This window comes from Pantoea sp. XAF26B01_ASV70 (assembly GCF_054512635.1).
This window is the reverse complement of sequence record NZ_CM137251.1, coordinates 57,338-115,008: the sequence shown is the minus strand read 5'-3', so window position 1 is coordinate 115,008 and position 57,671 is coordinate 57,338. Positions and strand designations below refer to the sequence as shown.

At 55.2% G+C, this 57,671-nt stretch carries 45 protein-coding genes, 1 tRNA gene and 3 rRNA genes (2 of these 49 running past the window's edge); 24 read left to right on the top strand and 25 right to left on the bottom strand.

Translation table 11 applies throughout. The annotated features are described in order from the left end of the window. A protein-coding gene (locus ACX8ZY_RS00510) for a trimeric intracellular cation channel family protein (RefSeq protein ID WP_010258398.1) crosses the window boundary here: on the top strand, nt 1–324 show its 3' portion. Its footprint begins 294 nt before the window's first position; only the last 324 of its 618 coding nucleotides appear in the window; the start codon falls outside the window, past its left edge; its stop codon occupies nt 322–324. Here ACX8ZY_RS00510 and ligB read toward each other — a convergent pair. Beyond that, nucleotides 262–2,013: an NAD-dependent DNA ligase LigB gene (ligB, locus tag ACX8ZY_RS00505; RefSeq protein WP_157354319.1), complete on the bottom strand. Its 1,752-nt coding sequence runs from the start codon at nt 2,011–2,013 to the stop codon at nt 262–264. The genes ACX8ZY_RS00510 and ligB overlap by 63 nt on opposite strands. A gap of 239 nt (nt 2,014–2,252) precedes the next feature. On the opposite strand from ligB, the gene gmk reads away from it, so the two are divergent. The 7 genes from gmk to ACX8ZY_RS00470 all read left to right on the top strand — a co-directional run bounded on the left by gmk (nt 2,253) and on the right by ACX8ZY_RS00470 (nt 11,387). Then, a complete protein-coding gene (gene gmk, locus ACX8ZY_RS00500; protein WP_010258405.1) occupies nt 2,253–2,876 on the top strand; it encodes a guanylate kinase in 624 nt (207 codons plus the stop codon). A 54-nt stretch (nt 2,877–2,930) separates the two neighbouring features. Beyond that, entirely contained in the window at nt 2,931–3,206 is a 276-nt protein-coding gene (gene rpoZ, locus ACX8ZY_RS00495; RefSeq protein ID WP_003851346.1) for a DNA-directed RNA polymerase subunit omega, read from the top strand. 20 nt (nt 3,207–3,226) lie between these two features. Then, on the top strand, nt 3,227–5,335 hold the full coding sequence (gene spoT / locus ACX8ZY_RS00490; RefSeq protein WP_010258411.1) for a bifunctional GTP diphosphokinase/guanosine-3',5'-bis pyrophosphate 3'-pyrophosphohydrolase: 2,109 nt from the start codon (nt 3,227–3,229) through the stop codon (nt 5,333–5,335). A 2-nt stretch (nt 5,336–5,337) separates the two neighbouring features. Continuing rightward, nucleotides 5,338–6,036 (top strand): tRNA (guanosine(18)-2'-O)-methyltransferase TrmH, encoded by a 699-nt coding sequence (gene trmH / locus ACX8ZY_RS00485; protein WP_010258414.1) that lies wholly within the window; start codon nt 5,338–5,340, stop codon nt 6,034–6,036. Continuing rightward, nucleotides 6,033–8,111 (top strand): ATP-dependent DNA helicase RecG, encoded by a 2,079-nt coding sequence (gene recG, locus ACX8ZY_RS00480; RefSeq protein WP_421665166.1) that lies wholly within the window; start codon nt 6,033–6,035, stop codon nt 8,109–8,111. The genes trmH and recG overlap by 4 nt, the downstream gene beginning before the upstream one ends. Nucleotides 8,112–8,215: 104 nt before the next feature. Next, complete coding sequence (locus ACX8ZY_RS00475) at nt 8,216–9,589, top strand: nucleobase:cation symporter-2 family protein (RefSeq protein ID WP_033786501.1); 1,374 nt, start codon at nt 8,216–8,218, stop codon at nt 9,587–9,589. Nucleotides 9,590–9,707: 118 nt separating this feature from the next. After that, nucleotides 9,708–11,387 carry an AsmA family protein gene (locus tag ACX8ZY_RS00470; RefSeq protein WP_158131280.1) on the top strand — a complete coding sequence of 560 codons (1,680 nt, stop codon included), beginning with the start codon at nt 9,708–9,710 and terminating at the stop codon, nt 11,385–11,387. Between the two features lie 34 nt (nt 11,388–11,421). Here ACX8ZY_RS00470 and fabY read toward each other — a convergent pair whose 3' ends face one another. The 5 genes from fabY to typA all read right to left on the bottom strand — a co-directional run bounded on the left by fabY (nt 11,422) and on the right by typA (nt 16,363). Next, the gene (gene fabY / locus ACX8ZY_RS00465; RefSeq protein WP_010258423.1) at nt 11,422–12,369 is read right to left on the bottom strand and encodes a fatty acid biosynthesis protein FabY; all 948 of its coding nucleotides are present in this window, start codon (nt 12,367–12,369) and stop codon (nt 11,422–11,424) included. A gap of 56 nt (nt 12,370–12,425) precedes the next feature. Further along, a complete protein-coding gene (dtd, locus tag ACX8ZY_RS00460) occupies nt 12,426–12,863 on the bottom strand; it encodes a D-aminoacyl-tRNA deacylase (protein WP_010258426.1) in 438 nt (145 codons plus the stop codon). Continuing rightward, a complete protein-coding gene (locus ACX8ZY_RS00455) occupies nt 12,860–13,729 on the bottom strand; it encodes a virulence factor BrkB family protein (protein ID WP_010672108.1) in 870 nt (289 codons plus the stop codon). The genes dtd and ACX8ZY_RS00455 overlap by 4 nt, the downstream gene beginning before the upstream one ends. Nucleotides 13,730–13,732: 3 nt before the next feature. After that, on the bottom strand, nt 13,733–14,329 hold the full coding sequence (gene yihX, locus ACX8ZY_RS00450; RefSeq protein WP_010258428.1) for a glucose-1-phosphatase: 597 nt from the start codon (nt 14,327–14,329) through the stop codon (nt 13,733–13,735). A 210-nt stretch (nt 14,330–14,539) separates the two neighbouring features. Then, nucleotides 14,540–16,363 carry a ribosome-dependent GTPase TypA gene (gene typA, locus ACX8ZY_RS00445; protein WP_010258429.1) on the bottom strand — a complete coding sequence of 608 codons (1,824 nt, stop codon included), beginning with the start codon at nt 16,361–16,363 and terminating at the stop codon, nt 14,540–14,542. A gap of 438 nt (nt 16,364–16,801) precedes the next feature. Here typA and glnA point away from each other — a divergent pair, with 438 nt between their 5' ends. The 3 genes from glnA to glnG all read left to right on the top strand — a co-directional run bounded on the left by glnA (nt 16,802) and on the right by glnG (nt 20,817). Further along, a complete protein-coding gene (gene glnA / locus ACX8ZY_RS00440; RefSeq protein ID WP_010258434.1) occupies nt 16,802–18,211 on the top strand; it encodes a glutamate--ammonia ligase in 1,410 nt (469 codons plus the stop codon). A gap of 139 nt (nt 18,212–18,350) precedes the next feature. After that, a complete protein-coding gene (gene glnL, locus ACX8ZY_RS00435; protein ID WP_008926971.1) occupies nt 18,351–19,400 on the top strand; it encodes a nitrogen regulation protein NR(II) in 1,050 nt (349 codons plus the stop codon). A 7-nt stretch (nt 19,401–19,407) separates the two neighbouring features. Continuing rightward, nucleotides 19,408–20,817 carry a nitrogen regulation protein NR(I) gene (gene glnG, locus ACX8ZY_RS00430; protein ID WP_010258440.1) on the top strand — a complete coding sequence of 470 codons (1,410 nt, stop codon included), beginning with the start codon at nt 19,408–19,410 and terminating at the stop codon, nt 20,815–20,817. A 41-nt stretch (nt 20,818–20,858) separates the two neighbouring features. Here glnG and hemN read toward each other — a convergent pair whose 3' ends face one another. After that, complete coding sequence (hemN, locus tag ACX8ZY_RS00425; protein ID WP_158148911.1) at nt 20,859–22,232, bottom strand: oxygen-independent coproporphyrinogen III oxidase; 1,374 nt, start codon at nt 22,230–22,232, stop codon at nt 20,859–20,861. Between the two features lie 233 nt (nt 22,233–22,465). Further along, nucleotides 22,466–22,990: a Der GTPase-activating protein YihI gene (gene yihI, locus ACX8ZY_RS00420; protein WP_010258445.1), complete on the bottom strand. Its 525-nt coding sequence runs from the start codon at nt 22,988–22,990 to the stop codon at nt 22,466–22,468. A gap of 551 nt (nt 22,991–23,541) precedes the next feature. On the opposite strand from yihI, the gene yihA reads away from it, so the two are divergent. Further along, the gene (yihA, locus tag ACX8ZY_RS00415; RefSeq protein ID WP_010258448.1) at nt 23,542–24,177 is read left to right on the top strand and encodes a ribosome biogenesis GTP-binding protein YihA/YsxC; all 636 of its coding nucleotides are present in this window, start codon (nt 23,542–23,544) and stop codon (nt 24,175–24,177) included. 85 nt (nt 24,178–24,262) lie between these two features. On the opposite strand, the gene ACX8ZY_RS00410 is transcribed toward yihA, so the two are convergent. The 5 genes from ACX8ZY_RS00410 to ACX8ZY_RS00390 all read right to left on the bottom strand — a co-directional run bounded on the left by ACX8ZY_RS00410 (nt 24,263) and on the right by ACX8ZY_RS00390 (nt 29,723). Further along, nucleotides 24,263–24,310: a spot 42 RNA, inhibition of DNA synthesis gene (locus ACX8ZY_RS00410; RefSeq protein ID WP_071892919.1), complete on the bottom strand. Its 48-nt coding sequence runs from the start codon at nt 24,308–24,310 to the stop codon at nt 24,263–24,265. A gap of 284 nt (nt 24,311–24,594) precedes the next feature. After that, a complete protein-coding gene (gene polA, locus ACX8ZY_RS00405; protein ID WP_159227310.1) occupies nt 24,595–27,381 on the bottom strand; it encodes a DNA polymerase I in 2,787 nt (928 codons plus the stop codon). Nucleotides 27,382–27,759: 378 nt separating this feature from the next. Further along, complete coding sequence (gene dsbA / locus ACX8ZY_RS00400; RefSeq protein ID WP_010258458.1) at nt 27,760–28,389, bottom strand: thiol:disulfide interchange protein DsbA; 630 nt, start codon at nt 28,387–28,389, stop codon at nt 27,760–27,762. Nucleotides 28,390–28,415: 26 nt separating this feature from the next. After that, nucleotides 28,416–29,402, bottom strand: a complete 987-nt coding sequence (locus ACX8ZY_RS00395; protein ID WP_010258460.1) for a serine/threonine protein kinase — start codon at nt 29,400–29,402, stop codon at nt 28,416–28,418. A gap of 45 nt (nt 29,403–29,447) precedes the next feature. Next, the gene (locus tag ACX8ZY_RS00390; RefSeq protein WP_003850728.1) at nt 29,448–29,723 is read right to left on the bottom strand and encodes a YihD family protein; all 276 of its coding nucleotides are present in this window, start codon (nt 29,721–29,723) and stop codon (nt 29,448–29,450) included. A gap of 44 nt (nt 29,724–29,767) precedes the next feature. Here ACX8ZY_RS00390 and mobA point away from each other — a divergent pair, with 44 nt between their 5' ends. Together mobA and mobB are read left to right on the top strand one after the other, a co-directional pair. Further along, a complete protein-coding gene (gene mobA / locus ACX8ZY_RS00385; protein WP_287062448.1) occupies nt 29,768–30,334 on the top strand; it encodes a molybdenum cofactor guanylyltransferase MobA in 567 nt (188 codons plus the stop codon). A gap of 1 nt (nt 30,335) precedes the next feature. After that, nucleotides 30,336–30,842, top strand: coding sequence for a molybdopterin-guanine dinucleotide biosynthesis protein MobB (gene mobB / locus ACX8ZY_RS00380; RefSeq protein ID WP_287062450.1), 507 nt, complete (start codon nt 30,336–30,338; stop codon nt 30,840–30,842). 85 nt (nt 30,843–30,927) lie between these two features. On the opposite strand, the gene rrf is transcribed toward mobB, so the two are convergent. The 4 genes from rrf to ACX8ZY_RS00360 all read right to left on the bottom strand — a co-directional run bounded on the left by rrf (nt 30,928) and on the right by ACX8ZY_RS00360 (nt 36,096). After that, nucleotides 30,928–31,043: ribosomal RNA gene (gene rrf, locus ACX8ZY_RS00375) — 5S ribosomal RNA — on the bottom strand. A 211-nt stretch (nt 31,044–31,254) separates the two neighbouring features. Continuing rightward, nucleotides 31,255–34,163: ribosomal RNA gene (locus ACX8ZY_RS00370) — 23S ribosomal RNA — on the bottom strand. Nucleotides 34,164–34,393: 230 nt separating this feature from the next. Beyond that, nucleotides 34,394–34,468 (bottom strand) — tRNA-Glu (locus tag ACX8ZY_RS00365). Between the two features lie 88 nt (nt 34,469–34,556). Next, nucleotides 34,557–36,096 (bottom strand): 16S ribosomal RNA (locus ACX8ZY_RS00360). Together the 16S, 23S and 5S rRNA genes with 1 tRNA gene alongside form the textbook arrangement of a ribosomal RNA operon. Before the next feature lie 532 nt (nt 36,097–36,628). Between ACX8ZY_RS00360 and mdtD the strand changes: the two genes are divergently transcribed. Continuing rightward, the gene (gene mdtD / locus ACX8ZY_RS00355) at nt 36,629–38,029 is read left to right on the top strand and encodes a multidrug transporter subunit MdtD (RefSeq protein ID WP_010258829.1); all 1,401 of its coding nucleotides are present in this window, start codon (nt 36,629–36,631) and stop codon (nt 38,027–38,029) included. Here mdtD and rbsR read toward each other — a convergent pair. The 7 genes from rbsR to ACX8ZY_RS00320 all read right to left on the bottom strand — a co-directional run bounded on the left by rbsR (nt 38,026) and on the right by ACX8ZY_RS00320 (nt 44,409). Next, nucleotides 38,026–39,009, bottom strand: a complete 984-nt coding sequence (gene rbsR, locus ACX8ZY_RS00350; protein ID WP_033759297.1) for a ribose operon transcriptional repressor RbsR — start codon at nt 39,007–39,009, stop codon at nt 38,026–38,028. The two genes, mdtD and rbsR, sit on opposite strands and share 4 nt — an antisense overlap. A 13-nt stretch (nt 39,010–39,022) precedes the next feature. Beyond that, nucleotides 39,023–39,952 carry a ribokinase gene (gene rbsK / locus ACX8ZY_RS00345; protein ID WP_010258835.1) on the bottom strand — a complete coding sequence of 310 codons (930 nt, stop codon included), beginning with the start codon at nt 39,950–39,952 and terminating at the stop codon, nt 39,023–39,025. 62 nt (nt 39,953–40,014) lie between these two features. Then, nucleotides 40,015–40,890, bottom strand: coding sequence for a ribose ABC transporter substrate-binding protein RbsB (gene rbsB / locus ACX8ZY_RS00340; RefSeq protein WP_052270980.1), 876 nt, complete (start codon nt 40,888–40,890; stop codon nt 40,015–40,017). A 25-nt stretch (nt 40,891–40,915) separates the two neighbouring features. Next, complete coding sequence (gene rbsC, locus ACX8ZY_RS00335) at nt 40,916–41,887, bottom strand: ribose ABC transporter permease (RefSeq protein ID WP_010258841.1); 972 nt, start codon at nt 41,885–41,887, stop codon at nt 40,916–40,918. After that, nucleotides 41,884–43,392 (bottom strand): ribose ABC transporter ATP-binding protein RbsA, encoded by a 1,509-nt coding sequence (rbsA, locus tag ACX8ZY_RS00330; RefSeq protein WP_033768394.1) that lies wholly within the window; start codon nt 43,390–43,392, stop codon nt 41,884–41,886. Before rbsA ends, rbsC begins: the two co-directional genes overlap by 4 nt. A 7-nt stretch (nt 43,393–43,399) precedes the next feature. Next, nucleotides 43,400–43,819 (bottom strand): D-ribose pyranase, encoded by a 420-nt coding sequence (rbsD, locus tag ACX8ZY_RS00325; protein ID WP_003849483.1) that lies wholly within the window; start codon nt 43,817–43,819, stop codon nt 43,400–43,402. A 182-nt stretch (nt 43,820–44,001) separates the two neighbouring features. Continuing rightward, a complete protein-coding gene (locus ACX8ZY_RS00320; RefSeq protein WP_010258845.1) occupies nt 44,002–44,409 on the bottom strand; it encodes a YgiW/YdeI family stress tolerance OB fold protein in 408 nt (135 codons plus the stop codon). A gap of 162 nt (nt 44,410–44,571) precedes the next feature. On the opposite strand from ACX8ZY_RS00320, the gene qseB reads away from it, so the two are divergent. Both qseB and qseC read left to right on the top strand, forming a co-directional pair. After that, nucleotides 44,572–45,243, top strand: a complete 672-nt coding sequence (gene qseB / locus ACX8ZY_RS00315) for a quorum sensing response regulator transcription factor QseB (RefSeq protein WP_010258847.1) — start codon at nt 44,572–44,574, stop codon at nt 45,241–45,243. Continuing rightward, the gene (gene qseC / locus ACX8ZY_RS00310) at nt 45,231–46,586 is read left to right on the top strand and encodes a quorum sensing histidine kinase QseC (protein WP_421665165.1); all 1,356 of its coding nucleotides are present in this window, start codon (nt 45,231–45,233) and stop codon (nt 46,584–46,586) included. Before qseB ends, qseC begins: the two co-directional genes overlap by 13 nt. A gap of 15 nt (nt 46,587–46,601) precedes the next feature. Here qseC and kup read toward each other — a convergent pair whose 3' ends face one another. Continuing rightward, the gene (kup, locus tag ACX8ZY_RS00305) at nt 46,602–48,470 is read right to left on the bottom strand and encodes a low affinity potassium transporter Kup (RefSeq protein ID WP_010258849.1); all 1,869 of its coding nucleotides are present in this window, start codon (nt 48,468–48,470) and stop codon (nt 46,602–46,604) included. Nucleotides 48,471–48,761: 291 nt separating this feature from the next. Between kup and ravA the strand changes: the two genes are divergently transcribed. From ravA to rsmG, 7 genes are all read left to right on the top strand, one after another. Beyond that, the gene (gene ravA / locus ACX8ZY_RS00300) at nt 48,762–50,258 is read left to right on the top strand and encodes an ATPase RavA (protein ID WP_010258850.1); all 1,497 of its coding nucleotides are present in this window, start codon (nt 48,762–48,764) and stop codon (nt 50,256–50,258) included. Then, complete coding sequence (viaA, locus tag ACX8ZY_RS00295) at nt 50,255–51,715, top strand: ATPase RavA stimulator ViaA (RefSeq protein WP_010672185.1); 1,461 nt, start codon at nt 50,255–50,257, stop codon at nt 51,713–51,715. Before ravA ends, viaA begins: the two co-directional genes overlap by 4 nt. Nucleotides 51,716–51,786: 71 nt before the next feature. Further along, the gene (ovoA, locus tag ACX8ZY_RS00290) at nt 51,787–53,925 is read left to right on the top strand and encodes a 5-histidylcysteine sulfoxide synthase (RefSeq protein WP_033759309.1); all 2,139 of its coding nucleotides are present in this window, start codon (nt 51,787–51,789) and stop codon (nt 53,923–53,925) included. A gap of 103 nt (nt 53,926–54,028) precedes the next feature. Beyond that, nucleotides 54,029–54,490: a transcriptional regulator AsnC gene (asnC, locus tag ACX8ZY_RS00285; RefSeq protein WP_003849496.1), complete on the top strand. Its 462-nt coding sequence runs from the start codon at nt 54,029–54,031 to the stop codon at nt 54,488–54,490. A gap of 155 nt (nt 54,491–54,645) precedes the next feature. After that, nucleotides 54,646–55,086 (top strand): FMN-binding protein MioC, encoded by a 441-nt coding sequence (gene mioC, locus ACX8ZY_RS00280; protein WP_010258855.1) that lies wholly within the window; start codon nt 54,646–54,648, stop codon nt 55,084–55,086. 432 nt (nt 55,087–55,518) lie between these two features. Then, nucleotides 55,519–57,408: a tRNA uridine-5-carboxymethylaminomethyl(34) synthesis enzyme MnmG gene (mnmG, locus tag ACX8ZY_RS00275; RefSeq protein ID WP_010258857.1), complete on the top strand. Its 1,890-nt coding sequence runs from the start codon at nt 55,519–55,521 to the stop codon at nt 57,406–57,408. A 48-nt stretch (nt 57,409–57,456) separates the two neighbouring features. Continuing rightward, nucleotides 57,457–57,671, top strand: the beginning of a protein-coding gene (gene rsmG / locus ACX8ZY_RS00270) for a 16S rRNA (guanine(527)-N(7))-methyltransferase RsmG (protein WP_010258859.1). The gene runs 403 nt beyond the window's last position; only the first 215 of its 618 coding nucleotides appear in the window; the start codon lies at nt 57,457–57,459; its stop codon lies off the right edge, out of view.

Here is a 57,671-nt window from a genome sequence, read left to right as displayed (position 1 = left end):
GTCTTTTCTATTATCGGCGCGCAGGTTGCGCTCGATTCAGGACACGCCATGATTATTGCCGCGATAAGTGCGGTCATTACCGGCGTCTTTGGCGGCGTACTGCGTGACATGTTCTGTAATCGCATTCCGCTGGTGTTTCAGAAGGAACTCTACGCCGGTATCGCTTTCGCCTCTGGCTGGATGTATATCCTGCTGCTGAAAACCACACTGGCGCATGAAGCGGTGATTATCATTACCCTGTTGTTCGGATTCTTCGCCCGTTTACTGGCGCTGCGCTTCCGTCTTGGTTTGCCGATTTTCAACTATCCCCATCCCGAGCATTGAGGATGCGGGAATTCCCTGCTGTCTCAGGAAAGCGATCAGCGCCTGCAGGCGGTCATCATGGAACTGCGTAACCAGGCGCTTTGCCAGCGCCGCCCCGACACCCGGTAAAGCTTGCCAGTCCCTGACATCCCGCTGCGTTAAGCTCTCCCACTGCTGATCGGGCAGCGCATTGAGGGCCTTCCGCGGCAGTGAAACACCTAAGGCATCCACCCAGCGACGAAGCGGCTGCTGACGGGTGAGATTAAAACGGTGCCAGAGCTGACCCGCCCGCTCCCGAGAGAGGCCCGTTGCGGCGGCGATCTGTTCCGGTGTTAACGTCAGCCAGCCGAACAGGTGCGTCATACTGCCGGTTTCCAGTAAGTGCAGCCAGGTGCTGCGCTCAACGCCAGGAATATTCAGCACCGTTTTCTGACTGAGCCAGCGTAATTTTGCCAGTAGCTGCTTCTGGCATTCAGCGCTGAAGGTGTAACAACTCAGCGGCGTGTAGCGCGACGCGTCGGGAGGCTGAGGATAGTGCCGCTCTGCCACGCGCCAGATCACCCGCTCCAGCCGGGGAATGCCCTGGCCTGCCAGACTCAGTGTGATGACATCTCCCGCCACGATATCGCTCTCCTGCCAGCGACGCAGCGATCCAACATTGACCCGCCTGACCGTCTTATCATCCAGCTGTACCGGCTGCAGATTAAGTACCGCGGCTATCTTCCCGGTTCGGCCGACTGGAAAATCGACGGAGAGCACTTCAGCGCTGACTTCCGGAGGCTGATATTTCCAGGCAACGGCCCATGTTCCCTCTCCAGGCAGCCAGTTTTTGCCCGCAGGTCGCAGGCTCTGATGAACGACGACACCGTCAGTGACAAAGGGCAGCGCAGCATGAAACCAGCGCTCCCGCCACGCTGCAACCTCCTCTTCGTCTTTAACGCTGTGGCTCCATTTTGCGGCAACGCCCAGTCCCCATCGGCTGAGTTGCTGAAGGCGTTCCCTCATCGTGGCGGGGCCATCTGGCCAGGCCCAGATAAAAATATCGAGCGAGTCCAGCAGAGGAACCCGCTGCTTGCTCATCATGGCGCCAGCGACCTGTGAGCGCGCATTCCTGCCGCCATCAACTGCCTGCTGATGACCGGTCATCGAGAGAAACAGCTCACCCTGCAGCACAACCTCTTCAAGTCCGGTCTCGATCTGCAGCGGAATCGCAGGGATCCAGGCGGCTTTAGCCAGCCACTCTTCACCGCGTAATCCATCACCACGACTTAACAGTGAAACCAGTCTGCCGTGGCGATAAACCAGGGAAACGGCAATGCCATCCACTTTCGGCTGCACCCAGAGATCGTGCCGCCCCTGCATCCAGTAAGCCAGGGCCAGCTTGTCGCGCATCTTTTTTACGCCCGTGTGGGCGACCGGATGCAGGTGCTCACCCTCACCCGGCAGTTGCGGTGCGTAAGCGGGCTGCAGAAGGTTAAAGCAGTGCTGCCAGTGATTCAGTCGCTGCTGCAGACTGTCATAATCTGCATCAGCCACCGGACTCTGCCCCTGACGATAGTAAGCATCATCCCAGTGCTGCAGCTGCTGTTGCAGACGACGGATCTCTTCTGACGCCCGGGTGGGTGTCCAGACGGGACAAAGGGCGCTATGCGCAGGCCATAGGACGATCCACAGAGCAGCCGCAAACAGCGGCCAGCCGAATCCTTTCATGATCTCTCTCCTGACGTTTTGCAGCATTCAATACCGGTGCTTCAGTGTCAGCCAGAGGTGATGTTCAGCTATGGAAGGGATGCCGTCGCAATCAGGGAATAATTACAGTCGTCCGACAGAGATTTGCGCGAAGATGCGCAAAAGTTGGGTGTTGCCGCTGCGCAAACGCTGCGTGGCGGCGGGAAGCTGTGTATACTGTGCAGGAAATCGACTCCGCTTTTAATCAATTCAAGAAAACCATGGCTCAAGGCACGCTCTATATTGTTTCTGCTCCCAGCGGCGCAGGTAAATCCAGCCTGATTCAGGCGCTGTTAAAGACCCAGCCGTTGTATGATACGCAGGTCTCTGTTTCGCACACGACGCGCGGTATGCGTCCGGGTGAAACCCATGGCGAACATTACTTTTTTGTTGAGAAGCATGAATTTGAGCAGATGATCGCGGAAGAGGCTTTCCTCGAACATGCCAAAGTTTTCGACAACTATTACGGTACCTCGCGCCATGCTATTGAGCAGGTGCTGGCAACCGGCGTTGACGTGTTTCTCGACATCGACTGGCAGGGTGCGCAGCAAATTCGCACCAAAATGCCTGGCGCACGCAGCATCTTTGTTTTGCCGCCTTCGAAAGAAGAGCTCGATCGCCGTCTGCGCGGTCGTGGCCAGGACAGCGAAGAGGTGATCACGCGTCGCATGGCTCAGGCGGTAGCGGAAATGAGCCACTACGCCGAGTATGACTATTTAATTGTGAATGATGATTTCGATCTGGCGCTGTCCGATTTGAAAACCATTATTCGCGCAGAACGTCTGCGTATGGCGCGTCAGAAGGCGCGTCACGATGCTTTAATCAGCAAACTGTTGGCAGTCTGAATACAGTTTCAGTATGATGCGCAGTCATTTCTTCATCTGTGGAGTAGCACACCTATGGCACGCGTAACCGTTCAGGACGCAGTAGAAAAAGTTGGTAATCGTTTTGACCTGGTGTTGGTCGCTGCACGTCGTGCACGTCAGATGCAGGTAGGCGGCAAAGATCCACTGGTTCCGGAAGAGAACGATAAACCTACCGTTATCGCCCTGCGCGAAATCGAAGAAGGTTTGGTCACCAATCAGATTTTAGATGTGCGTGATCGTCAGGAACAGCAAGAGCAGGAAGCCGCTGAGTTACAGGCCGTTACCGCTATCGCTGAAGGTCGTCGTTAACAGCCACCTGCAGGTTGCCCTTGTATCTGTTTGAAAGCCTCAATCAACTGATTGAAAAATACTTGCCAGAGGAGCAGATCAAGCGCCTCCAGCAAGCCTACCTTGTCGCACGTGATGCCCACGAGGGACAGACACGCTCCAGCGGTGAGCCTTATATCACCCATCCGGTTGCCGTGGCCTGTATTCTGGCGGAAATGAAGCTCGACCATGAAACTCTCATGGCCGCGCTGCTGCATGACGTGATCGAAGATACGCCTGCCACTTACCAGGACATGGAACAACTGTTCGGTAAAAGCGTGGCGGAACTGGTCGAAGGCGTTTCCAAGCTGGATAAGCTGAAATTCCGCGACAAGAAAGAAGCGCAGGCAGAGAACTTCCGCAAGATGATTATGGCGATGGTGCAGGATATCCGCGTCATTCTCATCAAGCTGGCTGACCGCACCCACAATATGCGCACTCTCGGCGCATTACGCCCGGACAAACGTCGCCGCATCGCGCTGGAAACGTTAGAGATTTACAGTCCGCTGGCGCACCGCCTGGGTATTCATCATCTTAAAACAGAGCTGGAAGAGCTCGGTTTTGAGGCCCTCTATCCGAACCGTTATCGGGTCATTAAAGAGGTGGTGAAAGCCGCGCGCGGTAATCGTAAAGAGATGATCCAGAAGATTCTTTCTGAGATCGACGGCCGTTTGCAGGAAGCGGGCATTCCCTGCCGCGTCAGCGGGCGTGAAAAGCATCTTTACTCGATTTACCGCAAAATGACGCTGAAAGAGCAGCGTTTTCACTCGATCATGGATATCTATGCCTTTCGCGTCATCGTGAAAGATCTGGATACCTGCTATCGCGTTCTGGGCCAGATGCACAGTTTGTATAAACCGCGTCCGGGCCGCGTCAAAGATTATATCGCCATCCCCAAAGCGAACGGCTATCAATCGCTCCATACCTCAATGATTGGTCCGCACGGCGTGCCGGTCGAAGTACAGATTCGCACCGAGGATATGGATCAGATGGCGGAAATGGGGGTCGCTGCGCACTGGGCTTATAAACAGGCGGGCGAAAGTGGCACCACCGCACAGATTCGCGCTCAGCGCTGGCTGCAAAGCCTGCTGGAGCTGCAACAGAGTGCGGGCAGTTCGTTTGAATTTATTGAAAGCGTGAAGTCCGATCTCTTTCCCGATGAGATCTACGTCTTTACACCTGAAGGCCGCATTGTTGAGCTGCCAACCGGTGCGACGCCGGTGGACTTCGCTTATGCGGTCCACACCGATATCGGCCATGCCTGCGTTGGCGCACGCGTTGACCGCCAGCCTTATCCGCTGTCGCAAACCCTGACCAGCGGTCAGACGATTGAGATCATCACCGCGCCTGGCGCCCGTCCTAACGCCGCCTGGCTCAACTTTGTCGTCAGCTCCAAAGCCCGCGCAAAAATTCGTCAGCTGCTGAAAAACCTCAAGCGCGAAGACTCCGTCAATCTGGGTCGCCGCCTGCTCAGCCATGCGCTGGGCGGCAGCCGTAAACTGGCTGAGATCCCGCCTGAGAATATCAGGCAGGAGCTGGATCGTATGAAGCTGACCTCGCTTGACGATCTGCTGGCAGAAATCGGTCTGGGCAATGCGATGAGCGTGGTGGTGGCGAAGAACCTGTTGCAGGCTGACAGCAACGCCATCAGCAGCAACAGCAAGCGCGGTAAACTGCCGATCAAAGGTGCAGATGGCGTGTTGATTACCTTCGCCAAATGCTGCCGTCCGATTCCCGGTGACCCGATTGTTGCCCATGTCAGTCCCGGCAAAGGGCTGGTGGTGCATCATGAATCCTGTCGGAATATTCGCGGCTACCAGAAAGAGCCTGAAAAATTCATGCCGGTCGAGTGGGATAAAGTCACCGAGCAGGAGTTCGTGGCGGAAATCAAAGTCGACATGTTTAACCATCAGGGCGCACTGGCTAACCTGACGGCGGCAATCAACACGGCCGGTTCCAATATTCAGAGCCTGAATACCGAAGAGCGTGATGGCCGCGTTTACAGCGCCTTTATCCGCCTGACCGCACGTGATCGCGTCCATCTGGCGAATATCATGCGTAAAATTCGCGTGATGCCGGATGTGATCAAAGTCCATCGTAACCGTAATTAGGCATGAACGATCAACGATTTGCCCGGATTCAGGCGATGCTGGCACTGCGCCAGCACGATCTCACGGTCTGTATGGAGCAGGTGCATAAGCCGCACAATGTTTCCGCAGTGATCCGCACGGCGGACGCCGTCGGCATCCACGAAGTGCATGCCGTCTGGCCGAGCCAGCGGATGCGCACTCAGGCTTCCGCATCTGCCGGAAGCAACAGTTGGGTTAAAGTGGTCACCCATCCCACCATCGGCGATGCTGTAAAAAAGCTCAAACAACAGAAGATGCAGGTTTTAGCGACCCATCTCTCTGCCGATGCCGTGGATTTCCGTGAGATCGATTATACCCTTCCGACCTGCATCCTGATGGGCCAGGAAAAAACCGGCATCACCGAAGAAGCGCTGGCGCTGGCCGATCGGCAGATTGTGATTCCGATGGTGGGTATGGTGCAGTCGCTGAATGTCTCGGTCGCCTGCGCGCTGATCCTGTATGAAGCACAGCGGCAGCGGCAGAACGCGGGTCTGTACCTGCGCGACTACAGCCTGCTGGACGAAGATGAGCAGCAACGTCTGTTGTTCGAAGGCGGATTCCCGGTGCTGGCGCGGGTCGCAAAACAGAAAGGTTTACCCTATCCGCGCATCAATGCGCAGGGCGAAGTCGACGCCGATCCCAGCTGGTGGGCAACCATGCAATCGACCGGTAAAAGAAGATGAAAGGCCGTCTGCTGGATGCCATACCGCTCAGTACCCTGACCGGCGTCGGTGCCAGCCAGGCGGCAAAGCTGGCCAAAATTGACCTGCATACCATTCAGGATCTCCTGCTTCATCTCCCGCTACGCTACGAAGATCGTACCCAACTCTATGCCATTGATGATCTGCTGCCTGGTATCTGGGCCACAGTAGAAGGCGAAGTGCTGCACACAGATATCACCTTTGGTCGCCGCCGGATGATGGTGTGCCAGATTAGCGATGGCAGCGGTGTACTGACGATGCGCTTCTTTAATTTCAATGCCGGAATGAAGAACAACCTGTCGCCGGGCCGGCGCGTCACCGCGTATGGTGAAATTAAACGCGGTCAGCGTGGCGCTGAGATTATCCATCCCGAATACCGGATCCAGGGCGAACAGAGCAATGTGACGCTGGAAGAGACCTTAACGCCGGTTTATTCCACCACCGAAGGTATTCGGCAGGCCACGCTGCGTAATCTCACCGATCAGGCACTGACGCTGCTGGAGAGCTGCCCGATTGCCGAACTGCTGCCGCAGGAACTGAGCGGCGGTTTAATCAGCCTGCCAGATGCGCTCCGCACGCTGCATCGTCCCCCACCCGATCTAAAACTCAGCGAGCTGGAGAGTGGTCGTCATCCGGCACAACGCAGATTGATTCTGGAAGAGCTGCTGGCGCACAACCTCAGCATGCTAGCGGTACGCGCCGGTGCTCAGCGCTATTACGCTTTACCGATGCTTCCCCGGCACAACCTTAGCGACCAGCTGCTGGCTGCGCTGCCCTTTTCACCGACCAATGCGCAGAAACGCGTGGTGGCGGAGATAGAGAAAGATCTGGCAAATGACTTTCCGATGATGCGGCTGGTGCAGGGTGACGTCGGCTCGGGTAAGACACTGGTCGCCGCCCTCTCTGCGCTGAACGTGATCGCACATGGTAAGCAGGTTGCTCTGATGGCGCCGACCGAACTGCTGGCTGAACAGCACGCCAGTAACTTCCGCCAGTGGTTTGCGCCGCTGGGCATTGAAGTGGGCTGGCTGGCCGGAAAACAGAAAGGCAAAGCCCGCCAGGCACAGCAGGAAGCGATAGCCAGCGGTCAGGTGGCGATGGTGGTGGGCACACATGCCCTGTTTCAGGAGCAGGTGCAGTTCAACGGTCTGGCACTGGTCATTATTGATGAGCAGCACCGGTTCGGCGTCCACCAGCGACTGGCGCTGTGGGAGAAAGGTGAGGAGCAGGGCTTCCATCCGCATCAGCTGATCATGACCGCCACACCAATTCCGCGCACCCTGGCGATGACCGCTTATGCCGATCTCGATACCTCAACCATTGATGAGCTGCCGCCGGGACGTACACCGGTGACCACCGTGGCTATCCCCGATACCCGACGTGATGAGATTGTGGCGCGGGTTGAGCATGCCTGCCGCGAAGGGCGTCAGGCCTACTGGGTCTGCACCCTGATTGAAGAGTCAGAATTGCTGGAAGCACAGGCGGCAGAAGCCAGCTGGGAATCCCTGAAAACGGCGCTGCCCGACTTAAACATCGGGCTGGTGCATGGCCGTATGAAGCCTGCGGAAAAACAGGCGGTGATGCAGGCGTTTAAAGCGAATGAACTGCAGCTGCTGGTGGCGACGACCGTGATTGAGGTTGGCGTGGACGTGCCGAATGCCAGCCTGATGATCATCGAAAACCCGGAGCGGTTAGGGCTGGCACAGCTGCATCAGCTGCGGGGCCGTGTGGGCCGTGGTGCCGTGGCATCACACTGTGTACTGCTCTACAAAGCGCCGCTGAGCAAGACGGCGCAGAAGCGTTTACAGGTGCTACGCGACAGCAATGACGGCTTCGTCATTGCCCAGTTCGATCTGGAGATTCGCGGGCCGGGTGAACTGCTGGGCACGCGTCAGACCGGCAATGCCGAATTTAAAGTGGCCGACCTGCTGCGCGATGCGGCGATGGTGCCCGAAGTTCAGCGTGTGGCGCGCCACATCCACCAGCACTATCCCGAACAGGCCAGCGCATTGATTGAACGCTGGCTGCCAGAGAACACCCGTTATACCAACGTCTGAATGATCCCCATCTGATTCGGCTTTTTTATCCCTGCCGGGCAAACGATTGCTTTTAGCCTGCGGATGATTACAATCGCCACATTATTTTTTGGGAAGAACAGAAGATGTCCACTAATCCGCAGCCAGAACAGCCTTCCGCCACGCAAAGCGAACTGATTTATCGTCTTGAAGATCGTCCTCCCCTGCCACAAACGCTGTTTGCCGCCGGTCAGCATCTGCTGGCGATGTTTGTCGCGGTCATTACCCCCGCGATTCTGATTTGTCAGGCGTTAGGGCTGCCCGCAGAGGATACCCGGCACGTGATCAGCATGTCGCTGTTTGCATCGGGTGTGGCATCACTGCTGCAAATCAAAACATGGGGACCGGTGGGTTCGGGCCTGCTGTCGATTCAGGGCACCAGCTTCAACTTCGTTACGCCCTTGATTATGGGCGGCATGGCGCTAAAAAATGGCGGCGCTGACGTGCCCACCATGATGGCGGCGCTGTTTGGTACGCTGATGATCGCCTCCTGTACCGAAATGGTGCTGTCACGCGTATTGCACCTGGCGCGCCGGATCATTACGCCGCTGGTGTCCGGTATCGTGGTGATGATTATCGGCCTGTCGCTGATTCAGGTGGGGCTGACCTCCATTGGCGGCGGTTTCAGCGCGATTAACGATCATACTTTTGGTGCGCCGAAAAATCTGATGCTGGCAGGGGCTGTGCTGCTGGTGATCGTGCTACTTAACCGGCAGAAGAACCCCTACCTGCGCGTTGCCTCCCTGGTCATTGCCATGGCGGTGGGCTATCTGCTGGCCTGGGCGATGGGCATGCTGCCTGCCGCCGGCATCCCCACCGATCAGCCGCTAATCGTGGTGCCGACCCCGCTCTATTACGGGCTGGGCTTCGACTGGAATCTGCTCATCCCGCTGATGCTGGTGTTTATGGTGACCTCTCTGGAGACCATCGGCGATATCACCGCCACCTCGGATGTGTCAGAGCAGCCGGTCAGCGGACCCCTCTATATGAAACGCCTGAAAGGCGGCGTGCTGGCGAATGGCCTCAACTCCTTTGTCTCCGCGCTGTTTAATACTTTCCCGAACTCCTGCTTCGGTCAGAACAATGGCGTGATCCAGTTGACCGGTGTTGCCAGCCGCTACGTCGGCTTTGTTGTCGCGCTGATGCTGATTGTGCTGGGGCTGTTCCCGGCGGTCAGCGGACTGGTGCAGATGATCCCTGAACCGGTACTCGGCGGCGCCACCATTGTGATGTTCGGCACCATCGCCGCTTCGGGTGTCCGCATTGTGTCACGCGAGCCGCTTAACCGCCGCGCCATCATGATTATTGCGCTGTCGCTGGCGGTGGGCCTGGGCGTTTCCCAGCAGCCGCTGATCCTGCAGTTTGCGCCTGACTGGCTGAAAACCCTGCTCTCTTCCGGTATAGCGGCGGGCGGTATTACCGCTATCGTACTCAACCTGATTTTTCCGCCAGAGAAGTAAGGCCAGAGGCAGGCTTCGGCCTGCCTGCTAATTATTCGGATTTACATCCAGGCTGTTGAGCTGTAACGGTAATTCAGGCATAACAACCTCTCACCGGATTTAACTCGGGAAGGATGCTATGAAATTTATTGGAAAGTTTTTCCTCACCTTACTTTTGCTGCTGCTTTTCACCCTGGTCGTGATCTATGTTCTGTTGCAGACACAGTGGGGTGCAGGCTGGTTTAGCCGTTGGGTGAGTGACAAAACCGAATGGCATCTCTCCCTGAGTAAAATTGAACACAATTTCTCCTCTCCCTCTCATATCATTCTGGATGACTTCAGCTTTGGTCACGATGGACAGCCTGCAGTTCTGGTGGCGAAACGGGTCGATCTCGGTCTGGCACTGATTCAGTTCAGCGATCCGCTGCATTTCAGCAGCCTTGAGCTGCGCGACGGAGAAGTGAATCTGGCCAATCTGGCGCCAGGCAGCGCGCTACCGATTCAGGCCGATCGCCTGCAACTCAACAATATGCGTATCGACAGCCCCAACAGCGCGTTACCGCTGTTTGCTCAGCAGGTTAATGGCGGCATTCTGCCGTGGAAACCCACTGCCCTTGATATGCTGGGCCGCGATGCCCGCTTCCAGATGAGCGCAGGCAGCATGACGCTGAATAATGTGCCGGGTGAAAACGTACTGATCCAGGGCAGTGTCTCCCAGGGTCGGATGCGCTTTGACAATATTGGTGCCGACCTGGCGCGTGGCTCTATGACCGGCAACGGTGAGCGCGATGCCCAGGGCAACTGGAAAATTAATCAGCTGCGACTGAACGACATCCGTCTGCAGACCACCAGCAGCCTGAAAGATTTCCTGCATAGCCTGCAGGTTGTCCCCTCGATCGCTATTACGCGGCTCGACATGACCGATGCCCGCCTGCAGGGGCCTGACTGGGCGGTAACGGATCTGGATCTGACGCTGAGAAACGTTAACTGGCAGGGTGATGACTGGCAGAGTAACGATGGTTCGCTGGCGCTGAATGCCAGCAATTTTATCAACGGTGGATTCGAACTAAATGACCCCATCGTTAACCTGGACTTCTCACCGCAGGGCGTGGCGCTGACGCAGTTCAGTTCACGCTGGGCGAATGGGGTGATTCGGGCTGACGGTGACTGGTCGCGTAGCGATAAACGCCTGACACTGAAAAACCTGGCGGTGGCGGGACTGGAATACACTCTGCCGCAGGACTGGCGCGATCGCTGGCAGGCGACACTGCCCGCGTGGCTGGATAGCGTAGAGGTGACGCGCTTCACCTCTAATCGAAACCTGATTATCGACATCAATCCGGCTTTTCCCTTCCAGCTGACCTCACTGGATGGATCCGGTGAAAACCTGCTGCTGGCGCAGCAGCACCAGTGGGGGATCTGGTCGGGTAAGCTCAGCCTGAACGCGGCAGAATCAACCTTTAATCGCACCGACCTGCGTCATCCGTCGATTGCGCTGAGCGCTGACCAGCAGCAGATTCAGGTTACGGAGCTGAGTGCGTTCAGTAATAAGGGTCTGCTCGAAGGGACGGCCACCGTAGGCCAGCAGCCAGCCCGTCCGCTGACGCTGCAACTGACAGGTCGTGCTGTACCGGTGAATGTGTTGCAGAACTGGGGATGGCCCGCGTTGCCGTTAACCGGTGACAGCAATATGCAGCTGCAGCTCAGCGGTGCATTAACCGCAAATCAGCCGCTGCGCCCGACGGTTAATGGCAGTTTGTCAGTGACAACCGATAGTCAGCAACTGCAGCAGACCATGCAGGCTGGCGAGGTACGTTAACAACAGATCAGGGCCGCTGAAGCGGCCCTGATGATTAGTTGATACGCGCGCCGGAACCCCCCTCTTCCAGCGGCCCGTCAGGATCGGCGGGCAGGACGATATAGACCCCTTCAAACACAGCGCCACACTCATCATTGCCAAACAGCTCAACTTCGAGCTGCACACGCGCTTTACGTCCGCGCGCCAGGCGGTCGAGATCGCCGCTTAATGAGCCCAGATCGGCAATCGCGCCAGGCCGTCCGCTGATGGGGTGGCTATAGCGAATGTGCGCATCCGCCAGAATAATGGTGCCACCCAGATGACGCTCGCGCAGCAGCAACCAGATCAACCCCCAGCCGGTCAGCGTTGCCAGCGAAAACAGGCTGCCAGCGAACAGCGTCTGGTGTGGATTCTGGTTGCCCGCTTCCGGCATGGTGGTGATAAATTTTTGCCCGGTAAACTGCAGAATACGGACGCCCATCTTTTCGCTGAGCGGGATATGATCATACCAGGCCTGTTGCAGCTGACCGCACCAGTCGGCGCGATGCAGGATATCGTCAAGCGTGACGACCGGTTTGATCATCAAAAAGTGACGAACCGGCGTCGTCTGCGGCGCGGTAATCTCGCCCTGATTGATGTAGCCGAGTTTAGCGAAGAAAGCGACAGCATCTTCGCGGGCGCTGCAGGTTACCCGCTTAGCCCCTTCCTGACGCGCCACGGATTCCAGCGTCATCGCCACCAGAGTACCCAGTCCCTTGCCCTGAACCGAAGGATGAACGGCCATGAAGCGGATAGCGGCCTCATTGTCGGCATTAATATAGAGACGGCCGATGGCGACCGGATTTCCCTGCTCATCAACCACCATCTGATGATGCGCCAGCGCATCCCAGGCGTCACGTTCCGACCCCTGCGGCTGACGCAGAGGTTTACGCAACATCTCCCAGCGGAACTGATAATAGATATCCAGCTCTTCCGCCGTCTGTGGCACGCGAAGGTGATACATGTAATGTTTCTCCCGCTCGGATGTGTGGCCAGTTCCCTGCCGCTCAGCTGACGCTCTCACACCTGTAACCAGAACGTCACAGGACCATCATTCACCAGCGAGACCTGCATATCCGCAGCAAAACGGCCATTAGCCGTGGTGATGCCCTGCTTGCGACAGCAGTCGCTGAAATATTCATACAGCCGCTCGGCTTCAGCGGGCTCGGCGCCACCCGAAAAGGAGGGACGCATCCCTTTTTGGGTATCTGCGGCCAGCGTAAACTGTGACACCACCAGCAAGCTTCCGCCCGCCTGGCGAACACTCAGGTTCATTTTGCCCTGCTCATCACTAAAGATGCGATAGCCCAATACGCGTTCTGCGAGACGTTCCGCACGCGCGTTGTCATCGTCCTTTTCCACGCCCAGCAAAACCAGTAAACCGGCATCGATTTCACCGACCACTTCCTGATTGACGCTGACGCTGGCGCGCTGTACGCGTTGAATCAATGCAATCATGTTTCCTCGCGTTGCTCCTCTTTGTGTTGCTGCTTTAACTGCCGATAGTCGGCTAACGCAACGGTGATTTCAGCGCCTAACAACACAATACACCAGGTCCAGTAGACCCAGAGAAACAGAATGGGGATCACGGCCAGTACGCCGTAGATCAGCTGATAAGAGGGGAACATAGTAACATAGAGCGCAAAGCCCTTTTTGCCCAGCTCAAACAGCGCACCGGCAACCAGCGCGCCAATCAGCGCATCGCGCGGCGGCACTCGCTGGGTAGGAACGATGCTGTAGAGCAACCAGAAGGCGAGCCACGACAGCAGGAGCGGGAAAATACGCAGCATCTGATCGACCAGGCTGGTGACGCCTGTCGCGTTAATCCAGCGCAGCGACAGCAGATAGGAGCTGATCGCCAGACTGGCACCGGCCAGTAACGGGCCAAGTGTCAGGATCATCCAGTAGACCGCAAAGGAATAGACCATCGGCCGCTTCTTGTTGCTGCGCCAGATGGTGTTTAACGCGGTATCGACGGAATGCATCAGCAGTAAGGCGGTAACGATCAGGCCGACCGCTCCGACCGCCGTCATCCGGTTTACGTTAGCCACAAACTGCTCAAGATAGCGTTGCAGCGTGTTGCCTGCAGCGGGCATCAGATTGGTAAAGACAAAGTGCTTCAACTGCACACTGATATCAGAGAAGACCGGAAACGCCGCAAACAGGGCAAACACCACCGCAATCAGCGGCACCAGCGCCAGCAATGAGACATAAGCCAGATTACCGGCCTGGGTCGTCATGCCATCCTCATCAATGCGTTTCCACAACAGTTTGAGCCACAACCAGAACGCATGCAGCCCGGGACGAAATTTACGTGACATCATGAATTACTGTTGACCTGCAAACCAGTTGGGTACCGTTTTACTGTCAGTAACCAGTACACTTTCAATACCCAGGGCGCGGGCCGCCTCAATATTCTGTGGATTATCGTCAAAAAATACCGCCTGATCGGCAGCCACACCTTCTGCGTCCAGCACATGCTGATAAATCCGGGCTTCCGGTTTACGCATGCCCAGCTCCTGGGAGAGATAGAGCTTGTCGGCTGCCTGCTGCACGTCCGGATACTGTGTTGGCCAGAATTCGCAATGCAGTTTGTTGGTGTTAGAGAGGATCACCACCCGATGGCCCTCCAGCCGCAGCCGGTTCATCAGCGCCAGGATTTCCGGACGCACGTCAACGAATACCGCCTGCCAGCCAGCGGCAAACTGTTCATAGCTCAGCGCGATTTCCAGCTTTTCACACAGCGCCAGCGCGAAATCTTCATCGCTGATCTCGCCACGTTCGTGTTGTTCAAACGCCTCATCCATCTGGAAATGGCTTTGCAGCGAGGCCAGCGGCACACGACTAAGGTCACTCCAGACACCCAGCACGCGGTTAAAGTCGATATCGATAATCACATTGCCCAAATCAAAGATATACAGCATGGTGTGTCTCCTTCTGTTCCCTGGAGTATTCACTCTAGCGGCAAAAGGGCAGGCTGAACAGGCACTCGCGGAGAGAAAAGCGTAAACGGCAGCGGGCAGGTAAAAAGCGCGACATATCCCACAAATAATCGCTGGCCCGGCTGAAGAGGCAGGAATTTCAGGCAAAAAAAAAGCCCCGCAGGCGGGGCTCTTTATCAGTTAAAGGCGCAATTATGCGTCTTTAGGACCACGTGATGCACGTTTACGGTCATTTTCAGTCAGGTGACGTTTACGGATACGCACTGACTGTGGTGTAACTTCTACCAGTTCGTCATCATCGATGAACTCGATCGCCTGCTCAAGGGTCATCTTGATTGGCGGAACCAGCGTCGTGGCTTCATCAGTACCTGAAGCACGCATGTTGGTCAGTTTCTTACCGGTCAGGCAGTTAACTGTCAGGTCGTTAGAACGGCTGTGAATACCGATGATCTGGCCTTCATAGACTTCTGCACCGTGACCCAGGAACAGCTTACCGCGGTCCTGCAGGCTGAACAGTGCAAACGCAACTGCTTTACCCTGACCGTTGGAGATCAGTACGCCGTTCTGACGCTGGCCCACTTCGCCCGCACGAATGTCATCGTAGTGGCTGAAGGTAGAGTAGAGCAGACCGGTACCGGAAGTCATGGTCATGAATTCGTTACGGAAGCCGATCAGGCCACGGCTTGGGATCACGTAGTCGAGACGTACGCGGCCTTTGCCATCCGGATCCATGTTTTTCAGATCGCCCTTACGCTCACCCATGGCTTGCATGACTGAACCCTGGTTGTTCTCTTCGATATCCAGCGTAACGTTCTCGAATGGCTCCTGTTTACGGCCATCGATTTCGCGGAAGATAACTTTCGGACGGGATACCGCCAGTTCGAAACCTTCACGACGCATGTTTTCGATCAGAACTGACAGGTGAAGCTCACCACGACCTGATACGCGGAACGCGTCAGCATCTTCGGTTTCTTCAACGCGCAGTGCCACGTTGTGAACCAGTTCTTTGTTCAGACGCTCAAGGATCTGACGTGACGTCACGTACTTACCTTCTTTACCGCAGAACGGTGAGGTGTTGACGTTAAAGAACATGGTAACTGTTGGCTCATCGACACTCAGTGCTGGCAGCGCCTGCACGTTCTGTGGATCACAGATGGTGTCAGAGATGTTCAGCTCGCCCAGACCGGTGATAGCAATGATATCGCCCGCTTCTGCCAGGTCGCTGTCGATACGCTCAAGACCCAGGTGAGTCAGGACTTTACCGACTTTACCGTTACGGGTTTTGCCTTCGCTATCGATGATAGTGACTTGCTGGTTAGGCTTAACTTTACCGCGCTTGATACGGCCGATGCCGATCACGCCCAGGTAGTTGTTGTAGTCCAGCTGAGAGATTTGCATCTGCAGTGGGGCGTCAGCCTCAACCTGCGGAGGCGCAACGTGGTCGACGATCGCCTGATACAGCGGGGTCATATCGTCAGCCATGTCGGTGTGCTCAAGACCAGCAATACCATTCAGCGCAGAGGCGAAAATGATAGGGAAGTCGAGCTGCTCATCAGTAGCATCCAGGTTAACGAACAGGTCAAATACCTGATCAACAACCCAATCCGGACGCGCACCAGGGCGGTCTACTTTGTTGATAACCACAATCGGCTTCAGACCATGCGCGAACGCTTTTTTGGTCACGAAGCGGGTTTGCGGCATAGGGCCATCCATCGCATCTACAACCAGCAGCACCGAGTCCACCATGGACATGACGCGCTCAACTTCACCACCGAAGTCGGCGTGTCCCGGGGTATCAACGATGTTGATACGGTAGTCATTCCACTTAATGGCGGTGTTTTTTGCGAGGATGGTAATCCCACGCTCTTTCTCCAAATCATTGGAGTCCATCACGCGCTCTGTTGCTTCGGTACGGGCATCAAAAGTACCGGATTGTTGCAGCAGTTTGTCAACCAGGGTGGTCTTTCCATGGTCAACGTGCGCGATGATGGCGATGTTACGCAAATTTTCGATCACAGCTTTGCCTCAGGCATTAGAAATAGCGCGTTATTGTACACTGATTAAGCGGAAGACTGAACACGATCACACTTTTCACTGAAAGTTTATTGCATGGAGGCCAATTTGCCCTGTTACCGGTGCAGAAAATGCACTAAGTTGGTCTGATGCACCAAAATAGTGCCACCAGATGGCCGTTAAGCACCACACTGGTGCAATAAAACGATCGTGGTGCAGCCGCTTTATGACAAAAAGGTGCACCACAAGGCGATTTAAGCATCATCAAAAAAGTTGGCACAGAATTCGCTTTATCTAAATCAAGCGTAAACGCCAGACAGATGTCGGTTGAAGAGCGTGCCGGAAGAGGTTGGTCAGGGAGTTGTTTTCCCGCAACGTATTCCGGAAACGACGTTTCCTCGCCATGTAGATAATGAAAGACCATTTCCAGGAGAGTTGAGTATGTCCGCTGAACACGTTCTCTCGATGATGAACGAGCATGAAGTTAAGTTTGTTGACCTGCGTTTTACCGATACCAAAGGTAAAGAACAGCACGTTACGATCCCTGCTCACCAGGTTAACGCTGACTTCTTCGAAGAAGGCAAAATGTTCGATGGTTCGTCTATTGGCGGCTGGAAAGGCATTAACGAATCAGACATGGTGCTGATGCCTGACGCCACCACGGCGGTCATGGATCCTTTCTTCGAAGATTCTACGCTGATCATCCGTTGTGACATCCTCGAGCCAGGCACCATGCAGGGCTACGACCGCGATCCACGCTCTATCGCTAAGCGCGCTGAAGATTTCCTGCGCTCTTCCGGCATCGCTGATACCGTACTGTTTGGACCAGAACCAGAATTCTTCCTGTTCGATGACATCCGTTTCGGCTCATCGACGTCCGGTTCACACGTTGCTATCGACGATATCGAAGCGGCATGGAACACCGGTAAAGAGTACGAAGGCGGTAACAAAGGTCACCGTCCAGGTCTGAAAGGCGGCTACTTCCCGGTTCCACCGGTTGACTCATCACAGGACATCCGTTCTGCCATGTGTCTGACCATGGAGCAGATGGGCCTGGTTGTTGAAGCGCATCACCACGAAGTGGCGACCGCGGGTCAGAACGAAGTGGCAACCCGCTTCAATACCATGACCAAAAAAGCGGACGAAATTCAGATCTACAAATATGTGGTTCATAACGTTGCGCACGCTTACGGCAAAACCGCGACCTTTATGCCGAAGCCTATGTTTGGCGACAACGGTTCAGGCATGCACTGCCATATGTCACTCTCCAAAGGTGGCCAGAACCTGTTTGCCGGCGATAAGTACGGCGGCCTGTCTGAAATGGCGCTGTTCTACATCGGCGGTATCATCAAGCACGCTAAAGCGATCAACGCCCTGGCGAACCCGACCACCAACTCTTACAAGCGTCTGGTCCCGGGTTACGAAGCACCGGTTATGCTGGCTTACTCTGCCCGTAACCGTTCAGCCTCAATCCGTATTCCGGTTGTTGCCAGCCCGAAAGCGCGTCGTATCGAAGCGCGCTTCCCGGATCCAGCGGCTAACCCATACCTGGCGTTCACCGCACTGCTGATGGCTGGCCTGGATGGCATCATCAACAAAATCCATCCTGGCGATGCGATGGACAAAAACCTGTATGACCTGCCACCGGAAGAAGAAGCTGAGATTCCAAAAGTTGCAGGCTCTCTGGAAGAAGCGCTGAATGCACTGAACGAAGACCGCGAGTTCCTGACCCGCGGCGGAGTATTCACTGACGAATCGATCGATGCTTACATCGAACTGCGTAAAGCAGAGATGGATCGCGTTCGCATGACGCCACACCCGGTTGAGTTCGAGCTCTACTACAGCGTTTAACTGGTCAGACGTTTTTTGTTGCCGTGGAAACTTTTAGCCCATCTTCGGATGGGCTTTTTTCTCCGCGAATTCACCGTTCATTCGCCCTCTTTTCGGCTTAAAGACTAAAATGCACCTCTTTAGTGCAGAGGAACGTTGTATGGCAACTGGCTCTCTGCCCGATGCAGGGCAGATTCTCAACGCGTTAATCAACAGTATTTTGTTGGTGGATAACGATCTGGTTATTCATTACGCCAACCCGGCGGCGCAGCAATTACTGGCGCAAAGCTCACGCAAATTGTTCGGCACGCCGTTACCGGAGTTAACCGGCTACTTTTCGCTGAATATCGAGGTGATGCGCGAGAGTCTTGAGGCTGGCCAGGGATTTACTGACAGTGAGGTCACGCTGGTGGTAGATGGTCGCGCACACATTATGTCGCTGACCGCCCAGCGGTTACCCGATGGCTTAATCCTGATGGAAATGGCGCCGATGGATAATCAGCGTCGTCTCAGTCAGGAGCAGTTACAGCACGCCCAGCAGGTGGCCGCTCGCGATCTGGTTCGCGGCCTGGCCCATGAGATTAAAAATCCGCTGGGAGGATTGCGCGGCGCGGCACAGCTTTTATCCCGCGCCCTGCCCGATCCCTCGCTGAATGAATATACCAAAGTGATTATTGAACAGGCCGACCGTTTGCGGAATCTGGTTGATCGTCTGCTGGGGCCGCAGCAGCCGGGCATGCACATCACGCAGAGCATTCATCAGGTGGCCGAACGGGTGGTCAATCTGGTGTCGATGGAGCTGCCGGAGAATGTCTCGCTGGTACGGGATTATGATCCCAGCCTGCCGGAACTGCCGCACGATCCCGATCAGATTGAACAGGTGCTGCTTAACGTGGTGCGCAATGCGCTTCAGGCGCTGGGCGACGATGGCGGCACCATTATTATCCGCACCCGCACGGCTTTCCAGCTGACGCTGCACGGCACGCGTTATCGCCTGGTGGCACGTATTGATATTGAAGATGATGGCCCCGGCATTCCGGCCCAGCTGCAGGATACGCTGTTTTATCCGATGGTCAGCGGACGCGAAGGCGGTACCGGTTTAGGCCTCTCCATCGCCCGTAGCCTGATTGATCAACATTCAGGAAAAATAGAATTTAACAGTTGGCCGGGACACACCGAATTCTCGGTTTACCTGCCTATTCGCCAGTGAGGTTTCTATGCAACGAGGGATAGTCTGGATCGTCGATGACGATAGCTCCATCCGCTGGGTGCTTGAACGCGCGCTCACTGGAGCCGGTTTGAGCTGTGCGACTTTTGACAGCGCAAGCGAGGTGCTGGATGCCCTCTCAACCAAGACCCCGGACGTTTTACTGTCAGACATTCGCATGCCCGGTATGGATGGCCTGGCGCTGCTGAAACAGATTAAGCAGCGTCATCCGATGCTTCCGGTCATCATAATGACGGCGCATTCTGATCTGGACGCTGCCGTCAGCGCCTATCAGCAGGGTGCCTTTGATTACCTGCCTAAGCCGTTCGATATTGATGAAGCGGTTGCGCTGGTCGAGCGTGCTATCAGCCACTATCAGGAGCAGCAGCAGCCGCGTAATCAGCCGGTCAGCGGACCCACCACCGATATCATCGGTGAAGCGCCCGCGATGCAGGATGTGTTCCGCATCATCGGGCGATTATCGCGCTCGTCGATCAGTGTGCTGATCAACGGCGAGTCCGGTACCGGTAAAGAGCTGGTGGCCCATGCGCTGCATCGCCACAGCCCGCGCACCAAAGCGCCCTTTATCGCGCTCAACATGGCGGCGATCCCCAAAGATTTAATTGAATCAGAACTGTTTGGTCACGAAAAAGGCGCCTTTACCGGGGCGAACCAGATCCGTCAGGGCCGTTTTGAGCAGGCGGATGGCGGCACGCTGTTTCTGGATGAGATCGGTGATATGCCGCTGGATGTGCAGACCCGTCTGCTGCGCGTGCTGGCCGATGGCCAGTTCTATCGCGTTGGTGGCTATGCGCCGGTCAAAGTGGATGTGCGTATTATCGCGGCGACCCACCAGAATCTGGAATTACGCGTACAGGAAGGCAAGTTCCGTGAGGATCTGTTTCACCGCCTGAACGTGATTCGTGTGCATCTGCCACCGCTGCGTGAGCGTCGTGAGGATATCCCGCGTCTGGCGCGTTATTTCCTGCAGGTGGCGGCGCGTGAGCTGGGTGTGGAAGCGAAGATTCTGCATCCGGAAACCGAGACAGCGTTAACCCGACTGCACTGGTCAGGTAACGTGCGTCAGTTGGAGAACACCTGTCGCTGGCTGACCGTGATGGCTGCGGGTCAGGAAGTCCTGATTCAGGACCTGCCCGGAGAACTGTTTGAATCCAGTACGCCGGAGAATCCGGTACAGTCGCTGCCTGACAGCTGGGCAACGCTGCTGGCACAGTGGGCCGATCGCGCTCTGCGTTCCGGTCATCAGAATCTGCTGTCAGAAGCCCAGCCGGAGATGGAGCGCACGCTGCTCACTACTGCGCTGCGTCATACGCAGGGCCACAAACAGGAAGCGGCACGTTTGCTGGGCTGGGGACGAAACACGCTGACGCGCAAGCTTAAAGAGCTGGGCATGGAATAAGCGGTTCAGTTCGGGCTGGTGTAGTCTGCCAGCCCGTTTCTTCAGATAACGCGGGAGAACTGCTGCTGACGCGCTTTCTGACGCAGATAGCGATCAAAGCACATGCAAATATTGCGGATCAGTAACCGGCCAATTCCCGTCACCTCCAGCCCCGTAGCGGTTTGTTCCACCAGCCCATCGGCTATCAACGGCTTCAGCAGCGCCAAGTCCTCAGCAAAATAGTCGCTGAAGCGAATGCCCCATTGCGCTTCTGTCGCGGCAAAATTCAGCGAGAAGTTGCAAATCAGCGTTTTTATCACGTCCCGACGCAGACAATCATCGTCGGTTAAGGCGATGCCACGCCACAGGCCATTTCCCTGCTGTTCCACACAATTGTACCAGGTATTAAGGTCTTTCTGGTTCTGCGCATAACTGTCGCCAATCATGCTGATGGCAGAGACGCCAAGCCCCAGCAAATCGCTGTCTCCCTGCGTCGTATATCCCTGGAAATTGCGATGCAACTGCCCTTTGCGCTGCGCGATAGCCAGTTCATCCTGCGGCTTCGCAAAGTGATCCATTCCAATGAACTGGTAGCCCTGCTGAGTCAGGGTTGCGATGGTCTGCTGTAAAATATCCAGCTTTTGCTGAGCCGATGGCAGTTCACCCTCTTTGATTTTACGCTGTGCCGCGAACATCGCCGGCAGATGCGCATAGTTAAAGACGCTAAGACGATCCGGGCTCAGCGCCAGTACCCGCTCCAGCGTCCAGGCGAAGCTGGCGGGCGTCTGCAGGGGTAAACCATAGATCAGGTCAATGCTGGTCGAGCTGAACCCCTGTTCACGGGCACGCGCCATCAGCCCGAAAATCATCTCTTCATCCTGTACCCGGTTAACCCGCTCCTGCACCGATTTGTTGAAGTCCTGCACCCCCATGCTCAGCCGGTTGAATCCCAGCGATCGCAGGTGATCAATCACATCCAGCGCAATTTCCCGGGGATCTACTTCGATCGACATTTCGGCATCATCGGCCACACTGAAATGCTGCTTCAGTAAACCCACCAGCCGGGAAATCTGCGCATTGTCGAGGAAGGTTGGCGTGCCGCCGCCCCAGTGAAGCTGCGTGACCTGACGCTGACGAAACAGCGGCGCACGCTGAATAATCTCCTGCTCAAGCACATCCAGATAGCGGTCCGCTTTGTGACGCTGACGCGTCACTATCTTATTGCAGCCGCAGAAGTAGCAGAGACGATGGCAGAAGGGAATATGGACATAGAGCGACAGCGGACGATCGGGGTAACGCGCCACGGCACGCTGGAAGTCGTTTTCCGCGTACTGCTCGCTGAACTCCAGCGCAGTGGGATAGGAGGTGTAACGCGGGCCGGCATAATTGTACTTTTCAATTAACGCCTGATCCCACTCAATCTGCTGCGATGGCATGCTCACTCCTTCCGGTGACGTCGTCTGAGAGAAGGTCGCGAAGAAGAGGAGATAAAAGGTGAGCGGGATGAGACCCGACGTAAACGTTGCTTCAGACGCGACAGGCGTCGTAGTTTAAACAATAACCACAGCAGATAACATGTCGCCAGCAGCGCGAAAATTGATCCAGGCCAAAACATTGTCGTTTACCTGTTAAGCGCGGCATGCGGGTAACGCATGCCGATCAAATTTGCTTAGTTGCCTTTCAGCAGACGGTACATATCTTCTTCAGCCTGCTCATCTTCGGCATCATCCATCACAATGCCTAACTGCTCCATCAGTTCGTCGATACGATCCAGGGAGGCATCCAGCCAGCCCTGATCTTCAGCCGACAGCGTTTCGCCATTTTCCAGCCGATCCAGCAGCGCATCCAGACGTTCGTCATTTTCCAGCTTCGCCAGCTCTTCTTCTGGTGTCAGACGCACTTTCTTCTCTGCTGCCGGTTTTTCTGCGCTTTTCTTTGGTTTAACGGCGGCGGTTTTTCCTTCAGCGATCAGGGCCACCGGTTTTTTACTCCCGATGCGCGGATCTTTCACGCTGTCCGCCTGACGTCCGCCATTGTTTTCGGACGCAGCCGGATTAGCACGGCTGCCAGATGCATGTCCGCGATGCTTTTTATCACGTTTGCGATCGCGTGCTTCATGGTTGATATCGTCACGCGATTTGCGTTTGGCTTTGACGGCAGGTTTGCCGTTAGCAGCTCGTGCAGGTTGCTTCATAGTATTCGGTCCCGGCTTTTTTTATTCAGTATAGAATTGCGGCGAAATCTAGCAGAAAGTAGACAAAGAAAAAAGGCGACAGCTCAAGCTGTCGCCTTATTTCATACCTTCATAAGAAGGAATCATGTTTTAAATCCTTTTCGGCTCGTAACATCCCGGTTAATCCCGCGCCTGCTCAACTCCTGAGCTATTCCTTATCCCTGTCTGGCCGCATCCCTGACCCTGTTCCATTCCATCGCTCATAACCCTCCTGGTATCCCTGAGCGCATCATCCTGATGTGTGCTGCCGTGCACTGCACACTAATGTAGACCAACTGGTAAAAGCCTCAAGTCAGTGTCAAAAATAGTTAGTTCAAAAAAAGAACGTTTTAAGATAAGGGTTTGAATTACATATTTTTTTATTTTTAGTAATTAAAGTAAAAAGCGAAATAACCCGCACCGTGAATGGCAAATCTCTTACAAAGTTTGTTACCGAGATGCGATTGAGCACTTTCGCGTCATAACGCGTATAATCGCCCGCATTGCCTTAATGCGTTTTCTGGAGTGTCACCTTGTCTGAATTGAATTACCACGTTACCCACTTTGTCATGAGCGCGCCGGATATCCGCCATCTGCCTGCCGATACCGGAATTGAGGTGGCTTTCGCTGGCCGCTCGAACGCGGGAAAATCGAGTGCGCTGAATACGTTAACCAATCAGAAGGGTCTGGCGCGTACCAGTAAAACGCCGGGACGTACGCAGCTGATTAACCTGTTTGAAGTGAAAGAAGGTAAGCGTCTGGTCGACCTGCCCGGTTACGGTTATGCCGAAGTTCCGGAAGAGATGAAGCTGAAGTGGCAGCGCGCGTTAGGTGAATACCTGCAAAAACGTCAGGCGCTGAAAGGACTGGTTATCCTGATGGATATCCGTCATCCGCTGAAAGATCTCGACCGGCAGATGATTCAGTGGTCAGTGGAAAGTGGCATTCCGGTGCTGTTGCTTCTCACTAAAGCAGACAAACTGGCCTCAGGTGCCCGTAAAGCGCAGCTCAATGTCGTGCGTGAAGCCGCACTCGAATTTGTTGGTGATGTGCAGGTAGAGCTCTTCTCATCGCTGAAGAAAATCGGCGTGGATAAGGTTCGTCAGAAGCTGGACAGCTGGTTTAATACGCTTGAACCTGCGGTTGAAGATCAGGACGCGGAAGAGTGAGTGGCAACCTTGTGCCGGTGATGCTGACGGTACAAAAAGCCCAATAAAAAACGCCCCAGTCACAGAATGACTGGGGCGGCTAAATTCAGCCAAATCCGATTACGTGAAGTAAAAGGTCTGAAAGATAGAACATCTTACCTCTGTACCCTACGCGACGAACTTTACCTGATTTTCTGTGCGTGACAAAGGCTTTTTTGTTGCTTACTTACATGAAACAGGACTTTTTTTACCATGCACGTCACAAAAATAGCGTTGCGATGTAGTTTAATGACGAAAAAAGTGTTTAGACCATAAGCAGTTAGAAAAGCGTTTTCTCTCAGTGCCAGCGTTAACCACGCTAAACCGGTCAACTAAACGATTTTCTTATACCTGATTCAGGGCCGGTTCTGTTCTTCAGAACCGACCACACGCATCGAATCAGTGGGCTTCATCCCAGTTGTCACCCACACCGACTTCAACCAGTAAAGGTACGTCGAGCTGCACGCTACCTTCCATCAGCGCACGGATTTTCTGGCTCGCCTCTTCAACCGCCCCGGCTTTGACTTCGAACACCAGTTCATCGTGAACCTGCATGATCATTCTGACGGCATTGTCGTTTTGCTGTTCCAGCCAGTTATCCACGGCAATCATTGCCCGCTTAATGATATCCGCTGCCGTTCCCTGCATCGGCGCATTGATCGCGGCACGTTCTGCGGCTTTCCGGCGAATGGCATTACCGGATTTAATATCGGGCAGCCACAGCCGACGGCCTTCCAGCGTTTCGACATAGCCTTTACTCGCCGCCAGCTGGCGTGTGTTCTCCATATAGCGCAGGACGCCCGGATAGCGTTCAAAGTAGAGATCCATATACTTTTTCGCTTCACCCGCACCGATATTCAACTGACGTGACAGACCAAAGGCGCTCATGCCATAAATCAGACCAAAGTTGATCGCTTTGGCGCTGCGACGCTGTTCGCCGCTGACCTTATCCAGCGCCACGCCAAACACTTCCGATGCCGTAGCGCGGTGGATATCTTCGCCCTGGGCAAAAGCGTCCAGTAATCCTTTGTCCTGAGAGAGATGCGCCATGATACGCAGTTCGATTTGTGAATAGTCTGCCGCCACAATGCGATGGCCTTTGGCCGCTACAAATGCCTGACGGATTCGGCGTCCTTCATCATTACGCACCGGAATGTTTTGCAGATTCGGATCGGCAGAGGATAAGCGTCCGGTTGCGGTGACGGCCTGATGATAAGAGGTATGTACCCTGCCACTGATCGGATTGATCATCAGCGGTAATTTATCCGTATAGGTAGACTTAAGTTTGGATAAGCCGCGATGCTCCAGAATCACTTTGGGTAACGGATAATCAAGTGCCAGCTCGGCTAACACCTCTTCGCTGGTTGAAGGCGCGCCGCCTGGTGTTTTCTTCGTGGGCTTGATGCCCTGTTTTTCAAACAGGATCACCTGAAGCTGCTTGGTGGATGAGAGGTTGAAAGGTTCCCCTGCCAGCTCATGCGCTTTTAACTCAAGCTCAGCCAGGCGGGCCGTCAGCTCTTTCGAGTGCTGCGCCAGAATAGACTGATCGATCAGCACACCGTTGCGCTCTATACGCGAAATCACCGTCAGTAACGGCATCTCAATCTGTTCAAAGACTTTTTTCGGGCCCGCTTCTTTCTCCAGCTCTGGCCACATCTTCAGATGCAGCTGCAGGGTCACATCTGCATCTTCTGCAGCGTAATGAGATGCCTGCTCTAACGCGATTTGATTGAACGTCAGCTGATTTTTGCCTTTACCGGCGATCTCCTGGAAGGTCACGGTTTTATGGTTAAGCCAGCGAGCGGCCAGGCTATCCATGTCATGTTTGCCCACCACGCTGTTGAGGATATAGGACTCAAGCATGGTGTCGAATTTGATACCGGCCAGTTCAATGTCGTAGTTTTTCAGCACGCCGCGATCGTATTTCAGGTTCTGGCCAACTTTCCATGCGCTCTCATCTTCCAGCAAGGGCTTGAGCTGTGCCAGAACGGTAGCGCGATCCAGTTGATCAGGCGCATCAAGATAGTCATGGGCAACCGGCAGATAGGCGGCTTCACCGGGCGCCACCGCGAAGCTGATGCCGACGATGTTAGCGCTCAGGGTATCCAGCGCGTCGGTCTCCAGATCAAACGCAAAGACTTCGCTGTTTTTCAGCTTCTCCAGCCAGCTATCAAAGAGATCCTGATCCAGAATGGTGACATAACCCTCGGTCGGTAACACGCTGCTGGTTTCAACCACCGGGGCCGGTTCATCGGCCTGCGCTTTTTGCGCCTGCGTAGTGCTCTTTTTACCCTGCAGCCATTTACCGTCCTGCAGGTCACTCAGCCAGCGTTTGAACTCGTAACGACTGAACAGGGCCTGCAATGCCTCTGTATCGGGTTCAGTGACTGTGAGCTCTTCACAGGGCAGCGCCAGCTCAACGTCTGTCTTAATGGTCGCCAGCTGATAAGAGAGAAAAGCCACATCACGATTCTGCTCAAGTTTGGTCGCCATGGTTTTGGCACCACGAAAGCCGAGATCGGCCACTTTGTCCAGATTGTCATAGATCGTCTGCATGCTGCCCAGCCCCTGCAGCAACGCCTGTGCCGTTTTCTCACCGACGCCTGGCACGCCAGGAATGTTATCGGAGCTATCACCCATCATGGCAAGGAAATCGATGATCAATGCGGGTGGAACACCATATTTCTGCTCAACCTCTTCTGGTCCCAGAATGGTGTTGCTCATAGTGTTAATCAGCGTGATGGCGGGCGTGACCAGCTGCGCCATATCTTTGTCGCCGGTGCTGATCAGCACTGAGAGACCCTTTTTCTCCGCTTCCAGTGCCAGCGTACCGATGACATCATCAGCCTCGACGCCGCTCACAGCCAGCAACGGCAGCCCCATCGCCCGCACCATCTCATGCAGCGGCTCAATTTGTGCACGGAGCTCGTCAGGCATCGGGGGACGGTGAGATTTGTAATGCTCAAACAGCTCGTCCCTGAAGGTTTTGCCTTTGGCATCGAATACCACAGCAACGTGACTCGGATTGTATTGCGCCAGCAGGCTTTTCAGCATGTTGAGCACGCCGTACATGGCGCCAGTGGGTTCACCTGCACTGTTGGTCAGCGGCGGAAACGCGTGATACGCGCGATAAAGATAGGATGAGCCATCGACCAGAATCAGGGGATTTTCTGCTATTTGCGCCATAAGTCTGTGTAGTCTTCGTTGCTATGAGTTGGGCTATAAGGATGCCACAACCAGGCAGAAATGGTGAACTAAGGCGTGCCACGTCTGGAGTTTTTCACGCTTTTGGGGACAGGATCGCAACGATCGTTCTGTGGATAACTTTGTGCGTAAAAATTATAACGCGCTGTTTTTCAGGAAAATAAATAATCGGCACTTGAATAAAAATCATAAATTTCATTGGCTTATTTAATTTCCGTGACCCGATCGCTATTTTTAATAGCGCGATCCCTTGTGTGGATATTAAATTTATGCCCTGGAGATGGACAAAAATTGGCCCGTTGTTCAAAGGCATAAAAAAAACGCCAGCAGAGCTGGCGTTTAACGGGGGTGTGAGGCTGATTACTTCTGGCTTACCAGGAATTTAACCACGTTCGCATAGTCTGCGACGAAATTATCCATAGAGCTGGTATCAAGACCGCCGTTGTTAACCATGTATTTGCCATTCACGAAAATAGCAGGCACACCACGCAGATCAACATCAGCAGCGGCTTTTTGCTGCTGCGCAACCAGCGCTTTTACGGCGAAGCTGTTCCAGGCTGCATCATAGTCCGCCGCAGAGATACCGGCCGCTTTGACAAAGGTCTCTTTCAGACTGGCAGGATCGGTGATGGTCTGCGTTTTCTGAATGCCATCGAAGATCGGTGCTGTCACTTTATCTTCAACGCCCAGCGCCATCGCGACAGCCCAGGCATGGGTCACGACCGGCCCCAGTTCTCCACCGAGAAAATCGACGTGGTATTTCACCATCTTAGTGTCAGCAGGCAGATTCTTTTTCACCGCGTCATTGACGTGATAAATACGTTCAAACTGATAGCAGTGCGGGCAGAAGAAGGAGAAGAACTCCATCACCTGAGGTTCGCCGGCCACAGGTTTAGGCAGACTCACATATTGTTTACCTTCAGTGAACTGGGCAGCAGATGCGCTGAATGCCAGCACTAAACCCATCAGTGCAAACCAAATTTTTTTCATCGTGAAAAATTCTCCTGACTACGTCATTAATATTGCGGTGTCAGCTGCAGAGGAGGTTCCTGCAACAGCTTCTCCTGCTCGGTAAAGAGTGAAATTTGCCTGCGCCAGAAATCTTCATCTGTCATCCAGGGGAAAGCGCGCGGAAAAGCGGGATCCTGCCAGCGTCGGACAACCCAGGCCAGATAATAAACCATGCGCATGGCGCGTAAAGGTTCAATCAGTGACAATTCATTAATATCAAAATCACTGAACTCACTGTACGCCTCCAGCAGTATATCCCATTGAATACGCTGTTCCTGACGATCGCCGCTGATCAGCATCCAGAGATCCTGCACGGCCGGGCCATTACGGGCATCATCCAGATCGACAAACAGCGGTCCGTCACGCCACAGGATATTACCCGGATGGCAGTCGCCATGTAATCGTAGCGGCTGCCACGTGGTGTGCCACTGTTGTTGCAGCGTGTTTCCCAGCTTATCGATAGCCTGTAGCAGTGCGACTTTAAGCGATGCAGGCACTAACAGAGAGTGCTCCAGCACCTGCCGGGGTTCATGCAGATATTCATCCAGACCGATGGCAGGCCGATGCCTGAACAGCGCTTTACGCCCGGTCTGATGAATGCGGCCCAGGAAGCGGCCTACCCACTCCATCTGATCTTCGTTATCTGTCTCATATTGCCGTCCGCCCAGGCTGGGGAATACGGCAAAGAAGAAGCCAGCGTGACTGTGCAATGTCTCACCCTTTAACCGCAGCGGCGCCGCGATGGGCACTTCGTCAGCCAGCAGATCAAGTGCGTACTGATGTTCTTCAGCAATCTGTTCGGCACGCCATCGCTGTGGGCGATAAAACTTCGCAACATAGCGGCGTTTTTCGTCGTCGCTGAATTGATAAACCCTGTTCTCATAGCTGTTCAGGGCTGTCAGACCCGATTCGACGCGAATTCCTGTTTCCCAGAGCGCATCAAGCAACACGTCGGGATTCAATGTCTGGAAGTTAAAAGCAGCGTCGCTCATCATGTTACCTGTAGTTGCCCTTGCAAATAGCAGCCAAGGATAACACTACTCGTCCTGTTTAATGACACCCCGTGCGCGGAGCAGTGCTGTTTTGAAATCAACTTCATAGTCTTTTTTCAGGCCTGGGATCTCATCATCGCTGGCTGAGTCACGCATCTTGAGATGGTAAATTAATACATCATCGGTTAATTCACTTAACGGGCCACGGAAACCAGATTCCTGAGCCAGTTTCTGCAAAAATGTGACCAGATTAAGATCAGGCTCTTTTTGCCAGGCGGGTTGCAGCAACGCGATTAACTCGTTTAAACGATGGCATTTCATTCAGATTTCTCCTTTCACAGTGCGTCATCAGCGAGGGCACAGTCATGACAATATTAACCGGCATCATTCTGGCCGGTGGTCAGGGCCGCCGTATGGGTGGTCAGGACAAAGGTTTAGTACAGCTGGATGGCAGGCCGCTTTATCAGCATGTCCTTGAACGGCTCAGGCCACAAGTCGACATTGTCATGATTAATGCGAATCGTAATATTGATCGCTATCAGTTAAGCGGATGTCGGGTTATTCAGGATGTTTTTGATGATTATCCCGGTCCGCTGGCCGGTATCTACAGTGGGTTGCTCGCCATCGACGGTGAATGGGCCGCTTTTTGCTCCTGCGATACGCCTGCAATACCTCTCTACTTCGTCGAAAAACTGGTCGATCAACGCGGTGAGGCGCCGGCAGTCTGGGTACGTTCACAGTCGCGCGATCATCCTACGCTGGCGCTGATTCATCGGGAGATGGCTGCACCTCTTTATGACTATCTTCAGGCTGGAGAACGACGTCTTATGCATTTTCTGCGCGACCACGGTGGTCATGCTGTCCGGATGGATGATGATGAGGCTGCCTTCCGCAATATCAATACGCCTGATGACCTGAACAACAGAGGCTGAGATGTCATTACCTATACTTGCCATTGTGGGCTGGAGTGGAACCGGGAAAACGACGCTATTGCAGCAGGTGATACCGATTCTCGGCGATAAAGGTATCCGCGCAGGATTGATTAAACATACCCATCATCAGATGGATGTGGATACGCCTGGCAAAGATAGCTATCTGCTCAGAAAAGCGGGTGCCAGTCAGGTAATAGTGGCCAGTTCAGAGCGATGGGCACTGATGTGTGAGACGCCGGAAAAGCAGTCGATTAATCTGCCTTATCTGCTCAGCCGCATGGATCACGCTACACTTGAGGTCGTGCTGGTCGAAGGCTTCAAAGATGAACCCGTACCTAAAATTGTTTTATGGCGTGCCGGGATCAAGGGTGGGATCGAGGAACTGCTTGATGAGCAGGTGATCGCTGTCGCCAGCGACCAGAAATTAACTCTGAACGTGCCAGTTCTGGATATAAATCGTCCGGACAGCGTTGCAGACTTTATTGCTGACTGGCTTGAGAAAGGCTGAAATGGATGTTGTGATGCAGTTTTTCCCGATCTGCAGACGTAAAAAAGCCCCGCACTTCCGTGCGGGGCTTCTTCACTTATTTAATGCCTGGCAGTTCCCTACTCTCGCATGGGGAGACCCCACACTACCATCGGCGCTACGGCGTTTCACTTCTGAGTTCGGCATGGGGTCAGGTGGGACCACCGCGCTAAAGCCGCCAGGCAAATTCTTTGTGCTCTGTCCTGTGTCTTTTGTGCTGATGCTGCGTTGGCCGCCCTCGCGCTACTCCGTCACATACTTCAGTATGCTCCTTCGTATCGCTCGGTTGCCGCCTTGCCTCAGCGCAAAATCCTTCGGACTTCAGTCCGCAGGACACAACTGTATCCGGTTAACAAGCTGAAAACCTGTCTCTCAAAAACGCCTCTGGCGTTGTAAGGTTAAGCCTCACGGGTCATTAGTACCGGTTAGCTCAACGCATCGCTGCGCTTACACACCCGGCCTATCAACGTCGTAGTCTTCAACGTCCCTTCAGGACTCTCAAGGAGTCAGGGAGAACTCATCTCGGGGCAAGTTTCGTGCTTAGATGCTTTCAGCACTTATCTTTTCCGCACTTAGCTACCGGGCAATGCCATTGGCATGACAACCCGAACACCAGTGGTGCGTTCACTCCGGTCCTCTCGTACTAGGAGCAACCCCCCTCAATTCTCCAGCGCCCACGGCAGATAGGGACCGAACTGTCTCACGACGTTCTAAACCCAGCTCGCGTACCACTTTAAACGGCGAACAGCCGTACCCTTGGGACCTACTTCAGCCCCAGGATGTGATGAGCCGACATCGAGGTGCCAAACACCGCCGTCGATATGAACTCTTGGGCGGTATCAGCCTGTTATCCCCGGAGTACCTTTTATCCGTTGAGCGATGGCCCTTCCATTCAGAACCACCGGATCACTATGACCTGCTTTCGCACCTGCTCGAGCCGTCACTCTCGCAGTCAAGCCAGCTTATGCCATTGCACTAACCTCACGATGTCCGACCGTGATTAGCTGACCTTCGTGCTCCTCCGTTACTCTTTAGGAGGAGACCGCCCCAGTCAAACTACCCACCAGACACTGTCCGCAGCCCGGATCACGGGCCTACGTTAGAACATCAAACATTAAAGGGTGGTATTTCAAGGTTGGCTCCACGCAGACTGGCGTCCGCGCTTCAAAGCCTCCCACCTATCCTACACATCAAGGCTCAATGTTCAGTGTCAAGCTGTAGTAAAGGTTCACGGGGTCTTTCCGTCTTGCCGCGGGTACACTGCATCTTCACAGCGAGTTCAATTTCACTGAGTCTCGGGTGGAGACAGCCTGGCCATCATTACGCCATTCGTGCAGGTCGGAACTTACCCGACAAGGAATTTCGCTACCTTAGGACCGTTATAGTTACGGCCGCCGTTTACCGGGGCTTCGATCAAGAGCTTCTCCTTGCGGATAACCCCATCAATTAACCTTCCGGCACCGGGCAGGCGTCACACCGTATACGTCCACTTTCGTGTTTGCACAGTGCTGTGTTTTTAATAAACAGTTGCAGCCAGCTGGTATCTTCGACTGGCTTCGGCTCGGGGAGCAAGTCCCTCCACCTACGCGCCAGCGTGCCTTCTCCCGAAGTTACGGCACCATTTTGCCTAGTTCCTTCACCCGAGTTCTCTCAAGCGCCTTGGTATTCTCTACCTGACCACCTGTGTCGGTTTGGGGTACGATTCTGTGTTACCTGATGCTTAGAGGCTTTTCCTGGAAGCTGGGCATTTATCACTTCAGCACCGTAGTGCCTCGTCGTCACGCCTCAGCGTTAATAAGGGACCGGATTTACCTGGACCCTCCGCCTACACGCTTAAACCGGGACAACCGTCGCCCGGCTGATATAGCCTTCTCCGTCCCCCCTTCGCAGTAACACCGAGTACAGGAATATTAACCTGTTTCCCATCGACTACGCCTTTCGGCCTCGCCTTAGGGGTCGACTCACCCTGCTCCGATTAACGTTGAACAGGAACCCTTGGTCTTCCGGCGAGCGGGCTTTTCACCCGCTTTATCGTTACTTATGTCAGCATTCGCACTTCTGATACCTCCAGCATGCCTCACAGCACACCTTCGACGGCTTACAGAACGCTCCCCTACCCAACAACACATAGTGTCGCTGCCGCAGCTTCGGTGCATGGTTTAGCCCCGTTACATCTTCCGCGCAGGCCGACTCGACCAGTGAGCTATTACGCTTTCTTTAAATGATGGCTGCTTCTAAGCCAACATCCTGGCTGTCTGTGCCTTCCCACATCGTTTCCCACTTAACCATGACTTTGGGACCTTAGCTGGCGGTCTGGGTTGTTTCCCTCTTCACGACGGACGTTAGCACCCGCCGTGTGTCTCCCGTGATAACATTCTTCGGTATTCGCAGTTTGCATCGGGTTGGTAAGCCGGGATGGCCCCCTAGCCGAAACAGTGCTCTACCCCCGAAGATGAGTTCACGAGGCGCTACCTAAATAGCTTTCGGGGAGAACCAGCTATCTCCCGGTTTGATTGGCCTTTCACCCCCAGCCACAGGTCATCCGCTAATTTTTCAACATTAGTCGGTTCGGTCCTCCAGTTAGTGTTACCCAACCTTCAACCTGCCCATGGCTAGATCACCGGGTTTCGGGTCTATACCCTGCAACTTAACGCCCAGTTAAGACTCGGTTTCCCTGCGGCTCCCCTATACGGTTAACCTTGCTACAGAATATAAGTCGCTGACCCATTATACAAAAGGTACGCAGTCACCCTGATAAATCAAGGCTCCCACTGCTTGTACGTACACGGTTTCAGGTTCTGTTTCACTCCCCTCGCCGGGGTTCTTTTCGCCTTTCCCTCACGGTACTGGTTCACTATCGGTCAGTCAGGAGTATTTAGCCTTGGAGGATGGTCCCCCCATATTCAGACAGGATACCACGTGTCCCGCCTTACTCATCGAGCTCACAGCATGTGTGTTTTTGTGTACGGGAGTATCACCCTGTACCCTGCGACTTTCCAGACGCTTCCACTAACACACAAGCTGATTCAGGCTCTGGGCTGCTCCCCGTTCGCTCGCCGCTACTGGGGGAATCTCGGTTGATTTCTTTTCCTCGGGGTACTTAGATGTTTCAGTTCCCCCGGTTCGCCTTGCAGCACTATGTATTCATGCTGCAATGATGCACAGAGTGCACCGGGTTTCCCCATTCGGACATCGACGGCTGTAGCGGTTCATATCACCTTACCGTCGCTTTACGCAGATTAGCACGTCCTTCATCGCCTCTGACTGCCTGGGCATCCACCGTGTACGCTTAGTCGCTTAACCTCACAACCCACAGGCGTTTTACAACGCTGCGAATTGCAAGCATTTGAGAGACTCGAACGCATCGCATTGTCATCCCTTATTACGGAGGAATGACGCGCTGCGTCGTTTCAATTTTCAGCTTGTTCCGGATTGTTAAAGAGCAAATATCTCAAACGCGGCCCGGCTGCTTACGCAACCAAATCGGTTTTGAGATACTGTATGGAGACACCTTTCACCTGTCACCAAGCAGGTGGCGTCCCCTAGGGGATTCGAACCCCTGTTGCCGCCGTGAAAGGGCGGAGTCCTAACCGCTAGACGAAGGGGACACAAAAGTGTCACGACTTCGCAGCCGTCCTGCTCATTACTTTTTATCAGACAATCTGTGTGGACACTGCGCGGGAAGGTATCTTCAGGTAAGGAGGTGATCCAACCGCAGGTTCCCCTACGGTTACCTTGTTACGACTTCACCCCAGTCATGAATCACAAAGTGGTAAGCGCCCTCCCGAAGGTTAAGCTACCTACTTCTTTTGCAACCCACTCCCATGGTGTGACGGGCGGTGTGTACAAGGCCCGGGAACGTATTCACCGTGGCATTCTGATCCACGATTACTAGCGATTCCGACTTCACGGAGTCGAGTTGCAGACTCCGATCCGGACTACGACGCACTTTGTGAGGTCCGCTTGCTCTCGCGAGGTTGCTTCTCTTTGTATGCGCCATTGTAGCACGTGTGTAGCCCTACTCGTAAGGGCCATGATGACTTGACGTCATCCCCACCTTCCTCCGGTTTATCACCGGCAGTCTCCTTTGAGTTCCCGACCGAATCGCTGGCAACAAAGGATAAGGGTTGCGCTCGTTGCGGGACTTAACCCAACATTTCACAACACGAGCTGACGACAGCCATGCAGCACCTGTCTCACGGTTCCCGAAGGCACTAAGGCATCTCTGCCAAATTCCGTGGATGTCAAGAGTAGGTAAGGTTCTTCGCGTTGCATCGAATTAAACCACATGCTCCACCGCTTGTGCGGGCCCCCGTCAATTCATTTGAGTTTTAACCTTGCGGCCGTACTCCCCAGGCGGTCGACTTAACGCGTTAGCTCCGGAAGCCACTCCTCAAGGGAACAACCTCCAAGTCGACATCGTTTACGGCGTGGACTACCAGGGTATCTAATCCTGTTTGCTCCCCACGCTTTCGCACCTGAGCGTCAGTCTTTGTCCAGGGGGCCGCCTTCGCCACCGGTATTCCTCCAGATCTCTACGCATTTCACCGCTACACCTGGAATTCTACCCCCCTCTACAAGACTCAAGCCTGCCAGTTTCAAATGCAGTTCCCAGGTTAAGCCCGGGGATTTCACATCTGACTTAACAGACCGCCTGCGTGCGCTTTACGCCCAGTAATTCCGATTAACGCTTGCACCCTCCGTATTACCGCGGCTGCTGGCACGGAGTTAGCCGGTGCTTCTTCTGCGGGTAACGTCAATCGACGCGGTTATTAACCGCATCGCCTTCCTCCCCGCTGAAAGTACTTTACAACCCGAAGGCCTTCTTCATACACGCGGCATGGCTGCATCAGGCTTGCGCCCATTGTGCAATATTCCCCACTGCTGCCTCCCGTAGGAGTCTGGACCGTGTCTCAGTTCCAGTGTGGCTGGTCATCCTCTCAGACCAGCTAGGGATCGTCGCCTAGGTGGGCCATTACCCCGCCTACTAGCTAATCCCATCTGGGTTCATCCGATAGTGAGAGGCCCGAAGGTCCCCCTCTTTGGTCTTGCGACGTTATGCGGTATTAGCCACCGTTTCCAGTGGTTATCCCCCTCTATCGGGCAGATCCCCAGACATTACTCACCCGTCCGCCACTCGTCACCCGAGAGCAAGCTCTCTGTGCTACCGTCCGACTTGCATGTGTTAGGCCTGCCGCCAGCGTTCAATCTGAGCCATGATCAAACTCTTCAATTTAAGTTTGATTTGCTTAAACAAGTTAAGCGGTGCTCATCTGTAAAACGTCATAATGAATTTCATTATGTGTTCACTCGTGAGGCTTGATATTTTTTACGTCCGGAGACGCTGATATCAATCCTGCGAGTGCCCACACAGATTGTCTGATAAATTGTTAAAGAGCAGTGCGAACAGTGCGTTAGCGTCCTGTCGCGAGGTGGCGTATATTACGCTTTCCTCCTGCAGAGTCAACCTCTTTCTCAGAAGTTTTTCTCCGGCGGCGCAGTCTCCTGTGCCTCCTGACCCGTTTTCCGTTGCCGGTGTTCCGTGTCGATGGAGGCGCATTATAGGGAGTTTCCGCGGGCTGACAAGCGTTTCTTTGAATTAATTTGCTGAGCGCATCTTTTTTAAACGAACGGCTTAAAAAGAGACGTTTCATGACGGAATAACGCACAAAAATCGCCATTAAACGTTGTAAAGAGACCTGCCGTTGCTTAATGCGGGTGCTATTATTTTGCTTCTTCTCGCAGGATAACCCCAGGAAGGATACTCAATGATAAAATCCGCGCGCAGCATGGCTGGTTTGCCATGGATAGCTGCCATGGCCTTTTTCATGCAGTCACTCGACGCCACCATACTGAATACTGCCCTGCCCGCTATCGCCACCAGCCTCGACCGTTCTCCTCTGGCCATGCAATCCGCCGTCATCAGTTACACCCTGACTGTCGCTATGTTGATTCCGGTCAGCGGCTGGCTCGCCGATCGCTACGGCACGCGCAAGGTATTTATCGTTGCCGTTTCGCTGTTCACCCTGGGCTCGCTGGCTTGTGCACTTTCTCCCACACTCCAGGTACTGGTCATCTCGCGCATCATACAGGGCGTCGGTGGCGCAATGATGATGCCGGTCGCGCGACTGGCGCTGTTACGCGCCTATCCGCGCAGTGAGCTGTTGCCGGTGCTCAACTTTGTCACCATGCCGGGATTAGTTGGCCCGATACTGGGGCCAATGCTGGGCGGCGTGCTGGTGACCTACGCGACCTGGCACTGGATTTTCCTGATTAATATCCCGATTGGCATTCTCGGCATTATCTACGCACGCAAATATATGCCGGACTTCACCACGCCGAAGCGCCGCTTCGACTTTTTCGGCTTCTTACTGTTTGGGGCCGGACTGGTGATGATCTCGATTGGGATTGAGCTGTTTGGCGAGCGGATTGTTTCCGCCTGGCTGGCGGGCGGGATATTACTCAGCGGGATTGTGCTTTTGCTTCTTTATATAGTGCATGCCCGAAATCACCCTTCGCCACTGATCAATCTGCCGATGTTTAAAACCCGGACGTTCTCAGTGGGCATCGGTGGCAACATCGCGTCACGTCTTGGCACCGGCTGTGTGCCCTTTTTGATGCCGCTCATGTTGCAGGTCGGCTTTGGCTATTCAGCGATTATCGCGGGCTGCATGATGGCACCCATCGCCATTGGTTCAATACTGGCGAAGTCGACGGTGACGCAACTGCTGCGCTGGCTGGGTTACCGCCGCCTGCTGGTTGGCATTACCGCCATTATTGGCATTCTGATCGCCAGCTTCTCTCTGCAGTCGCCCGCTGAAAGCATCATTGTGCTCTTACTTCCGCTGTTTATTCTCGGCATGGCCATGTCTACGCAGTTTACCGCCATGAATACCATCACCCTGGCCGATCTGAATGATGATAACGCCAGCGGCGGTAACAGCGTGCTGGCCGTGACTCAGCAGCTAGCGATCAGTTTTGGTGTGGCCGTCAGCGCCGCGGTGCTGCGCTTCTACCAGGAGTTTGAAACCAGCACCATTTCACAGTTCCACGCCACGTTTATGACCATGGGCGTGGTAACAGTACTGTCGGCGCTGACCTTTATGCTGCTGAAAAACGGCGATGGCCGTAATCTGATCAGTAATCGCGACAAAAAGAAAAAGCGCTAAACCGATCCACGCACCACCAGTTCCGGCGTCAGCACCAGCGTTTGCTGACTGGCGTCGGGATTGCTGAGACGATGGAGCAGGGTGTCTATCGCCAGTTCACCCAGCGCATCTTTCGGTTGATGAATGGTACTCAGTGGCGGAGTGAGATAGCGCGCCAGTTCGATATCGTCATATCCCATTACCGCCATCTGCTGCGGAACCTGCATGCCGGCCTGATAGAGTGCGTGATAAACGCCCACCGCCATGGCATCGTTGCTGGTGAAAACCGCTTCCGGCGGCGTTTCCAGCGCCAGCAGTTCGACCATCCCGTTGTAGCCTCCCTGGAATTCAAAGTCACCATTCACCACATAGCCGGGCAGAATCGCCAGGCCACTCTTTGTCATGGCGTTGCGATAACCTTCCAGGCGCATACGAGCCGGGGTTTTATCCTGTGGACCGGCGATACAGGCGATGCGGGTATAACCACTGTCGATAAGATGCTGAGTCGCCAGCTCCCCGCCCAGCAGCGCGTTATCCTGAATAATGTCACCACGGCCTTCAAACGGCGCCCAGTCCATCATGACGGCAGGTATAGAGGGATAACGGTTCAGAATGTCGGCCGAGGGCAGGTGACTTTCCGTACACATAATCAATAAACCGTCGACGCGCTTCTGCATCAGCGTTTCCAGGCTGCGGTTCATCCGCTCTTCATCACCTGCCGTGTTACAGAGAATCAGGCTGTAGCCACGCTGATAGCAGCTCTCCTCCACACCCCGCACCACTTCGGCATAAAATGGGTTACTACTGGTGGTCAGCAGCATACCGATCGTGTGCGTCTGATTGATTTTCAGACTGCGCGCCAGCGCAGAGGGGGCGTAATTCAGATGGCGGATGGCCTGCTCAACTTTTTCGCGCACGCCTTCACTAACAAAGCGATTGTTATTGATAACGTGCGAGACAGTGGAGGTAGAGACGCCCGCCAGGCGAGCGACATCTTTCATGGTGCTCAAATGCTTAGCCCTGCTGCTGCAAAAATTCATCGATCTCCGCGCGCCACGGCACGGAGGGCTGCGCACCCGAGCGGGTAACGGCGATAGCAGCGGCGGCATGGGCAAACCGCACCGCGTCATACATCGTTTTCTGCTCCAGTCGCGCGGTGATAAAGGCGCCATTAAAGGTGTCGCCCGCCGCGATGGTGTCGATAGCTTTAACACTGAAGCCAGCAATACGCTGACCTTCTCCCTGCTCGCTCAGCCAGACACCGCGGCGACCCAGAGTAATCAGAACCGTGCCGATACCTTTCGCATGCAGTACTGCCGCAGCGCGGGCGGCATCTTCATCGTTGCTGACCGCAATGCCGGTCAGACTCTCGGCTTCGGTTTCATTCGGGGTAATAATGTCGATCAACGCCAGCAGTTCATCTGAGAGCTGAGTGGCGGGTGCAGGATTGAGAATAACCTGCGTCTGATGCTGTCGGGCAAGCGTCGCGGCGGCCAGCACACTTTCCAGCGGTGATTCCAGCTGCATTAATAGTGCATCGGCGTCGGCGATAACCTGCTGATGGCGCGTCACGCAGGCGGGTGTTAACGCCGCGTTTGCACCGGAGTAGATGCCGATGTTGTTCTCACCGTCACCATTGACGAAAATCATCGCCACGCCGGTTGACTCACCCTCGACCACTTCGACCGGCGTGGTATCAATATTGTCCTGGGCCAGTTGCTGACGAACACGTTCACCAATGTCGTCAGCGCCCACACAGGCGATAAATGCGATATCGGCACCAGCACGACCGGCGGCGACAGCCTGATTCGCACCCTTACCGCCAAACGCAATCTGATAATTCTGCCCGATCACCGTTTCACCGGGACGAGGAAAGTGCGCCAGATTAAGGATGTGGTCAGCGTTAATGCTGCCAAGAACGGCCAGTTTTGCGTTTTTGCTCATTAGGGGAGTCCGGAATAAGTGCGCCACCAGGAGGGTGGCGCAGTGCCCTGCTTTTCTTTGAGTTATTGAGTGACCAGCTTCAGGTCGACCGGGTTGATCGCCTTCACTTTTTCACCCTTCAGCACTTTATCAGCGGTATCTACGCCGATCATGCCAATTTTGTCTGGCATCTGTGCCACGGTCGCGGACAGTTTGCCACCTTCTACCGCTTTAACGCCATCAGCAGTACCGTCAAAACCAACGACGATCACACCAGTTTTACCAGCGGTCTGCAGCGCACGCAGTGCACCCAGCGCCATTTCGTCGTTCTGAGCGAATACGGCCTGAACGTCCGGGTGTGCCTGAAGCAGGTTCTGCATGACGTTCAGACCTTTGGTACGGTCAAAATCGGCTGGCTGGCTGGCGAGGATCTGGAATTTATGCGCATCAGCGGCCTGTTTGAAGCCTTCGCCACGCTCACGGGCGGCAGAAGTCCCGGCAATGCCCTGCAGTTCAATAATTTTGGCGCTTTCGCCGACTTTTTTGGCGATGAAGTCGCCGGCCATTTTACCGCCGAAACGGTTATCGGAGGCGACGTGGCTGACAACGGTGCCCTGTGCCGCAACGCGATCCAGCGTGATAACCGGGATGTTCGCCTGGTTAGCCATCTTCACCGCATTGCCCACAGCATCAGAGTCGGTTGGGTTGATCAGCAGCAGTTTGGTGCCGCGAACCGTCAGATCCTGCACGTTAGCCAGCTCTTTCGCCGGGTTGTTCTGTGAATCCAGCACCACCAGGTTGTAGCCCAGTTTGTCCGCTTCTTTCTGCGCGCCCTCTTTCAGCGAAACAAAGAACGGGTTATTCAGGGTTGAAACCACCAGCGCGATAGTATCTTTAGCCATAGCGCTGGTACTGAGCGTTGCGCCAAGGATCACGGCCAGTGCGGTTAACTTTTTCATCATGTCATCCTGTGTAAGGTCAGAGTTATTTACTGCTTTTATTATCTACCAGCACCGCCAGCAGGATTACTACCGCCTTAACGATCATCTGGTAGTACGAAGAGACGCCCATCAGGTTCAGGCCGTTGTTCAGGAAGCCGAGGATCAGCGCGCCAATCAGGGTGCCGAAAATACGGCCCTTACCGCCTGCCAGGCTGGTTCCGCCCAGCACGACCGCAGCAATCGCATCCAGCTCATAGCCGGTACCCGCTGTCGGCTGTGCCGAAGAAAGGCGCGCCACTTCAATGGTGCCTGCCAGCGCTGCCAGCATGCCACTCAGTGAATAGACGATGATTTTGACGCGATTCACATTGATGCCGGAGAGACGCGTTGCCGCTTCATTACCGCCAAGCGCATAGATATAGCGACCCAGACGGGTGTGCTGCAGCATGTACCAGGCAGCAATAAAGACCAGCGCCATCAGCCAGACCGGCGCAGGGATACCCAGCGGACGACCAATACCAAACCAGCCCAGCAGATCGGCATTGGCATTAAAACCCGTGTTTACCGGACTGCCATCGGTGTAGACCATGGTGACACCACGCAGCAGCAGCATCATGACCAGCGTGGCGATAAACGCCTGCACTTTGCCGCGCGCCACAATGGTGCCGGTCAGGGCACCGATTGCCGCTCCCAGCGCCAGCGACGCCGCCACCGCGACCAGGGCATTGACCTCCATACCCACCAGCGATGCACCCACCGCGCCAGTCAGGGCCAGCAGCGATCCTACAGAGAGGTCGATACCAGAAGTCAGGATCACCAGCGTCATCCCGACCGCCATAATGGCGTTAACCGAGGTCTGCTGCAGAATGTTGAACAGGTTCGCCACGGTAAAGAAGTTCGGGCTCTGGCTGGCCACCACGGCGATCAGCACCATCAGCGCAATCAGCGACTTCTGTTCCAGAAGCCAGCTTTTGCTAAACCAGCGACGGCTGGCAGGTAAAGTTTGGGTCGTCATACCACTAAATCCTCGCTGTGTTGCTTGCCTACGGCGGCTGCCATCAGGCTCTCCTGAGTGGCTTCTTCTCGGGTAAATTCGCCGCTGATACGGCCTTCATGCATCACCAGAATCCGATCGCTCATGCCCAGCACTTCCGGCATTTCCGAGGAGACCAGAATGATGCTCAGCCCTTCGGCTTTAAACTGGTTAATCAGTTGATAGATCTCTTTCTTCGCGCCGACATCCACACCGCGTGTCGGTTCATCCAGAATCAGTACGTTAGGCCGGGTCATCAGCCCGCGGGCAATCGCCACTTTCTGCTGGTTGCCGCCCGAAAGCAGACCAATGGGCTGCTCCATTGAAGGCGTTTTAACGTTAAACAGCCGGATAAAGTCGCCCACGGCCAGCTGCTCTGCCGCATGTTTCAGCGTGCCGCTGCCGTGACTGAAATAGCCTAACGCTGTCAGCGACATGTTCTCTTTTACTGACATGCCCAGCACCAGGCCATCGCGCTTACGATCTTCGGAGATATAGACGATGCCGTTAGCCAGCCCATCCTGCGGTGAGCGCGTCACCACTTCCCGACCATTGAGCCACAGTGTGCCTTCGCGACGCGGCAGGGCGCCGTAAAGCACCTTCATCAGTTCGGTACGGCCCGCGCCCATCAAGCCAGACACGCCGAGGATTTCACCTTTGCGCAGGCTGAAACTGACGTTATCCACGCCCGGTCCGCTGACGTTTTCCACTTTCAGCCGCACGTCGCCTGGTGCCTGATCAATATGGGGATATTGATCTTCCAGCTTACGGCCGACCATCATCTCGATCAGGCTCTCTTCAGTCAGCTCGCTGACCGGGCGTTCAGCAATAAACTGACCGTCGCGGAACACCGTGACGTCATCGCAGATCTCAAAGATCTCTTTCATGCGATGCGAGATATAGACGATGCCGCAGCCCTGCGCTTTCAGTTCGTTGATCACCCGGAACAGCGACAGCGTTTCGGTATCAGTCAGCGCATCGGTCGGCTCATCCATGATGATCACCTGCGACTCAAAGCTCAGGACTTTGGCGATTTCGACCATCTGCTGATCGCCAATCGACAAATCCCCCACCAGCTTGTGGCTGCTGAAGCGCAGATTAAGCCGTTTAAGCAGCGCATCAGCTTCGGCATACATACGCGGCCACTGGATACGGCCAAAACGGCTGACATATTCGCGGCCGAGAAAAATATTCTCCGCCACGGTTAATTGAGGGATCAGGTTCAGTTCCTGATGAATGATGCCAATACCCGCTTCCTGAGACGCTTTCGGCCCGCTGAAACGGGTCTCTTTGCCCAGCCAGCGCAGCGTACCGGCATCATATTGATAGATGCCGGTCAGAACTTTCATCATGGTGGACTTGCCTGCGCCGTTCTCGCCCACCAGCGCCATCACGCGTCCTGCCCGGACATTCAGCGACGCCCCCTTGAGGGCTTTCACACCTGGAAAGGATTTTTCAATGCCGTCGAGTTGCAGTAAAAGTTGCATAGCGGCCTCAGAAGGTCACACCGGCGCTGAGGATGACATTCGCAAACGGAGAGCACTCTCCGCTGCGAATGACCGCCTGACTACGCTGCGTTTGTTGTTTGAATTGTTCATGACTGGTGTAGCTGATGGTGATGATATTCCCCTGGTGCTGTTGCAAGGCTTCGAGCACGGCGACAAGCGCGCTATGAAGTTGCGGATTATGCTGCTTAATCTCTTCCGCGATCAGGGCGCTCTCTACCTGCATCTCCAGTGCGACAGCATTAACCACCTGCATAAAATCGGGCGTACCCGGCGTGAGCGCTAAATCGATGCGCTGCGGTCCGGCCGGAATCGGCAAGCCTGCATCGGCAATCGTCAGCGTATCCGTGTGTCCCAGGCGGGCAATCACATGAGAGAGTTCAGCGTTTAACAAGCGACCTTTTTTCATCTTTTCACTCCACAGCGAAACGTTTCGCTGTCAGGAGTGTATGAAAAGCCGCCATCAACTCAACCTGCAAAGAAGAAATCTGTGATCGCTATCGAAACGTTTCGCTCACGCGGGGAGAAATTTGTATTAAGTCGGGGGACGGGCTGAAAAAAGGGCCGCGAACGCGGCCCCGGAGGAGAGGATTAAGGCAGTTTCTTAACCTGCTTAACGTCCATCTCAATGCTGTTGAAATCTTTATCCAGTTCACCCGTCAGCTCGACGTTGTCTTTAGGTGAGATAGTCTGGCCGTTCCAGTGCTTGTGGTCGATTTCGACTTTCATGGTGCCGGTCTGGTCGCGGAACAGATAATCTTCGTTGCCGATCTGTTTCTCCAGCTTACCGCGCACGGTGACCCAGCTGTCATCCTTCATCTCTTCAGCCTGCTTTACGGTCACCACACTGGTGTGATCGGCACTGAAACCACCCTGACCGGCTGCTGCCTGCGTCTGTGCGGCTGGCGCACTGGGATCAACAAATCCACCCTGCTGTGCAGCGAAAACCGGGGCGGAAGCCAGCATTACGACGGCCAGAATTGCAGCGTGCTTTTTCATTTTGTCACCTCTTTTCCATGATGTGGTTCGTCTTGTTGAGCTTAGTTGACCATAAAGTTCTTAACAGCTTCTTAAGAGGCAAAAATAAGCTATTTTCGCCGAAATCAGCTGTACAAGCAGGAAGTTGCTTCGTATAAAGCGCTATCGGAACAGGGAGACGTGATGCGTATTTTACTGATTGAAGATGATCGTTTAATTGGCGACGGTATCAAGGCGGGGCTGAGTAAACTGGGCTTCAGCGTTGACTGGTTTACCTCTGGTGAGGCGGGCTTTAACGCGCTGGAGGCCGCGCCCTGGGATGCGGTGATCCTGGATCTCTCACTGCCCGAGCGGGATGGGCTCGATATTCTGCGGCAGTGGCGACAGCAGGGGAAAGATGTACCGGTACTGATACTGACCGCACGCGATGCGCTCGATCAGCGGGTCGAAGGTCTGCAACTGGGAGCCGACGACTATCTGTGTAAACCCTTTGCCTTAACTGAAGTGGCTGCTCGCTTACAGGCGCTGATCCGCCGCCGTCATGGCCAGCTGCAGCCCGAACTCCGGCACGGTAATGTGGTGCTGATCCCCGGCAGCCATAGTGTGATGCGCGAAGGTGAGGCGATTGCGCTGAAAAGCCGTGAACTGGCGCTGCTGGAACTGTTTATGCGAAACCCGGGCCGGGTGCTGACACGCAGCCAGCTGGAAGAGAAGCTCTACAACTGGGACGCCGATGTCTCCAGCAATGCGGTAGAGGTTCACATTCATCATCTGCGTAAAAAACTGGGCAGCCAGTTTATCCGCACGCTGCACGGCGTCGGTTATACCCTGGGAGCGGCTGAATGCGATCAATGAGCCTGTTTCTGCGGCTGGGTATCGGTTTTGTGCTGCTGCTCGGGATCTGCTGGGCCAGCGCCAGCCTGAGTGCCTGGCATCAGACACGTGAAACCCTTGATGAGCTCTTCGATACCCAGCAGATGCTGCTGGCCAAGCGTCTGCTGACGCTGGATTTCTCCTCGCTGGACAACGCCACTCTGCCTAAAACCAAAGAGATACTACGCCACCATCGCGGCGATCAGGATGACGACGCCCTGGCCTTTGCCGTCTTCACGCGCGACGGCCGGCAGGTGATGAATGATGGTGACAATGGCCGCTACCTGCCGTTTGAGGCGGAGTATCAGGGATTTCATGAGGGCCAGCTCACCAATGATGACGATCGCTGGCGGTTTGTCTGGCTGACCACGCCCGACCAGCAGTTCCGGGTGGTGGTGGGTCAGGAGTCCGAATACCGTGACGACATGACGCGGGATCTGATGAAAGCCAGCATGCTGCCCTGGCTGATCGCGCTGCCCTTTATGTTGCTGCTGCTGATCGGTCTGGTCTGGTCTGAACTGCGCCCCCTGAAGACGCTGGCACAGCAGCTGGCGCAGCGCGCGCCCGATGATGATACGCCGCTGCAGGCAGACCGCGTGCCGAAAGAGGTGCAACCGCTGATGGTCGCGCTCAATGGTCTGTTCAGCCGCATCAGCGCAATGATGCAGCGTGAACGGCGCTTTACCTCTGATGCCGCACATGAGCTGCGCAGTCCGCTGGCCGCGCTGCAGGTGCAAAGCGAGGTGATCCAGCTGACTGCAGATGATGAAGTGATGCGAACCCATGCGCTGCAGCAACTGGATGCCGGCATTATCCGCGCAACCCGGCTGGTGGATCAGCTGCTGACGCTCTCACGGGTTGAAGCTGATGATGCACGCAGCGCCTTCGAAACGGTGGCGCTGAAACGCACGGTCCAGGAGACGCTGGCTGCACAGCTGCCGCTGGCGGATAAAACGGGTGTCACGCTGCGGCTGCGTGCTGACGCCGATCCGCAGATTCAGGGGCATCCGCTGTTACTGTCACTGCTGGTGCGTAATCTGCTGGATAATGCCATTCGCTATACGCCAGCGGGCAGCGAAGTTGATGTGCGGCTTCAGGCGAATAGCCTGTCGGTAGAGGATAACGGCGAAGGTCTGAGTGCAGCCGATCTGCAACGGCTTGGTGAACGTTTCTGGCGACCGCCAGGTCAGGAGAAAAGCGGAAGCGGGCTGGGATTATCGATAGTCCGCAATATCGCCCAGTTGCACGGGATGCAGGTCAGCTTCAGCCAGCGATCGGGTGGCGGATTATGCGTTACGCTGCGCTGGTCAGCGCCCGCCCCGTAAGGCGGGCACTGCAGATTAAATCTCGACCTGGGTGCCCAGCTCAATCACCCGATTTGGCGGGATCTCAAACTGGTCTGGCGCACGGAGCGCATTGCGCTGCAGCGCCAGGAAGAGTTTGCCACGCAGGCGCAGATACCACGGCCGTTTGCCGATAATCAGCGACTCATGCGACATGAAGAACGATGTCTCCATCATGCGGCAGTTGAGCCCTTCCAGCCCGCAGCGGTGGAAAATCTCCTCGACGTTTGGCGTTTCACGCCAGCCGTAGCTGGCCACCACCCGCCAGAAGGTGGGCGACAGCTGCTCAATCGTCACGCGACGCACGTTATGCACGTAAGGTGCATCTTCCGTCCGCAACGTCAGCAGCACCACCCGCTCATGCAACACTTTGTTGTGTTTAAGGTTATGCAGCATGGCAAACGGAATCACATTCAGCGCACGCGACATATAGACCGCGGTGCCCGGCACGCGAACCGGCGGCGATTTCTCCAGTGACGCGATCATCGCCTCCAGGGAGTTGCCATGCTCGTGCATGCGGCGCAGCAGGCGGAAACGTTCGCTTTTCCACGTCGTCATAATGATAAACATCACCAGGCCGAGACAGAGCGGCAGCCAGCCACCGGAGAAGATTTTCACCAGGTTGGCGGTAAACAGCGGCACATCGATACAGAGCATCAGTACCAGGATGACGGCAACCGCCAGCTTATTCCAGTGCCAGTTTTTAACCGCCACGGTACAGGAGAGCATCGCGGTCAGCACCATGGTGCCGGTGACGGCGATACCGTAGGCCGCAGCCAGATTACTTGAATGCTCAAAGCTGATAATCACAATCAGCACGGCGAAGTAGAGTACCCAGTTAATCACCGGAATATAGATCTGGCCCGATTCGCGCTCAGAGGTGTGGATGATACGCATCCCCGGCAGATAGCCCAGTCGCACCGCCTGACGCGTCAGCGAGAAGACGCCGGAGATCACCGCCTGTGAGGCAATCACCGTGGCCAGCGTCGCCAGAATCAGCATCGGGATCAGCGCCCAGTCCGGCGCCAGCAGGAAGAAGGGGTTTTTAATCGCTTTGGGATCGCTGAGTAACAGCGCGCCCTGACCAAAGTAGTTCAGGACCAGCGACGGCAACACCACCGAGAACCAGGCCAGTCGGATCGGCACTTTACCGAAGTGACCCATATCGGCATACAGCGCTTCAACCCCGGTAATCGCCAGCACCACCGCGCCAAGCGCGAAGAATGAGACAGATTTATAGTGCAGGAAGAACTCGACCGCATAGGCGGGATTCAGCGCATGCAGCACTTCCGGGTTTTTCATGATGCCGCTGACCCCCAGGATCGCCAGCACCAGGAACCACACCAGCATCACCGGCGCGAAGAGTTTGCCCACCATGCCGGTGCCATGTTTCTGAATCGCAAACAGCAGCGTCAGCACCGCAATCGACATCGGCACAATAAAGGGATCCAGCGACGGCGCGGCAATCTCCAGACCTTCAATGGCTGACATCACCGAAATGGCCGGCGTGATCACCACTTCCCCATAGAAGAAGCTGCCGCCAATCAGGCCCATGATCACCAGCACTGCCGTGGCGCGTGCACCCGTATGGCGGCCCGCCAGCGACATCAGTGTCAGAATACCGCCTTCACCGGCATTGTCGGCGCGCATCACATAACTGATGTACTTCAGTGATACCACCAGCACCAGCAGCCAGAAAATCAGCGACAAAAAGCCAAACACCGCTTCCCGCTCAACGCCGAAGCCGAACTGTCCGGAGAGACATTCACGCAAGGTATACAGCGGACTGGTGCCGATATCCCCGTAAACAACACCAATAGCGGCCAGCGTTAATCCGCGAAGTGACTGCTTATTATCCGAGCTCATAGAGTTATCTTTTGTTGGAGTCTAAGAGGCGCAACAACCCCTCGCTCAGGCCATCAAAAAGCGCACAGTATGCACGGTTTGCCGAAAATTCCTATACCCGCTTCGCCTGTCTGCCAGGGTAACGGGGTGGTTTCAGGCATTAAAGCGTTAATCAGCGCCGCTTTCAAAGCAGGCAAACCTTATGAAACAAAAAAGCTGACAGCTATCAACGCTTTCACGCATGATGATCTATAGAGTAAGGCGCTTGCTGAAGCGCGGCGGCCCGACGATCGTAAGGACATTGAAGTGATTATGGCTCAACCCCATCTTTTGGCAGAAAGAATTTCTCGCCTTAGCAATGCGTTAGAAAAAGGATTGTATGAGCGACATCATGCCATCCGCCTTTGCCTGCTGGCAGCGCTGAGCGGTGAAAGCGTATTCCTGCTGGGACCGCCCGGCATCGCCAAGAGCCTGATTGCCCGCCGCCTGAAATATGCCTTTCAGCACGCCCGCGCCTTTGAATATCTGATGACCCGTTTCTCCACACCGGAAGAGGTGTTTGGCCCGCTATCTATTCAGGCACTGAAGGATGAAGGGCGCTATCAGCGCCTTACTAAAGGTTATCTGCCCGACGCGGAGATTGTTTTTCTGGATGAGATCTGGAAAGCCGGCCCGGCGATTCTGAATACCCTGCTGACCGCTATCAACGAACGCCGCTTCCGCAATGGCGACAGCGAAGAGGCCATTCCGATGCGTCTGCTGGTCACCGCCTCTAATGAAATGCCGGAAGCGGACAGCGGCCTTGAAGCGCTCTATGACCGGATGCTAATCCGCCTGTGGCTGGATAATGTGCATGAGAAGCAGAACTTTCGCAGCATGCTGACCCATCAGCAGGATGAGCACACCAATCCGGTCGCGGAATCCCTGCGCATCAGTGATGAGGAGTATGCGCAGTGGCAGCTCGGCATCAGTCAGGTCAGCCTCCCGGATGCGGTGTTCGAGCTGATTTATCAGCTGCGCCAGCAACTGGAAAGCCAGCCCGCTGCGCCCTATATTTCCGATCGTCGCTGGAAAAAAGCTATTCATCTGCTGCAGGCCAGCGCCTTTTACAGTGGCCGCAGCGCCATTGCGCCGATAGACCTGATCCTGCTGAAAGATTGCCTCTGGCACGACGTCGCGTCCATGCAGCTGCTGGAGCGCGAAATCGATCAGCTGATGACACAGCACGCCTGGCAGCAGCAGCCGATGCTGCTGAAACTGCATCAGATAAAAGCGCGTCGCATGGCTCTGCAGCAGCAACAGAGCATCGCACAGGCGATCACCCTGGAAAAACACAGTGGGATGTTCAGTCGCAAACCCCATTACGATCTGCCGGAAAGCTTCACTGATGAGCAACTGACGCTGATGCTGCAAAAGCCGCTGATGCTGCATGACATGCAGGTGACACATCTGGTTATCGCGCGTGATGCACTGAATCAGTGGCTGCAGAAAGGGGGCGAGGTTCGCGGCAAGCTCAATGGAATTGGCTTTGCGCAGAGTCTGGATTTACAGGTGGATGCGCAGCACTGCCTGGCTATCCGTGATGTCAGCCTGCAATCGTCGCGTCTGACACTGCCTGGCGTCAGCAACAGCGAGCCGCTGCCCGGTGAGATCACCGAAGCGCTGGATGCACTGGAGAGTGAACTGCGGTCGCAGCGTCATCTGTTCAGCCAGCATCAGCGCTGCCTGTTTATCAGTGATGACTGGCTGGCGCGGGTTGAAACCAGCCTGCAGGATGTGGCGGAACAGTTGAAACAGGCGCGTAAATGATCCCACTGGAGACGCTCAGCACACTGCTCTCCGTGGGTGAAACCGAACTGATTGAAGAGCTGATTATTGCCCTGCTGGCGTCTCCACAGCTGGCGCTGTTTTTTGAAAAGTTTCCCGGGCTGAAAAAAGCGCTGTTGCGCGATGTGCCACGCTGGCGAGCGGAGATCAACGCTGAGCTCAAAGCCACGCCGGTTCCGGCCACGCTGGCCGAAGAGTTTCAGCTGTTCCAGCGGGTACAACTCCTCAGCGATCGTGAATTCAGCCACCAGCTGAATGCCACACTTCAGGCGCTTGAAAGCCTGCCTTCCCCTTTTCTGGATGAAGCCAACCGGCTGCTGCAGCACACCGATATCAGCCATCTCAGCAGCGCGCAGCACCAGCTTTTTCTACAGCGCTGGCGGCTGAGCCTGACCTTACAGACCCTGACGCTGAATCAGACGTTGCTGGAGCAGCAGCGCGAACGCCTGCTGGCGGAACTGCAGCAGCGTATGGCGCTGAGCGGTCAGCTGGCACCGATTCTCGGCGACGATGACGAAGCCGCCGCTGGCCGGCTGTGGGACATGAGCAAAGCGTCACTGCAGCCTGGCGACTATCAGCTGATGCTGCAATATGGCGACTTTCTGGCGCAGCAGCCGGAGCTGCTGAAACTGGCCCAGCAGCTGGGTCGCAGCCGCGAGGCAAAATCGGTGCCGTCGCAGGATGCCCCTATGGAGGCCTTTCACCATATGGTGCAGGAACCTGCGGCCGTGCCGGAGGAGGTCAGCGGCATTCACCAGAGCGATGACGTGCTGCGTCTGCTGCCGCCGGAGTTAGCTGCGCTGAGTATCAGTGAACTGGAGCTGGAGTTTTACCGGCGGCTGGTAGAGAAACGGCTGCTGACCTACAAGCTGCAGGGCGATGCCTGGCATGAAAAGGTCACGATGCGTCCGGCCAGCCACCAGCAGCATGAAGAGCAGCCACGCGGGCCTTTCATCGTCTGCGTCGATACCTCGGGTTCGATGGGTGGCTTCAATGAGCGCTGCGCCAAAGCGTTTTGTCTGGCGCTGCTGAAAGTCGCGCTGGCCGATCGCCGTCGCTGCTACATCATGCTGTTTGCGCATGAGGTGATCGGCTATGAACTGACCGGTGATGACGGGCTGGAACAGGCGATTCGCTTTCTCAGTCAGCGCTTTCGCGGCGGCACCGATCTGGCAGCCTGCCTCTCTTCCGTTGTGACCCGAATGGAAGGCGTCCTGTGGCAGGAAGCCGATGCGGTGATCGTCTCCGATTTTATTGCCCAGCGTCTGCCGGAAGAGGTGATCGGGACTATTAAAACGCGTCAGCGAAATAATCAGCAACGTTTTCACGCCGTGGCTATGTCGGCCCACGGGAAACCAGGCATTCTGCGCATCTTCGACCATATCTGGCGTTTCGATACCGGCATGAAAAGCCGTCTGCTGCGTCACTGGCGGCGTTAAGTCATCGGGCAGAAATGCATATTTGCTATAGTAAATTACCGTTTCACTTACTCAGCAATCTGGAGCTTCCTGTGACGCTTGCTCAACCTCATCGCGATCTGCCTGCGCCGACGCGAACGCTACTGCTCTCCGGCCATAACATTGAACAAAAACGTGCCGAATTGCTGGCCTATTTCCACCAGACCTGGGAACAGTATGAAAGTCTGTTTACCTGTCTGGCCGATTCCCAGGCCTGGTTTACCAAAGCCATTCCGCTGCGCCATCCTTTAATCTTCTATTTTGGCCACACCGCTACCTTCTACATTAATAAGCTGATGGCCGGACGCCTTATCGACGCGCGTCTGGACGATCGTATCGAAGCGATGATGGCGATTGGTGTGGATGAGATGAGCTGGGACGATCTCAACGACAGCCACTATGACTGGCCCACTGTCGAAGAAGTCCGCGAATACCGCGGGCGCGTTAAAGCGCTGGTCAGCGATCTGATCCAGACCCTGCCGCTGACTCTGCCGATCACCTGGGAGAGTCCGGCCTGGGTGATCCTGATGGGCATTGAGCATGAGCGTATTCATCTGGAAACGTCCAGCGTACTGATACGCCAGTTACCGGTCGGGTGGGTGAAACCCCAGCCCGCGTGGCCGGTCTGCCCGATGGCGCGCCACCAACGCGAGGCTGTTCCGGCCAATACCCTGCTGCCGATGCCCGGCGGCACCGTCACGCTGGGTAAAACCGACGATACCTATGGCTGGGATGTCGAATATGGCCGCCAGCAGATCGCGCTGCAGCCGTTCAGGGCGAGCAAAATGCTGGTCAGCAACGCGGAATTCCTGGCGTTCGTTGAGGCGGGGGGTTATCAGGACGCTCGCTGGTGGGATGACGAAGGCTGGGGCTGGTGTCAGTTTGCAAAAGCGGAGATGCCCACCTTCTGGGTCGGCACGCCTGCGATGCCCGATCAGCTTAAACTGCGTCTGATGTGTGAAGAAGTCGCGATGCCGTGGGACTGGCCAGCCGAGGTTAACCAGCTGGAAGCGGCGGCCTTCTGCCGCTGGAAAGCGGATCAGACGGGAATGAGTGTTCAGCTCCCCTGTGAAGCGGAGTGGGCTCAGCTGCGCGAACAGGTCGCGGGCGATCAGCCGGATTGGGATCGGGCACCGGGTAACATTAACCTGGCGTACTGGGCTTCCTCTTCACCGGTCGATCTCTTCGCCCAGGGTGACTTCTTCGATATCGTCGGTAACGTCTGGCAGTGGACGACCACGCCGACCAACGGCTTTGAAGGCTTTAAAGTCCACCCGCTTTACGATGATTTCTCTACCCCGACCTTTGATGGCAAACATTCGCTGATCAAAGGCGGTAGCTGGATATCGACCGGCAACGAAGCGCTGAAATCGGCACGCTATGCGTTCCGCCGCCACTTCTTCCAGCATGCCGGTTTCCGCTACGTGGTTTCCAGCCATCAGGAAACCATGGCGCTGAACCCGTATGAATCTGACGCCATGGTGTCGCAATACCTCGACTTCCAGTATGGTCCGCGCTATTTCGGCGTGGATAACTATGCCGAAAGCCTGGTAAACCTGGCGCTGAACTACACCACAGCACGCGGCGAGGCACTGGATATCGGCTGTGCCACCGGACGCGCCAGTTTTGAACTGGCCCGCCACTTTGAACGTGTCACCGGCATGGACTACTCGGCGCGCTTCATCGATGTGGCGCTTCAGCTGGCCAGCGGCGAAGACTTCCGTTATCTCCTGCCACAGGAAGGCGATCTGGTGGAGTATCGCCAGGTTCGCCTGAAAGATTTCGCGCTGGAGAGCGAACTGGCGCAGCGGATTCAGTTTGTTCAGGGCGACGCCTGTAACCTTAAGCCGCAACCCGCCCGTTACGATCTGGTACTCGCATCCAACCTGATCGATCGCCTGCGTCAGCCCGCACGCTTCCTGCGGGATGTCACGCCGATGCTGCGTCAGGGCGGCATTCTGGTGCTCTCATCGCCCTATACCTGGCTGGAGGATTTCACGCCGAAGGAGAACTGGCTGGGCGGCGTGCGTGAAAACGGTGAGGCACTGACGACGCTGCAGGCACTGCAACGTCTGCTGGCGGCCGACTTCGACCTGGTCGATGAACCGCAGGATAAACCGTTTGTGATCCGCGAAACGGCCCGCAAGTTCCAGCACACGCTGGCGCAGGTCACCGTCTGGCGCAAACGCTAAGTGAACCGGCAGCGACGCCCGTCGCTGCCGGGAGTTGCCTGAACCACTATTTTGCTGCACATTCATCCTTGTTTACTTAAGCAGACCAATAACGAGGATGGCCATGGCCGAACATCTGCAGCTCGATAACCTGGATCGCGGCATTCTGAATGCCCTGCTCGACAACGCGCGCACTGCTTACGCCGAGCTGGCAAAACAGTTTAACGTCAGCCCCGGCACCATTCATGTCCGCGTGGAGAAGATGAAGCAGGCGGGCATTATCCTGGGCACCCGGGTTGATATCGATCCGCGCCAGCTGGGGTTTGATGTCTGCTGTTTTATCGGCATTATCCTTAAGAGCGCGCGTGACTATCCGGCGGCGCTGAGCAAACTGGATGCGCTGGATGAAGTGGTTGAAGCCTGGTACACCACCGGCCACTACAGCATCTTTATTAAGGTGATGTGCCGATCCATTGATGCCCTGCAACAGGTGCTGATCAACAAGATCCAGACCATAGATGAAATTCAGTCGACGGAAACGCTGATCTCGCTGCAAAACCCGATCATGCGCACTATCAAGCCCTGATCCTTCTCCGCCTTGTGCATAATCTTATCCCTGACGAATGTGGCGGCTGGCAACGGCTGCGTTCGCTTCTCTTAATCTATTAACCCTGTTGTCCACAGGTGGATCACCGCTTGATCACAGCGTACAATGCTCGCCTTAATGTCCGGGAGAGCAAGATGGCCGATATTACCTTAATCAGTGGCAGTACTCTGGGTAGCGCAGAGTATGTGGCTGAACATCTGGAAGAAAAATTACAGGAAGCGGGCTTCTCAACGCAGATGCTGCATGGCCCGGAGCTGGATGAAGTGCCACATGAGGGTATCTGGCTGGTGGTCTGTTCAACTCACGGTGCAGGCGATATTCCCGATAACCTGCTGCCGCTGTTCGAAGCCATCACGGAAAGCCAGCCCGATCTCTCGCAGGTCCGGTTTGGTGCCATCGGACTCGGCAATCATGAATATGATCTCTTTTGTGGCGCGATCCGCCAGATTGAAGCCCTGTTAATTGCTCAGGGTGCCCGCCAGATCGGCGATCGTCTGGAGATTGATGTGCTGGAGCATGAGATCCCTGAAGATCCCGCAGAAGCCTGGCTGGAAAGCTGGAAAAAGGCGATCTGAAGGGGGCTGGGGATCGCGAAATAGTGACGATCCCCAGTGGAAGATGCTGATTTTATCCTTTTCCGCTCGTTTATTTTGTGGATAACTACCCTCTTTTACTGCGTATAACCGGTAGTTATCCAAAGAACAACCGTAGAATGAATTTTGAGCTGTGGATAACATGCCATTTTGATCCCAGCTTATACGGATCAGGATCACCGATCACTAACAGGTAGTGATCCTCTTCATCCTGTTGTTTCTGCTGTGCTTCTGGCACATATCCACAGAAAAGCGGGATCCTAATAAGAGATCTAACAGAAAGATCATATACAGATCTAAGATCCTTTCTTTTAAAACCGGACGATCCCGCGGCTTTCACCCCAGACGGAATTTGAGTAGAATCCACGCCCCAGGACGACGATCCTGCAAGTTCATCAACCGAGGTACCACTTCATGTTTTATCAGGATCCTTTTGACGTCATCGTAATTGGTGGTGGTCATGCGGGCACCGAAGCCGCAATGGCGGCAGCCCGAATGGGTCAGCAAACCCTGTTACTCACCCATAACATTGATACGCTTGGACAAATGTCCTGTAACCCGGCGATTGGTGGGATTGGCAAAGGACATTTGGTGAAGGAAGTGGATGCCCTGGGTGGTCTGATGGCCAGTGCGATTGACCAGGCGGGTATCCAGTTTAGGATACTAAACGCCAGCAAAGGTCCGGCAGTGCGGGCAACCCGTGCTCAGGCGGATCGCGTGCTCTATCGCCAGGCAGTGCGTACGGCACTGGAGAACCAGCCCAATCTGATGATCTTCCAGCAGGCGGTCGACGATCTTATCGTGGAAAACGATCGTGTGGTGGGTGCAGTCACCCAGATGGGACTGAAGTTCCGCGCGAAAACAGTCGTCCTCACCGTTGGCACTTTCCTTGACGGCAAAATTCATATCGGTCTGGATAATTACAGTGGCGGTCGCGCAGGTGATCCCCCGTCCATTCCGCTGGCAAAACGACTGCGTGCGCTGCCGCTGCGGGTAGACCGCCTCAAGACTGGTACGCCACCGCGTATCGATGCGCGCACCATCGATTTTTCAGTGCTCAGCCCGCAGCACGGCGATAACCCGATGCCGGTGTTCTCGTTTATGGGCAATGCGTCTCAGCATCCGCAGCAGGTACCATGCTGGATCACTCACACCAATGAGAAAACCCATGAGGTGATCCGCAATAATCTGGATCGCAGCCCGATGTATGCCGGGATCATCGAGGGGATCGGTCCACGCTATTGCCCGTCTATCGAAGACAAAGTGATGCGCTTTGCCGATCGTAACTCGCATCAGATCTTCCTGGAGCCGGAAGGGCTGACCAGCAATGAGATCTACCCGAATGGCATCTCAACCAGTCTGCCATTCGATGTGCAGATTCAGATCGTTCGTTCCATGCAGGGCATGGAGAATGCGAAGATCGTGCGTCCGGGCTATGCCATCGAGTATGACTTCTTCGATCCACGCGATCTCAAACTGACGCTGGAGAGCAAATTTATTCACGGCCTGTTCTTTGCCGGCCAGATCAACGGCACAACCGGCTACGAAGAAGCCGCTGCGCAGGGGATGCTGGCGGGTCTGAATGCCGCCCGTCAGTCTGCGGACAAAGAGGGCTGGGCACCACGTCGTGACCAGGCTTATCTGGGTGTACTGGTTGATGACCTCTGCACGCTCGGTACCAAAGAGCCGTACCGGATGTTTACCTCCCGTGCTGAATATCGTCTGATGCTGCGCGAAGACAATGCCGATCTGCGTCTGACCGAAACCGGTCGTGAACTGGGTCTGGTGGATGATGCGCGCTGGGCGCGTTTCAATCAGAAGCTGGAAGCGATTGAACAGGAGCGTCAGCGCCTGCGCGATATCTGGGTCCATCCGAAGTCAGAGCACGTGACGGAAGTGAATACGGTACTCAGCGCGCCGCTGACCAAAGAAGCGAGCGGCGAAGATCTGCTGCGCCGTCCTGAGCTGACCTATCTGAAGCTGATGACGCTGGATGCCTTTGGTCCGGCACTGGCTGATGAGCAGGCCGCTGAGCAGGTTGAGATTCAGGTCAAATATGAAGGTTATATCGCGCGTCAGCAGGAAGAGATCGATCGCCAGCTGCGCAACGAGAACACGCTGTTACCGGTGGAGCTCGACTATCGCCAGGTGAACGGCCTCTCAAATGAGGTTATCGCCAAGCTGAACGATCACAAACCGAGTTCGATTGGTCAGGCGACGCGTATCTCCGGTATTACGCCGGCGGCCATCTCAATTCTGCTTATCTATCTGAAAAAACAGGGTCTGCTGCGTAAAAGCGCCTGATCTGAAAACGGGGCGAGGAGACTCGCCCCCGCTGAATGGACTTATGCTGTGATCAACACACTCACGTCGCTGCTACAGGCAGCCGGTATTTCCCTCTCCGATCAACAAAAACAGCAGCTGGTTGCCTATGTCGGCCTGCTGGATAAGTGGAACAAAGCCTACAATCTGACATCAGTGCGCGATCCGCAGCAGATGCTGGTACGCCATATCCTCGACAGCATCGTGGTGGCGCCGCATCTGCAAGGCTCACGTTTCATTGATGT

What these genes read in the sequence shown, in the direction of transcription:
- kup (WP_010258849.1), bottom strand. Translation starts at nt 48,470, where the DNA reads ATGAGCTCGGATAATAAGCAGTCACTTCGCGGATTAACGCTGGCCGCT.
- rpoZ (WP_003851346.1), top strand. Translation starts at nt 2,931, where the DNA reads ATGGCACGCGTAACCGTTCAGGACGCAGTAGAAAAAGTTGGTAATCGT.
- glnA (WP_010258434.1), top strand. Translation starts at nt 16,802, where the DNA reads ATGTCCGCTGAACACGTTCTCTCGATGATGAACGAGCATGAAGTTAAG.
- asnC (WP_003849496.1), top strand. Translation starts at nt 54,029, where the DNA reads ATGGCCGAACATCTGCAGCTCGATAACCTGGATCGCGGCATTCTGAAT.
- rbsR (WP_033759297.1), bottom strand. Translation starts at nt 39,009, where the DNA reads ATGAAAGATGTCGCTCGCCTGGCGGGCGTCTCTACCTCCACTGTCTCG.
- ACX8ZY_RS00470 (WP_158131280.1), top strand. Translation starts at nt 9,708, where the DNA reads ATGAAATTTATTGGAAAGTTTTTCCTCACCTTACTTTTGCTGCTGCTT.
- glnG (WP_010258440.1), top strand. Translation starts at nt 19,408, where the DNA reads ATGCAACGAGGGATAGTCTGGATCGTCGATGACGATAGCTCCATCCGC.
- dtd (WP_010258426.1), bottom strand. Translation starts at nt 12,863, where the DNA reads ATGATTGCATTGATTCAACGCGTACAGCGCGCCAGCGTCAGCGTCAAT.
- hemN (WP_158148911.1), bottom strand. Translation starts at nt 22,232, where the DNA reads ATGCCATCGCAGCAGATTGAGTGGGATCAGGCGTTAATTGAAAAGTAC.
- yihI (WP_010258445.1), bottom strand. Translation starts at nt 22,990, where the DNA reads ATGAAGCAACCTGCACGAGCTGCTAACGGCAAACCTGCCGTCAAAGCC.
- fabY (WP_010258423.1), bottom strand. Translation starts at nt 12,369, where the DNA reads ATGTATCACCTTCGCGTGCCACAGACGGCGGAAGAGCTGGATATCTAT.
- mnmG (WP_010258857.1), top strand. Translation starts at nt 55,519, where the DNA reads ATGTTTTATCAGGATCCTTTTGACGTCATCGTAATTGGTGGTGGTCAT.
- polA (WP_159227310.1), bottom strand. Translation starts at nt 27,381, where the DNA reads ATGGCGCAAATAGCAGAAAATCCCCTGATTCTGGTCGATGGCTCATCC.
- glnL (WP_008926971.1), top strand. Translation starts at nt 18,351, where the DNA reads ATGGCAACTGGCTCTCTGCCCGATGCAGGGCAGATTCTCAACGCGTTA.
- trmH (WP_010258414.1), top strand. Translation starts at nt 5,338, where the DNA reads ATGAACGATCAACGATTTGCCCGGATTCAGGCGATGCTGGCACTGCGC.
- rbsA (WP_033768394.1), bottom strand. Translation starts at nt 43,392, where the DNA reads ATGCAACTTTTACTGCAACTCGACGGCATTGAAAAATCCTTTCCAGGT.
- rbsD (WP_003849483.1), bottom strand. Translation starts at nt 43,819, where the DNA reads ATGAAAAAAGGTCGCTTGTTAAACGCTGAACTCTCTCATGTGATTGCC.
- gmk (WP_010258405.1), top strand. Translation starts at nt 2,253, where the DNA reads ATGGCTCAAGGCACGCTCTATATTGTTTCTGCTCCCAGCGGCGCAGGT.
- dsbA (WP_010258458.1), bottom strand. Translation starts at nt 28,389, where the DNA reads ATGAAAAAAATTTGGTTTGCACTGATGGGTTTAGTGCTGGCATTCAGC.
- rbsB (WP_052270980.1), bottom strand. Translation starts at nt 40,890, where the DNA reads ATGAAAAAGTTAACCGCACTGGCCGTGATCCTTGGCGCAACGCTCAGT.
- ACX8ZY_RS00455 (WP_010672108.1), bottom strand. Translation starts at nt 13,729, where the DNA reads ATGATGTCACGTAAATTTCGTCCCGGGCTGCATGCGTTCTGGTTGTGG.
- ravA (WP_010258850.1), top strand. Translation starts at nt 48,762, where the DNA reads ATGGCTCAACCCCATCTTTTGGCAGAAAGAATTTCTCGCCTTAGCAAT.
- mobB (WP_287062450.1), top strand. Translation starts at nt 30,336, where the DNA reads ATGTCATTACCTATACTTGCCATTGTGGGCTGGAGTGGAACCGGGAAA.
- qseB (WP_010258847.1), top strand. Translation starts at nt 44,572, where the DNA reads ATGCGTATTTTACTGATTGAAGATGATCGTTTAATTGGCGACGGTATC.
- ligB (WP_157354319.1), bottom strand. Translation starts at nt 2,013, where the DNA reads ATGAAAGGATTCGGCTGGCCGCTGTTTGCGGCTGCTCTGTGGATCGTC.
- ACX8ZY_RS00320 (WP_010258845.1), bottom strand. Translation starts at nt 44,409, where the DNA reads ATGAAAAAGCACGCTGCAATTCTGGCCGTCGTAATGCTGGCTTCCGCC.
- qseC (WP_421665165.1), top strand. Translation starts at nt 45,231, where the DNA reads ATGCGATCAATGAGCCTGTTTCTGCGGCTGGGTATCGGTTTTGTGCTG.
- ACX8ZY_RS00390 (WP_003850728.1), bottom strand. Translation starts at nt 29,723, where the DNA reads ATGAAATGCCATCGTTTAAACGAGTTAATCGCGTTGCTGCAACCCGCC.
- viaA (WP_010672185.1), top strand. Translation starts at nt 50,255, where the DNA reads ATGATCCCACTGGAGACGCTCAGCACACTGCTCTCCGTGGGTGAAACC.
- mioC (WP_010258855.1), top strand. Translation starts at nt 54,646, where the DNA reads ATGGCCGATATTACCTTAATCAGTGGCAGTACTCTGGGTAGCGCAGAG.
- mdtD (WP_010258829.1), top strand. Translation starts at nt 36,629, where the DNA reads ATGATAAAATCCGCGCGCAGCATGGCTGGTTTGCCATGGATAGCTGCC.
- rbsC (WP_010258841.1), bottom strand. Translation starts at nt 41,887, where the DNA reads ATGACGACCCAAACTTTACCTGCCAGCCGTCGCTGGTTTAGCAAAAGC.
- ACX8ZY_RS00395 (WP_010258460.1), bottom strand. Translation starts at nt 29,402, where the DNA reads ATGAGCGACGCTGCTTTTAACTTCCAGACATTGAATCCCGACGTGTTG.
- mobA (WP_287062448.1), top strand. Translation starts at nt 29,768, where the DNA reads ATGACAATATTAACCGGCATCATTCTGGCCGGTGGTCAGGGCCGCCGT.
- rbsK (WP_010258835.1), bottom strand. Translation starts at nt 39,952, where the DNA reads ATGAGCAAAAACGCAAAACTGGCCGTTCTTGGCAGCATTAACGCTGAC.
- ACX8ZY_RS00475 (WP_033786501.1), top strand. Translation starts at nt 8,216, where the DNA reads ATGTCCACTAATCCGCAGCCAGAACAGCCTTCCGCCACGCAAAGCGAA.
- yihX (WP_010258428.1), bottom strand. Translation starts at nt 14,329, where the DNA reads ATGCTGTATATCTTTGATTTGGGCAATGTGATTATCGATATCGACTTT.
- recG (WP_421665166.1), top strand. Translation starts at nt 6,033, where the DNA reads ATGAAAGGCCGTCTGCTGGATGCCATACCGCTCAGTACCCTGACCGGC.